At 68.0% G+C, this 50429-nt stretch carries 47 protein-coding genes and 1 tRNA gene; 27 read left to right on the forward strand and 21 right to left on the reverse strand.

Annotation, left to right across the window (positions count from 1 at the left end):
* The 5 genes from ACI48D_RS22590 to ACI48D_RS22610 all read right to left on the reverse strand — a co-directional run.
* On the reverse strand, window positions 1–146 hold a 146-nt coding region (locus ACI48D_RS22590; RefSeq protein WP_435573531.1), incomplete at its 3' end, for an FAD-binding protein.
* 21 nt (window positions 147–167) lie between these two features.
* Entirely contained in the window at window positions 168–812 is a 645-nt protein-coding gene (gene maiA / locus ACI48D_RS22595; RefSeq protein ID WP_435573485.1) for a maleylacetoacetate isomerase, read from the reverse strand.
* Between the two features lies 1 nt (window position 813).
* Window positions 814–1524 carry a fumarylacetoacetate hydrolase family protein gene (locus ACI48D_RS22600; RefSeq protein ID WP_435573486.1) on the reverse strand — a complete coding sequence of 237 codons (711 nt, stop codon included), beginning with the start codon at window positions 1522–1524 and terminating at the stop codon, window positions 814–816.
* Window positions 1525–1548: 24 nt separating this feature from the next.
* Entirely contained in the window at window positions 1549–2598 is a 1050-nt protein-coding gene (gtdA, locus tag ACI48D_RS22605) for a gentisate 1,2-dioxygenase (RefSeq protein ID WP_435573487.1), read from the reverse strand.
* A gap of 19 nt (window positions 2599–2617) precedes the next feature.
* The gene (locus ACI48D_RS22610; protein ID WP_435573488.1) at window positions 2618–3826 is read right to left on the reverse strand and encodes a 3-hydroxybenzoate 6-monooxygenase; all 1209 of its coding nucleotides are present in this window, start codon (window positions 3824–3826) and stop codon (window positions 2618–2620) included.
* A 110-nt stretch (window positions 3827–3936) separates the two neighbouring features.
* Here ACI48D_RS22610 and ACI48D_RS22615 point away from each other — a divergent pair, with 110 nt between their 5' ends.
* On the forward strand, window positions 3937–4827 hold the full coding sequence (locus ACI48D_RS22615) for a LysR family transcriptional regulator (protein WP_435573489.1): 891 nt from the start codon (window positions 3937–3939) through the stop codon (window positions 4825–4827).
* Between the two features lie 27 nt (window positions 4828–4854).
* Here ACI48D_RS22615 and ACI48D_RS22620 read toward each other — a convergent pair whose 3' ends face one another.
* Both ACI48D_RS22620 and ACI48D_RS22625 read right to left on the reverse strand, forming a co-directional pair.
* Window positions 4855–5748: a LysR family transcriptional regulator gene (locus ACI48D_RS22620; RefSeq protein ID WP_435573490.1), complete on the reverse strand. Its 894-nt coding sequence runs from the start codon at window positions 5746–5748 to the stop codon at window positions 4855–4857.
* A 103-nt stretch (window positions 5749–5851) separates the two neighbouring features.
* The gene (locus ACI48D_RS22625) at window positions 5852–7066 is read right to left on the reverse strand and encodes a flavin reductase (protein ID WP_435573491.1); all 1215 of its coding nucleotides are present in this window, start codon (window positions 7064–7066) and stop codon (window positions 5852–5854) included.
* 273 nt (window positions 7067–7339) lie between these two features.
* On the opposite strand from ACI48D_RS22625, the gene ACI48D_RS22630 reads away from it, so the two are divergent.
* The 15 genes from ACI48D_RS22630 (at window position 7340) to ACI48D_RS22700 (ending at window position 22515) form a co-directional block, all read left to right on the forward strand.
* Window positions 7340–8266, forward strand: coding sequence for an SDR family NAD(P)-dependent oxidoreductase (locus ACI48D_RS22630; protein WP_435573492.1), 927 nt, complete (start codon window positions 7340–7342; stop codon window positions 8264–8266).
* A 20-nt stretch (window positions 8267–8286) separates the two neighbouring features.
* Window positions 8287–9480: a Rieske 2Fe-2S domain-containing protein gene (locus ACI48D_RS22635; RefSeq protein ID WP_435573493.1), complete on the forward strand. Its 1194-nt coding sequence runs from the start codon at window positions 8287–8289 to the stop codon at window positions 9478–9480.
* Window positions 9481–9517: 37 nt separating this feature from the next.
* Window positions 9518–10690, forward strand: a complete 1173-nt coding sequence (locus ACI48D_RS22640) for an acyl-CoA dehydrogenase family protein (RefSeq protein WP_435573494.1) — start codon at window positions 9518–9520, stop codon at window positions 10688–10690.
* Between the two features lie 16 nt (window positions 10691–10706).
* Window positions 10707–11843, forward strand: a complete 1137-nt coding sequence (locus ACI48D_RS22645) for a CaiB/BaiF CoA transferase family protein (RefSeq protein ID WP_435573495.1) — start codon at window positions 10707–10709, stop codon at window positions 11841–11843.
* Between the two features lie 39 nt (window positions 11844–11882).
* A complete protein-coding gene (gene mhpD / locus ACI48D_RS22650; RefSeq protein WP_435573496.1) occupies window positions 11883–12683 on the forward strand; it encodes a 2-keto-4-pentenoate hydratase in 801 nt (266 codons plus the stop codon).
* 14 nt (window positions 12684–12697) lie between these two features.
* Window positions 12698–13657 carry an acetaldehyde dehydrogenase (acetylating) gene (locus tag ACI48D_RS22655; RefSeq protein ID WP_435573497.1) on the forward strand — a complete coding sequence of 320 codons (960 nt, stop codon included), beginning with the start codon at window positions 12698–12700 and terminating at the stop codon, window positions 13655–13657.
* A gap of 18 nt (window positions 13658–13675) precedes the next feature.
* Window positions 13676–14710 carry a 4-hydroxy-2-oxovalerate aldolase gene (gene dmpG / locus ACI48D_RS22660; protein WP_435573498.1) on the forward strand — a complete coding sequence of 345 codons (1035 nt, stop codon included), beginning with the start codon at window positions 13676–13678 and terminating at the stop codon, window positions 14708–14710.
* Window positions 14711–15153: 443 nt separating this feature from the next.
* A complete protein-coding gene (locus ACI48D_RS22665; protein WP_435573499.1) occupies window positions 15154–16293 on the forward strand; it encodes a porin in 1140 nt (379 codons plus the stop codon).
* 35 nt (window positions 16294–16328) lie between these two features.
* The gene (locus ACI48D_RS22670; protein ID WP_435573500.1) at window positions 16329–16835 is read left to right on the forward strand and encodes a hypothetical protein; all 507 of its coding nucleotides are present in this window, start codon (window positions 16329–16331) and stop codon (window positions 16833–16835) included.
* Window positions 16835–17020 (forward strand): hypothetical protein, encoded by a 186-nt coding sequence (locus ACI48D_RS22675; RefSeq protein WP_435573501.1) that lies wholly within the window; start codon window positions 16835–16837, stop codon window positions 17018–17020. The genes ACI48D_RS22670 and ACI48D_RS22675 overlap by 1 nt, the downstream gene beginning before the upstream one ends.
* A 14-nt stretch (window positions 17021–17034) precedes the next feature.
* Window positions 17035–18546 (forward strand): MmgE/PrpD family protein, encoded by a 1512-nt coding sequence (locus ACI48D_RS22680; RefSeq protein WP_435573502.1) that lies wholly within the window; start codon window positions 17035–17037, stop codon window positions 18544–18546.
* 154 nt (window positions 18547–18700) lie between these two features.
* Window positions 18701–19795, forward strand: coding sequence for a DctP family TRAP transporter solute-binding subunit (locus ACI48D_RS22685; protein ID WP_435573503.1), 1095 nt, complete (start codon window positions 18701–18703; stop codon window positions 19793–19795).
* 122 nt (window positions 19796–19917) lie between these two features.
* Window positions 19918–20406, forward strand: a complete 489-nt coding sequence (locus ACI48D_RS22690) for a hypothetical protein (RefSeq protein ID WP_435573504.1) — start codon at window positions 19918–19920, stop codon at window positions 20404–20406.
* A 70-nt stretch (window positions 20407–20476) separates the two neighbouring features.
* Entirely contained in the window at window positions 20477–21028 is a 552-nt protein-coding gene (locus ACI48D_RS22695) for a DoxX family protein (RefSeq protein ID WP_435573505.1), read from the forward strand.
* Between the two features lie 92 nt (window positions 21029–21120).
* Entirely contained in the window at window positions 21121–22515 is a 1395-nt protein-coding gene (locus tag ACI48D_RS22700) for an MFS transporter (protein ID WP_435573506.1), read from the forward strand.
* A gap of 426 nt (window positions 22516–22941) precedes the next feature.
* Here ACI48D_RS22700 and ACI48D_RS22705 read toward each other — a convergent pair whose 3' ends face one another.
* From ACI48D_RS22705 to ACI48D_RS22720, 4 genes are read right to left on the reverse strand one after another with little or no spacing between them, the layout of a single operon-like run.
* Complete coding sequence (locus tag ACI48D_RS22705; RefSeq protein ID WP_435573507.1) at window positions 22942–23925, reverse strand: PDR/VanB family oxidoreductase; 984 nt, start codon at window positions 23923–23925, stop codon at window positions 22942–22944.
* 1 nt (window position 23926) lies between these two features.
* Window positions 23927–24790, reverse strand: coding sequence for a fumarylacetoacetate hydrolase family protein (locus ACI48D_RS22710; RefSeq protein WP_435573508.1), 864 nt, complete (start codon window positions 24788–24790; stop codon window positions 23927–23929).
* Window positions 24791–24815: 25 nt separating this feature from the next.
* Entirely contained in the window at window positions 24816–25823 is a 1008-nt protein-coding gene (locus ACI48D_RS22715) for a cupin domain-containing protein (protein ID WP_435573509.1), read from the reverse strand.
* Window positions 25824–25832: 9 nt separating this feature from the next.
* Window positions 25833–26819: an ABC transporter substrate-binding protein gene (locus ACI48D_RS22720; protein WP_435573510.1), complete on the reverse strand. Its 987-nt coding sequence runs from the start codon at window positions 26817–26819 to the stop codon at window positions 25833–25835.
* Window positions 26820–27077: 258 nt separating this feature from the next.
* Between ACI48D_RS22720 and ACI48D_RS22725 the strand changes: the two genes are divergently transcribed.
* The 8 genes from ACI48D_RS22725 (at window position 27078) to ACI48D_RS22760 (ending at window position 35909) form a co-directional block, all read left to right on the forward strand.
* Window positions 27078–27785, forward strand: a complete 708-nt coding sequence (locus tag ACI48D_RS22725; protein WP_435573511.1) for a TetR/AcrR family transcriptional regulator — start codon at window positions 27078–27080, stop codon at window positions 27783–27785.
* Between the two features lie 287 nt (window positions 27786–28072).
* Window positions 28073–28927 (forward strand): alpha/beta fold hydrolase, encoded by an 855-nt coding sequence (locus ACI48D_RS22730; protein WP_435573512.1) that lies wholly within the window; start codon window positions 28073–28075, stop codon window positions 28925–28927.
* 40 nt (window positions 28928–28967) lie between these two features.
* Entirely contained in the window at window positions 28968–29870 is a 903-nt protein-coding gene (locus ACI48D_RS22735) for a VOC family protein (RefSeq protein ID WP_435573513.1), read from the forward strand.
* Between the two features lie 93 nt (window positions 29871–29963).
* On the forward strand, window positions 29964–31133 hold the full coding sequence (locus tag ACI48D_RS22740; RefSeq protein ID WP_435573514.1) for a hydroxylase: 1170 nt from the start codon (window positions 29964–29966) through the stop codon (window positions 31131–31133).
* Window positions 31134–31191: 58 nt separating this feature from the next.
* Complete coding sequence (locus tag ACI48D_RS22745) at window positions 31192–32337, forward strand: MFS transporter (protein WP_435573515.1); 1146 nt, start codon at window positions 31192–31194, stop codon at window positions 32335–32337.
* 110 nt (window positions 32338–32447) lie between these two features.
* Window positions 32448–34055 carry an amidase gene (locus ACI48D_RS22750; RefSeq protein WP_435573516.1) on the forward strand — a complete coding sequence of 536 codons (1608 nt, stop codon included), beginning with the start codon at window positions 32448–32450 and terminating at the stop codon, window positions 34053–34055.
* Window positions 34056–34059: 4 nt separating this feature from the next.
* Window positions 34060–35535, forward strand: a complete 1476-nt coding sequence (locus tag ACI48D_RS22755; RefSeq protein WP_435573517.1) for a S41 family peptidase — start codon at window positions 34060–34062, stop codon at window positions 35533–35535.
* Window positions 35532–35909, forward strand: a complete 378-nt coding sequence (locus ACI48D_RS22760) for a nuclear transport factor 2 family protein (RefSeq protein ID WP_435573518.1) — start codon at window positions 35532–35534, stop codon at window positions 35907–35909. Before ACI48D_RS22755 ends, ACI48D_RS22760 begins: the two co-directional genes overlap by 4 nt.
* Here ACI48D_RS22760 and ACI48D_RS22765 read toward each other — a convergent pair.
* Window positions 35906–37213, reverse strand: coding sequence for a GMC family oxidoreductase N-terminal domain-containing protein (locus ACI48D_RS22765; RefSeq protein ID WP_435573519.1), 1308 nt, complete (start codon window positions 37211–37213; stop codon window positions 35906–35908). The two genes, ACI48D_RS22760 and ACI48D_RS22765, sit on opposite strands and share 4 nt — an antisense overlap.
* Window positions 37214–37411: 198 nt before the next feature.
* Here ACI48D_RS22765 and ACI48D_RS22770 point away from each other — a divergent pair, with 198 nt between their 5' ends.
* Entirely contained in the window at window positions 37412–37858 is a 447-nt protein-coding gene (locus tag ACI48D_RS22770) for a GNAT family N-acetyltransferase (protein ID WP_435573520.1), read from the forward strand.
* Window positions 37859–37883: 25 nt separating this feature from the next.
* Here ACI48D_RS22770 and ACI48D_RS22775 read toward each other — a convergent pair whose 3' ends face one another.
* The 9 genes from ACI48D_RS22775 to ACI48D_RS22815 form a co-directional block, all read right to left on the reverse strand.
* Window positions 37884–38414 carry a TssQ family T6SS-associated lipoprotein gene (locus ACI48D_RS22775; RefSeq protein WP_435573521.1) on the reverse strand — a complete coding sequence of 177 codons (531 nt, stop codon included), beginning with the start codon at window positions 38412–38414 and terminating at the stop codon, window positions 37884–37886.
* Between the two features lie 12 nt (window positions 38415–38426).
* Window positions 38427–39548, reverse strand: a complete 1122-nt coding sequence (locus tag ACI48D_RS22780; protein ID WP_435573522.1) for a hypothetical protein — start codon at window positions 39546–39548, stop codon at window positions 38427–38429.
* Between the two features lie 131 nt (window positions 39549–39679).
* A complete protein-coding gene (gene dbpA, locus ACI48D_RS22785) occupies window positions 39680–41092 on the reverse strand; it encodes an ATP-dependent RNA helicase DbpA (protein WP_435573523.1) in 1413 nt (470 codons plus the stop codon).
* Between the two features lie 148 nt (window positions 41093–41240).
* Window positions 41241–41480 carry a hypothetical protein gene (locus ACI48D_RS22790; protein WP_435573524.1) on the reverse strand — a complete coding sequence of 80 codons (240 nt, stop codon included), beginning with the start codon at window positions 41478–41480 and terminating at the stop codon, window positions 41241–41243.
* Between the two features lie 63 nt (window positions 41481–41543).
* Window positions 41544–41620, reverse strand: a tRNA-Met gene (locus ACI48D_RS22795).
* Window positions 41621–41675: 55 nt separating this feature from the next.
* Window positions 41676–42833 carry a methyltransferase gene (locus ACI48D_RS22800; RefSeq protein ID WP_435573525.1) on the reverse strand — a complete coding sequence of 386 codons (1158 nt, stop codon included), beginning with the start codon at window positions 42831–42833 and terminating at the stop codon, window positions 41676–41678.
* A gap of 13 nt (window positions 42834–42846) precedes the next feature.
* Window positions 42847–43059: a hypothetical protein gene (locus tag ACI48D_RS22805; protein WP_435573526.1), complete on the reverse strand. Its 213-nt coding sequence runs from the start codon at window positions 43057–43059 to the stop codon at window positions 42847–42849.
* Between the two features lie 154 nt (window positions 43060–43213).
* Window positions 43214–47020 (reverse strand): AAA family ATPase, encoded by a 3807-nt coding sequence (locus ACI48D_RS22810; RefSeq protein WP_435573527.1) that lies wholly within the window; start codon window positions 47018–47020, stop codon window positions 43214–43216.
* Window positions 47017–48309 carry an exonuclease SbcCD subunit D C-terminal domain-containing protein gene (locus ACI48D_RS22815; protein WP_435573528.1) on the reverse strand — a complete coding sequence of 431 codons (1293 nt, stop codon included), beginning with the start codon at window positions 48307–48309 and terminating at the stop codon, window positions 47017–47019. Before ACI48D_RS22815 ends, ACI48D_RS22810 begins: the two co-directional genes overlap by 4 nt.
* Window positions 48310–48476: 167 nt before the next feature.
* On the opposite strand from ACI48D_RS22815, the gene ACI48D_RS22820 reads away from it, so the two are divergent.
* Window positions 48477–49724: a winged helix-turn-helix domain-containing protein gene (locus ACI48D_RS22820; protein ID WP_435573529.1), complete on the forward strand. Its 1248-nt coding sequence runs from the start codon at window positions 48477–48479 to the stop codon at window positions 49722–49724.
* 208 nt (window positions 49725–49932) lie between these two features.
* Window positions 49933–50429: hemerythrin domain-containing protein (locus tag ACI48D_RS22825; protein ID WP_435573530.1), on the forward strand; the 497-nt coding region annotated here is incomplete at its 3' end.

Here is a 50429-nt window from a genome sequence, read left to right on the forward strand (position 1 = left end):
CGGCCCTGTTCCGAGGCCAGCTGCTTCAGCCGGATTGCGCTTGACAAGCCGGCCGGGCCGCCGCCGACGATGACGACGTCGTATTCCATCGCTTCGCGCGGACCGTATTGTTCGAGAAGCGTCGTGTGCGCAACCGGGAATGTCATCTCTTTCGCCCCCTGTGCCGCTCAGTGCGCGTCGGGCTGCGTGTCCGGCCGCGCCTGCGCAAACGCTTCCAGGGCTTCGCAGCGCGCGCCGATGGCGACGACGGTCGGGTAGGCCGCCAGGTCGCAATCGAAGCGCCGCGCGTTGTAGAGTTGCGGTACCAGGCAGCAATCGGCCATGGTCGGCGTATCGCCATGGCAGAACAGGCCGGTGTCGGGGCTTTGCGCCAGCTGCCTTTCGAGCGCGGCAAAGCCGAGGGCCACCCAGTGCCGGTACCAGGCATTCTTCTGCTCGTCCGTGGCGCCCAGCTCCTGGCTTAGATACTTCAGCACGCGCAGGTTGTTGATCGGGTGGATGTCGCAGGCGATCGCCTGCGACAGCGCGCGCACCCGGGCGCGGCCGCGCGCATCGGCCGGCAGCAGCGGAATGCCCTGGTGCGTGTCGTCGAGGTATTCGATGATGGCCAGCGACTGCGGCAGTACCAGGCCGTCGTCCTCCAGCACGGGCAGCAGGTGCTGGGGATTCAGTGCGTCGAAATCCGGGCCGAACTGTTCGCCGCCGTTCTTCGACAGATGCACATAGGCCTGGTCGGCATCGAGGCCCTTCAGGTTCATGGCGATGCGCACCCGGTAGGACGCGGAACTACGAAAATAGGTATGCAGCTTCATCTCAGAGGACCTCGACCTCGATCGGCGTCAGGCCGTCGACCGTGCCGACCATGCGCTGGCCGGGCCGCACCGCGCCCACGCCTTCCGGGGTTCCGGTCATGATCAGATCGCCCGGGCGCAGTTCGAACAGGGTCGAGAGCTGGGCGATGGTTTCGCTGACGTTCCAGATCAACTTGGCCAGATCGCTGCTCTGCACGGTCTTGCCGTCGACGCTCAGTGCGATCGCGCCGGCCTCGAGGAGGCCGCAGTCGGCGACCCGGGTGATCGGACCGATCGGCGCCGAGTAATCGAAAGCCTTGCCGATCTCCCACGGGCGGCCCTGTTCGCGCATGCGCATCTGCAGGTCGCGCCGGGTCATGTCCAGGCCGACGGCATAGCCGAAGATATGGCCGGCGGCGTCTTCCGGGGCGATATCGCGGCCGGTCTTGCCGATCGCGACCACCAGTTCGATCTCGTAGTGGTAATTCTCGGTGCGCGGCGGGTAGGGCAGCGCGACGCTGGCGCCGGCCGGCACCGGCACGACCGACTCGGCGTCGTTCGGCTTGCAGAAGAAGAAGGGCGGCTCGCGCTCGGGATCGAAGCCCATCTCGCGGGCGTGGGCGGCATAGTTGCGGCCGACGCAGTAGATGCGGCGTACCGGGAAGCTGGCCTCGCTGCCGTTGACGGGGAGGCCGACGATGCGTTGGGCCGGGATGATGAAGTTGTCGTTCATGGTTTTTCGCTCAAGGTGGTTCGGTTATTCGGGCAGGAATTCTTCGCGCAGCTGGCCGATCGCCTGCAGCACCGGGCGGTCGGAAAAACTGAACAGCACGACGTCCTCGCTGGCCTCGAGGACCAGGGTGGACCAGGACGGGACGACGAAGATGTCGCGCGGCGCGAAGTCGAAGCGGCGTCCGCCGATGGTGGCCACGCCGTGGCCTTCGACCACGCTGTAGACGGTGCCGTCGGTGCTGCGGTGGGGCAGGCCGCGGAAGCCGGCCGGCAACAGCTGCATGCAGGCGCCGATGGTCGGCATCGGCGCGCCGCCGGTGAGCGGGTTCACGTAGCGCAGCTTGACCCCGATCCACGCGTCGATTTCCTGCTGGCGGCGCAGTGTCTCGAGCGCCTCGCGCGAGCGCTCGTAGGGGTAGTTGAAGATCGGCGAGCTGCTGCCGGCGTGCAGCTGGCGCACCGGCACCATGTTGTGGCCGTAGGCCGCGAGGCTGCGTCCCTCCGGACGCGCGATCGGCTGGCTGGCGCTGTCGCCGTTTTCGGCAAAGCCGCCGTTGAAGAAGCGCGTCAGCGGGATGTCCAGGCCGTCGAGCCAGACGACCGGCTCGCTGACGCCGTCGATGCCCGGGTTGCCGTGGTCGTGCCAGGTCCAGGACGGCGTCAGGATGAAGTCGCCCGGGTGCATCATGGTGCGCTCGCCGTCCACCGCCGTGTAGGCGCCCTTGCCCTCGACGATGAAGCGCAGCGCCGACTGGGTATGGCGGTGGGCCGGCGCGACCTCGCCGGGCAGGATCAGCTGCAGGCCCGCGTACAGCGAGCTGGTGATCGAGGCACTGCCGGCCAGGCCCGGATTTTCAAGCACCAGCACGCGGCGTACGGCTTCCTCGGCCGAGATCACCTCGCCGGCCCGTTTCAGGTGCGGCAGGATGTCCTGGTAGCGCCACAGCGCAGCCTCGTAATCGGGCGCGGGCTGGCGCGGCACCAGCGTGTGCAGCGATTCCCACAAGGGCGACAGGTGCTGGGCTTGCATGTCCTGGTAGAGCGCGCGGCGCGCTTCGAGCAGATCGTTTTTCATATTCCGTTCTCCTTGGTTCTCAAGCATCGCCGGCCAGGCAGCCTGCGGCGTTCCAGTCATACAGCCAGGCCAGGGCATCGTAGAAGCCGGCGGCGTCGCGGCCTTTCCACAGGTCGTTGCGGACCAGGCGCTCGACGCCGGCGGCGTGATACAGGCGGCCCATTTCGCGCACCGACAGCACCACCCGCGCGGTACGGGCGATCCGGGAGCGCTGGTACAGCGCGAAGGCCGCCTCCATGTCGTAGTCGCAGCGGCGCACCGCCGCGCCCAGGGTGACCGCGTCTTCGAGCGCCATGCAGGCACCTTGCGCGAGGTATTGCATCATCGGATGGGCGGCGTCGCCGAGCAGCGTGATGCGGCCGCGCGTCCAGTTGTCGACCGGATCGCGGTCGGCGGTGCTCCAGCGGCGCCAGCTCGACGGCAGGTGGAGCAGCTTGCGCGGCAGCTCGGCAATGCCGGTGAAGTAGGACAGCACTTCTTCCTTGCTGCCGTCGGTCACGCCCCAGGTTTCCTGTTCCCGGCTGTGGAAAGTGACGACCAGGTTGTACTGCTCGCCGCCGCGCAGCGGGTAATGCACCAGGTGGCAGTTGGGCCCGGCCCAGACCACCGGGGCGTTCATGCGCAGCTCCTCGGGCATGTCGGCAACCGGCACCACGGCGCGGTAGACCACGTGCCCGGAAACGCGCACGTCGTCGCCGAGCACCGCCTCGCGCGCCACCGACTTCACGCCGTCGCAGCCGATCAGGTAGCCGGCCTCGAAGCGGCGGCCGCTGCTGTCGGTCACCGTCACGCCGTGCTCGTCCTGGTCGATCGATGCGATATGGCAGGAGGTCACCAGCTCGATGTGCGGATTGCCGCGCACCTGCTCCAGGATGGCGGCATGGATGTCGGCGCGGTGGATCACGGCGTACGGATTGCCGAAGCGCGCACGGAAGGCCTCGCCGACCTCGAAACTGGCCACCACCCCGCAGTCGACCGCGTCCATCATCACCAGGCGCTCGGTGAACACCGCGCGCTCGCGCACCAGCTCGCCGGCGCCGAGGGCATCGAGCGCGGCAAAGGCATTCGGGCCGAGTTGCAGGCCGGCGCCGATCTCGCCCAGCTCGGCGGCCTGCTCCAGCACGGTCACGCGCAGACCGAGTTGCGAGAGCGACAGCGCGGCTGCGATGCCGCCGATGCCGGCGCCGGCGACGATCACGGACGGCAGTGCGGAGTCAATCGGATTCATGGGTGGTCTCCTTTCGTTTTTTGAATGGAAACAGTGTGCCCATTGATCTCTATTTGAGAAACCGATGAAACCTGATTAAGATAATCAGAAAATTAAATAATGGAGACGAAATGGGTTTCGACCTCGAGCTGCTGTCGATCTTCGACGAGATCTACAAGACCGGCAACGTGACCCGCGCGGCCGGCAATCTCGGCCTGCCCCAGTCGACCGTCAGCCTTGGACTGGGCAAATTGCGCGGCCATTTCAACGACCGCCTGTTCAGCCGGACGGCCAAGGGCATGGTGCCGACACCGCGCGCGCAGAACGCGATCGAGGACGTGCGCCGCGCCATGCAGGCGCTGCAGCATGCCCTGGAGGATCAGCCCGTGTTCGACCCCGCCGGCAGCCTGCGGGAATTCCGTGTCTGCATGACGGATATCAGCGAGATCGTGCTGCTGCCGCGACTGTTGAACCACCTGCGCGAGATCGGCCCCGGCATCCACGTGGAGATCTCGAAGATTTCGCAGGACAGTCCGGCCGAGCTGGCCGACGGCAGCGTCGACCTGGCGGTCGGTTTCATGCCGCACCTGGAGGCCGGGTTCTACCAGCAGGTCTTGTTCGACCAGCAGTTCGTGTGCCTGGTGGCGGCCGCCCATCCGCGCGTGGGCGAGTCACTCAGCCTCGACACGCTGCGGCGGGAATCGCACATCCGCGTCCTGAGCTCGGGCACGGGGCATGCGATCGTCGACAAGAGCCTGGCGCAGGCTGGCGTCGAGCGCAAGATCGCGCTCAAGCTGCCCAGTTTCCTGGGCGTCGCGCGCATCGTGGCGCAGACCGAACTGCTGGCGATCGTGCCTTTCCGCTATGCCAGCGAGGTGGCGGCGAGCGAAGCGGTACGCCTGCTGCCGGTGCCGGTCGCGCTGCCCAGCTTCCAGGTCAAGCAGCATTGGCACGAGCGCTATCATGCCGACGTGTCGAACCGCTGGCTGCGCCAGACCGTGGCCAACCTGTTCCTGGAATGAGCCGGCAGCGGCCGGGGCCCGGAGATGCTAGCCGGCCAGCAGCTCGCTCAAGCCGCTGCGCACCACCTCCGCCGCTGCGGTAACCAGCGGATTGCTGGGCTGCTGCCCCGGCAGCACCATGCACAGCGTGGTTTCCAGGGATGGTTGCTCGATCTTCTGCCATGACAGTGGGGGCAGGCCCGCGCCCCGTCCGACCAGGCGCGGCATGATCGAATAACCCATGCCCTGCGCCACCAGCTCCATGGTCGAGTAAGACGCATCGACCTGCAGCGTGACGTTCACTCCCAGTCCCAGGCGCGCCGCGGCCGACTCGACCGCGACCCGGATCGAGTGATTTCCATGCGGGAGAATCAGCGGCAGCTCGGCGACGGCGGACAGCGTGACCTGGGCGTGATCGGCGCCGACCGGATTGGCGCCGATCAGGTACAGAGGTTCGGTGATGATCGGCGTGATCTTGATGTTCGGCGACGCGGCGGGGTTGTAGAGCAGCGCGAAATCGAGCTGGCCCAGCAGCACCGCGTCGTACAGCGCGCCGGACAGCCCTTCGACCACGCTGATCGTCGCGCGCGGATACAGCGCGACCAGTTTCGGCAACAGCGTCGGTATGCCGGCGCGTCCGATGCTCGGCGCCATGCCGATCGCGAGCTGGCCGGAGAAGGCCGACTCTGAGTCGCGGACCGCGATGGCGGCCGAGTCCATCAGGTGCAGGACGCCGCGGGCATACTCGAGGAACTTCTTGCCGGCCTCGGTCAGCAGGACGCCGCGCCCATGACGGTAGAACAGGCTGGCGCGCAGCTCGACCTCGAGCGCGCGCACCTGGCGGCTCAGGGTCGACTGACCGATGTCGAGCAGGTCGGCCGCCTTGATATAACTGCCGGTCTCGGCGATGCGCACGAAGTGGCGGATCTGGGAAATCTCCATACTGGCTCAGCAATCCTGGTCAGGTGTTACCGTGAAACGCAATAGTGTACCGCCCATGCGCGGCGTCCGTCGAACCAGCGTGGAGGCCGCCGCGCCCGCCCGCTCAGGCGTGTAGCCGCGCCGCCCGGCAGTGTTCGCGGCGCGCCGCGATCGTCTGCTCCAGGCGCGCCGCCGACAGCTGCAGGCGCGCCAGCCACTGCCGGATCCGGTCCAGGTCCGCCGCGGGCGGCAAGGCGCTCAGCCGCAGCACCAGCAGGACCTGCCCGCCGGCGTCGCGCACCGGTACCGACAGGTGGCGCACGTCGTAGCTGACGTGGTCCAGCAATTCGGCCGGCTCGTGCAGGCCGGCGCGTGCCTTGGCCGCTGCCAGCAGGCGCCGCTCCTGGCCGGGGGTGCGGTGCGGATTCGAGTACAGCGCCACCATCTCGTCCAGGTTTTCGTCCTCGCCCGCACCCTGCAGCGCGATCGACCAGCCGCGGCTGCGCACCCGTTCGAGCTGGGCCAGCGCACTGGCTATCGTTTCCTGGTCCGGACGGCCCAGGCGCTTCAGCCACTCGTCGTCGCCCGGCGCCCCCGGGCTGCCCACGAACAGGGGACCCAGCGGCGGCGCGCACGGCACCCGAAAGCCCAGACGGCTGCGCAGGCGGAAGTAGGGTGACTGGTTTTCCACCGCCACGTAGACGACGTCGCCGCCGACCGCCGCGATGATGCTGCATTCCGCGTTCAGCTCCGTGGCCACGGCTTCCATCTCGTCGCGGCCGATCTCGGCCAGCTGCACCGCCTCGATGGTTTCGCGCTCCGCAGCCGCGACCAGGGGCCCCGGCGAGAAGCGTCCGTAGCCGCGCTGGAAGAACAGCAGCGGCGCCGTATCCCGTTCCAGCTGCATGCCGAGCACGCCGCCCAGCACGATGTAATGGTCGCCTACCTCGGTCACGCTCGCGTAGTCGCAGTCGATCCAGGCCACGACGCCGTCGAGGACCGGATTGCCGGCCGGGCTGGCGTGCCATGCCAGCCCGGCGAACTTGTCCTCGGCCGGCGAGGCGAAATGCTGACACACCGCTTCCTGGTCGGCCGCCAAGATGTTCACGCAGAAGGTTGGCGAGCCGCGCATGCGCGCAAACGTGCGTGAAGTCTTCATCGGCAGATAGCCGATCAGCGGCGGATCGAGCGAGACCGAGGTAAAGGTGCCGATCACCATCCCGGCCGGAGCGCCGTGTTCGTCGGTGCAGGTGACGATCGCGACACCGGTCGGATAGCTGCCGAGCACCTCGCGGAAGCGGGCGCCGTCGATTTGCCTTGTTGGGGGAGTGGCTTGCATATGTGTCTCGCTGTCTCTTCGTGAATGATTGTTGTGGCGCCGCAGGAAGTACGGACCGGCTGGCGTTTTTCTGATTATATCGTTCTAGAATGAGAATTCAATAAATTTTGAATGTGGCCGGTCCGTCCCCTGCGCCTGCCGCCACCGACCGATGCAAATTCCGCATAGTAGCCTTGAAGGTATTCGACTTGTATCGCCAGGGCGCAAAGCTAACAATGCCAGACGTTGACCGCCGAGAAACGCTGGTCAGGCAACCTGGAGACAAGTAGAACCATGGACAGATTGAAGAACAAAGTCGCCATCGTGTTTGGCGCAGGACCGAACATCGGCGGCACCATCGCCCACTTCCTGGCGCGTGAAGGCGCCAGCGTCTGCGTCACCGACGTGAAGGAAGAAGCCGCCGCCGCGACGGCCGGCTTCATCCGCGAGCGCGGCTGGGAAGCGATGAGCCTGGCGGGCGATGCGCGCAAGGACGCCGACGTCGGGCGCATCGTCGCCACCACCGTCGAACGTTACGGCCGCCTTGATATCGTGGTGAACATGGCGGGGCGGGTGCACTGGGACGACGTGCTGGGCATGGAGCTCGATGACTGGAACGATTCGGTGGCCAGTTTCGCCACCGCCGGCCTGCTCGCCACCCGGCACGGCGCACGCGCCATGCTCGCCTGCGGGGCGCAGGGCAGCATCATCCATGTGATGTCGACCGCCGCCCATTTCGGCGAGGCCGACGGCGCCGCCTACTGCGCGGCCAAGGCGGCGCTCCTGAACTTCGCCCGTTCCGCCGCGATGGACCTGGCCCATCACGGCATCCGCGTGAACACCGTCACGCCCTGCTCGATGGAACACCAGCTCTGGACCACGATGCGCGACGAGATGTTCGACCCGGACTGGCAGCAGCCGGCGCGGCGCGGCTTCTATTCGCGCCAGGAATACCTCGACCAGCTGCCGCTGCGCCGCTTCCCGCGCGCCTCCGATCTGGCCTGGGCCACGGTGTTCCTGGCTTCGGACGAATCATCCTGCATGACCGGCGCCGATATGGCGGTCGATGCCGGCCTGCGCCACAAGTATCCGACCTGGACCCCGGGCAAGCACGACCCGCGCGACATCAAGGACTATGCGCGCGCGACCCGCGTGACCCGCTACGGCGAAGAACAGGAACTCCTGACCGAGCTGCTCGGCGAGCCGGTCGAACGTTCTTAAACATCCACACGGAGACCAACATGGACAATATCCAGGACCAGCGGCGCGAAGAGCGCGCCCAACAATTCAAGCAACTGACCGAATGCAGCCGCTGCAAGCCGATGGGGCGCCTGCTGCGCAAGTTCTGGCAGCCGGTCGCGCTGGCCGAGGACGTGGCGCCGGGCGCCGCCATCCCGCTGCTGATCATGGGCGAGGAACTGACGCTGTACCGCGGCGACAGCGGCGCCCTGCACCTGGTCGGCGGACGCTGCGCACACCGCCGCACGCTGCTGCATACCGGCTGGGTGGTGGGCGAGGAAATCCGCTGCATCTACCACGGCTGGCAATTCGACGGCAAGGGCGCCTGCGTCAACCGTCCCGCCGAAGCCAACACCGGCATGCCGCGCACCAAAATTCCGGGCTATCCGGTCAGGGAATACATGGGCCTGGTCTTTGCCTGGATGGGCGAGGGCGAGGCGCCGGAATTCGACCTGCCGCGCAAGCTCCTGCTCGAGCGCGAGGGCAGCCTGGTCGCCAACGGCCGCGAACGCTGGGACAACAACTGGTTCCAGCAAGTCGAAAACTCGCTCGACGCCGTCCATGTGAGCTTCGTGCACATGGCGCTGACGGTCGGCCCGTTCGGCGCCGCCGTGACCGGGGCGATTCCCGAGCTGTCGTACCAGGAAACCTCGTCGGGCATCCGCCAGACCGCCAAGCGCTCGGAGAGCAACGTGCGCGTCAGCGACTGGACCTTCCCGAACAACAACCACGTCACCGTGCCCGGCCTGACCCCGGACGACCCATGGATCGACGTGTTCGTGTGGATGATCCCGAACGACGAGCAGAACACGACCCGCTTCATGATCTACGGCCAGCAGCCCGGCGCCAGCGAGGAGGCGCGCGCGCGCTTCAGGGACTACTTCGCCAAGTACGGCAAGTACGACCCGGCCGAGCACCACGACGAGCTGTTCGCCTCACGCGAATGGAAGAATCCGGAAGACAGCTTCGTCGGCCTGACCGCTGCCCAGGACTACCTGTCGATCCGGGGCCAGGCGCGCATTACCGCACGCGAGGACGAGATCCTCGGCCGTTCCGACATGGGCATCGTCACCCTGCGCAAGCTGTTCTTCCGGGAGCTGGAGCTGCAGGAGGCGGGGCAGCTGACCAAGGCCTGGCGCTCGCTGCACGACGCGGCGCCGCTGCCGAAACAGCCGGGCCAGGAAGCCGCGGCCTGATCCGACCCCCGTTCCTTCATTTCGCCCAAAGCCACTTATGCTCGACTTGACCCCCCATGACTCGCTCCCCGAGGAGCTGCTGCAATTTCGCGATTCGATCCGCCGTTTCGTCGACCGCGAACTGATCCCGCTCGAACACGCCGTCGGGGCCAACGGCATGCTGCCGCCGGACCAGGCGGCGGCCCTGCGCGAACGCGCGAAACAGGCCGGCTTCTGGCTGATGGACGTGCCCGAGGAATTCGGCGGCCAGGGCCTGCCGCTGCTGGCGCTGGCCGTGTTCTGGGAAGAGGTCGGGCGCAGCACCGTCGCTTCCTGGGTGCGCGACCACGGCATCTTCGGCCCGATGATCGGCCCGATCCTGCTCGGCCTGAACCCGGAGCAGCGCGTACGCTACCTGCAGCCGGTGCTCGACGGCACCAAGCGCTCCTGCTTCGCCCAGACCGAACCCGACGCCGGCTCCGACCCGTCGATGATGCGCATGCGCGCCGTGCGCACCGAGACCGGCTACCGCCTGAACGGCGTCAAGCGCTACATCACGCGCGCCGCGGCCGCCGATTTCGCCGTCGTGATGGCGGTGACCGATCCGGAAAAGGGCGCGCGTGGCGGCGTCTCCTGCTTCCTGGTCGACATGGACGCCCCCGGCGTGACGCTGGCGAGCTCCGAAAAGACCCTGATGGGCGACATGCCGAGCGAAATCAGCTTCGAGGATGTCGACGTCCCGCTGGCCAACCTGGTCGGCGAGGAGGGGCGCGGCTTCGCGCTGGCCCAGGGCTATATCAATTACGGCCGGGTGCGCCAGGGGGCGCACGCCTGCGGCGCGGCCGGGCGCTGCCTGGCGCTGACGGCCGAGTACGCGCACCAGCGCAAGACCTTTGGCGAAGTGCTGGCCGAGCGCCAGGGCGTGCAGTGGATGATCGCCGACGCCTTCACCGAACTGTATTGCACCCGCCTGCTGGTGTACGACGCGGCGCGCAAGAACGACGCCGGTGTCGACGCGCGCATGGAAACCTTCATGATCAAGACCTTCGGCGTGGAGGCGGGCTGGCGCATCATCGACGCCTGCATGCAGCTGCACGGCGGCATGGGACTGACCGAGGACACGCCGATCGAGCGCTTCTGGCGCGACCTGCGCAGCTATCGCGTCACCGAGGGGCCGACCGAGGTGCTGCGCACCACGCTCGCGCGCCAGATCCTGAAACATTACAGCTGATAAGCAGGAGCCACCCATGAATCACGCCCTCGAAGGCATTCTGGTCATCGAACTCGGCACGGTCCTGACCGCGCCGCTGGCCGGCATGATGCTGGCCGACCTCGGCGCGCGCGTCATCAAGGTCGAGCATCCGAACGGCGGGGACCCGTTCCGCCGCCACGCGGGCAAGTTGTACAGCCCGCATTTCGCCTCCTACAACCGCAACAAGGAAAGCATCCAGCTCGACCTGCAAAGCGAAGCGGGCAAGGCCGAACTCCTGGCCCTGCTGGCGCGCGCCGACGTCCTGCTGGAAAACTACCGCCCAGGCGTGATGGCGCGCCTCGGGCTGACCGAGGCGGCGCTCAATGACATCAATCCGCGCCTGGTCTGGTGCTCGATCACCGGCTTCGGCAGCGAGGGTCCCTACGCCGACCGCCCGTGCTACGACGCGGTGGCGCTGGGCCTGTCCGGACTGGCCAGCCTGATGCTCGATCCGGCGCAGCCGGCAATGAACGGCCCTACCATTTCCGACAACATCACCGGCATGTATGCCAGCTACGGCATCCTCGGCGCGCTGATGCAGCGCCACCGTACCGGCAAGGGCGCGCGGGTCGAAGTCAACATGCTGGAAGCCTCGATCGCCTTTTCACCGGAGGGCTTCGCGCAATACACCCGGCTCGGCGCCGTACCGACACCGCAGACCCGCGTGGCGATCTCGCAATCGCACGCCTTCCCCTGCGCCGACGGGCGCCTGGTGGCGGTGCACCTGTCATCGGTGGAGAAATTCTGGCAGGCCTTCGTCGCGGTCATCGAACGGCCCGACCTGCTGGAGGACAGCCGCTTCCTGACCCCGGAACTGCGCACCCGTCACTACGCGGAGCTGAACCAGGATGTCGCCCGGACTTTCCGTACCCGCACGCGGGACGAATGGTGCGAGCGGCTGGCCCGCAGCGACGTGCCTTTTTCCCCCGTCAACACGATCCCGGAGGTGATGGAGGACCCGCAGGTGCGGCAGTTGCGGACCTTCTACGAGATCGCCCACCCCGAGCATGGAAAGATGATCGGCATTCACCGCCCGGTGAGCATCGATGGCGCACGCGGCCCGACCACGCGCGCGGCGCCGGTGCTGGGCGAGCACAGCGCGGCGATTCGCGCCGAGTTCAAGCTCGGCTGACGCCGGCGCAGATCCACGCCTTATTTTGAAGGACACACGATGAACCAACAACAGATCAGCGACATCGCCGACGTCCTGTGGGCGGCGGAGCAGGGGCGCGCCCCGTGCGCGCCGCTGCGCGAACGCATCCTGGCCGCGGCCGGCGAGCTCGACCCGGTCGTCGCCGCCTACGCGGTGCAGCAACACAACGTGCAGCGCCGCATCGAAGCCGGCGCGCGCGTGGTCGGGCGCAAGATCGGCCTGACCTCGAACGCCGTGCAGAAGCAGCTGGGCGTCGATTCGCCGGACTTCGGCATGCTGTTCGCCGATATGGCCTTCGGCGACGGCGAGGAAATCCCGCTGGCGCGCACCCTGCAGCCGAAGGTCGAGGCCGAGATCGCGCTGGTGCTGGAACGCGACCTCACGCACGAGCGCCACACCTTCGCCGACCTTGTCTCCGCCACCGCCTATGCGCTGCCGGCCATCGAGGTCGTGGGCAGCCGCATCGGGAACTGGGACATCAAGCTGCTCGACACGGTGGCCGACAACGCGTCCTCCGGCGTGTTCGTGCTGGGTTCCCGGCCGGTGAAGCTGGGACGCCTCGACCTGGTGAACTGCGCGATGACGATGGAGCGGCGCGGCGAAACGGTGTCCGCCGGCAGCGGCGCCGCCTGCCTGGCGAATCCGCTCAACGCGGCAGTGTGGCTGGCCGACATGATGGTGCGCGTCGGCACCCCGCTGCGCGCCGGCGACGTGCTGCTGACCGGGGCGCTCGGCCCGATGGCGGCGGTGGCGCCGGGCGACCAGTTCGTCGCGCGCATCGACGGCCTGGGCGAGCTGCGCGCCGTATTCGGACAATGACAAAGGATTTCAGCATGACGCAACAGACAAAGAAACGGGTCGCCATCATCGGTCCGGGCAATATCGGTACCGACCTGATGATCAAGATCCTCCGTCACGGCAAGCATATCGAGATGGGTGCCATGGTCGGCATCGATCCGGCTTCCGACGGACTGGCGCGCGCCGCGCGCATGGGCGTGGCCGTCACCCACGAAGGCGTGGAAGGCCTGGCGCGGCTGCCGGTGTTCGACGAGATCGACATCGTGTTCGACGCCACCTCGGCCGGCGCCCACGTCAGGAACGACGCCTTCCTGCGCGGCCTGCGCCCGTCGCTGCGCATGGTCGACCTGACCCCGGCCGCGATCGGTCCGTACTGCATCCCGGTGGTCAACGGCGACAAGCACGTCGACGCGCCGAACGTCAACATGGTCACCTGCGGCGGCCAGGCGACCATCCCGATGGTGGCCGCGGTGGCACGGGTCGCCCCGGTGCACTACGCCGAGATCGTGGCCTCGATCGCGAGCAAGTCGGCGGGGCCGGGCACGCGCGCGAATATCGACGAGTTCACCGAAACCACCTCGCGTGCGATCGTCGAGGTCGGCGGCGCGCGCGAGGGCAAGGCGATCATCATCATGAACCCGGCCGAGCCGCCGCTGATCATGCGCGACACGGTGTACTGCCTGGCCGCGCTCGACGCCGACCAGGAAGCGATCCGCGCCTCGGTGCGCGCCATGGCCGCCGACGTGGCGTCCTACGTGCCCGGCTACCGTCTCAAGCAGGAGGTGCAGTTCGAGCGCTTCGGCCCGGAGAACGCGCCGAACCTGCCGGGCCTCGGCCGCCAGGCCGGCCTCAAGGTGTCGATCTTCCTCGAGGTCGAAGGCGCCGCCCACTACCTGCCGGCATATGCGGGCAATCTCGACATCATGACCAGCGCTGCGATGGCGACCGCCGAACGCATCGCCGCCAGCATGTCCGCCGCCGCACTGGCGGTATAAGGCTTGACGGAGACAACCATGTTTAAGCACGACAAGAAGATCTATGTTTCGGACGTCACCCTGCGTGACGGCATGCACGCGGTGCGCCATCAATATTCGCTGGAGCAGGCCGTGCGCATCGCCCGCGCGCTGGACGCGGCGAAGGTCGATTCGATCGAGGTGGCGCACGGCGACGGCCTGCGCGGCTCGAGCTTCAACTACGGCTTCGGCGCGCACACCGACCTCGAATGGATCGAGGCGGTGGCCGGCAGTATCACGCACGCCAAAGTGGCGACCCTGCTGTTGCCGGGCATCGGCACCATCCACGACCTGAAGAACGCCTACGACGCCGGCGCACGCATCGTGCGGGTGGCTACCCATTGCACCGAGGCGGACATCTCGCGCCAGCACATCGAGTATGCGCGCGAACTGGGCATGGACACGGTCGGCTTCCTGATGATGAGTCACATGAACACCCCGGCCGGCCTGGCGCAGCAGGCCAGGCTGATGGAAAGCTACGGCGCGCAGTGCGTGTATGTGGTGGACTCGGGCGGGGCCATGAACATGCTCGACATCGCCGAGCGCTTCAAGGCGTTCAAGGACGTGCTGAAGCCGGAAACTCAGACCGGGATGCACGCGCACCACAACCTGAGCCTGGGCGTCGCCAATTCCCTGGTGGCGCTGGAACACGGCTGCGACCGCATCGACGCCAGCCTGACCGGCATGGGAGCGGGCGCCGGCAATGCGCCGCTGGAAGTGTTCATCGCCGCCGCCGACCGCATGGGACTGAAGCACGGCTGCGACGTCAAGATGCTGATCGACGCGGCCGAGGACATCGTGCGCCCGATGCAGGAGCGCCCGGTGCGGGTCGACCGCGAGACCCTGGCGCTGGGCTATGCCGGCGTGTATTCGAGCTTCCTGCGCCATGCCGAAGCGGCGGCGGCGAAATATGGCATCCCGGCCTTCGACATCCTGGTGGAGCTGGGCACGCGCCGCATGGTGGGCGGCCAGGAAGACATGATCGTCGACGTCGCGCTGGACATGCTGAAGCAGCGCGCGCCCGCCGTAGCCTGAGCCTGCCGCCCGCGTCCGGTGTTCGCCCGCGCGGATGCGGGCTGCTCCAATGCAAAAAGCGTATAGCAGCCATGCACAGTTTCCGGTTGCAATATGTCGCGCGGATGTAGAGAATTCTAGAACATAACTTCCAGAGCACAATTCTGGTAAATATAATACGGAGACCATCCCATGCCCCATGCGCCAACTAACCGCACAGGGAAACGCCCGGCCAGCCTTACCCCTCATGTGCTGCGCGCGTTTTCGATTCCAGGCAGTCTTTCCGGCGCGGTCCCTACCGGAGCGCGCTGACCATCTTTATCCGAACTGCGCACCGAGCCCACCTCAGATGGGCCGCGACAGTCGAGCAGCACTCATTCGATCGGGTGACGTTTGCGCCACCTGATCGCAGTCTGGCAGAAGGGGCCTTGTCCGGCCTTACACATGAAAAGAATGGAGACACCATGAAGAAGTTAGTAGCCGGTATGGCCGCCTTGTGCGCGTCGGCCGCGTCGTTCGCCCAGTCCACCGCCAGCGTCCCGGAGGCGCAGCCAAGTACCGTCAAGATCTATGGCGTCGCCGATATCGCGCTCGCCGAGTACCGCACTTCGGGCCAGTCGCGGCTCGCGATGCACCCCGGCGGCGCGGGATCCCGGCTCGGCTTCCTGATCGGGGAAAACCTGGGCCAGGGTTGGGCGCTCAATGCCCGCCTCGAGGCCGGCATCAACCTCGATACGGGTACCTCGAGTTCCACCAACGGCGTCCCGAACCGCGTGTTCGGCCGCCAGGCCTATGTCGAGCTGGCGAACAGGGACTTCGGCGCGCTGCGCCTCGGCCGCCAGGAAGGTCCGATCTATACCTTCTTCCCGACCTACGATCCGATGCTGCTGCCGGCGATGGATGCCTGGGGGGTGGTGACCACCCTCGGCTCCCCGGCTCCCGGCGTGGCATCCGGAAACGGCACATCGACGGGCTTCATGATCAATCCGACGGGGCGCACGGAAAACACGATCGGCTATATCTCGCCGCGCCTGGCCGGCGTGCAGGGCAAGTTGTCGTACAGCCTTGCCGAAGGCGCGGCCACCCAGCCAAGCCTGGTCGAAGCGAACATCGACTATGTGGCCGGCCCCCTGCAGGTCGGCGCGCTGTACGTGAGAGCGGGCAGTACGCCCGGCAGCGCCACCGTCCGCCCCACCGACTCGAATTCCGAGTTCGCGATCGGCGCCAAATACCAGGCCGGCCCGGTTCAGCCGTATCTCACCTATATCCGGCGCAAGTCGACCGATCCGACCCGTGCCGCAGGCGGCGGCGTCCTGAACGGCAATGCCGAAACCGTCAAGCTGATCGGTGTGGTGATCCCGGTCTCCGCGCGCGGTGCGGTGCGCATGACCTATGGCCGCTATGCGAGCGGCACCGCGAACGCCGATGCATCGAACTACGGCGCCGCCTACACCTACGATGTCAACCCCAGGCTGATGCTGATGGCCGCCGTGACCCACCTGTCGCAGGACAGTGCCGCACGCTATCCCGTGTTCCAGAGTCCGCGCCCGAATCCCGGCAAGTCGGTCAACGCCGTGACGACCGGCCTGACCTGGCGCTTCTGATCGCGATCCGTTTTTTCAAACTGAGGGGTAGTGAAATGTCCAAAAAGTCAGCCTGGTATTACATCGTTCACTGGCTGCGCCTGTACTTCGGCGCGCACCTGCTGTTTTCCGGTATCCGTTATGCGGCGACCGCTTATGTGCCCGAGATCCCCGGCGTCGGCGGCGAATGGGTGCAGGCGAACGCCAACATCTATCTGTACCAGGCCATCAAGTATCTCGAGATCGTCACCGGCGCCATGCTCTTCTTCAACCGCTTCACGCTGCTCGGCCTGATCCTCGAATTCCCGACCACGGTGAACATCTTCTGGCTCAACACCTTCATCGTCGCCACCCCGCGCCAGTTGTTCACGGGGCCGCAGGAATTGTTCATGAACGGCGTCCTGCTGCTGGCCTATAGCGGCTGGATCTATGCCGCGGTGAAGCCGAAGCTCGAGCCGCTGTGGCTGTGGGACGGCGAGCGTGCGTACAAGCCGGTCATCGGCGCCCGGATCGCCGATCAGCATGACGTGCGCGATGTTAAATTCAAGAGCGAGGTGAACTGATGGACAAGAGTAAATGGATTGCTGTTGCGGCCTGTCTCGGCTTGACGGTTGCCGCGTATATCGGATCGACCGGGTTGTTCTATGCCGACTTCCGGCCGATTCGCAACTACGACCTGGTCGGCTTCGCCGGCTCCTGGGGCGGTCTGATCTGGATGCTGATCCGGGACCGGAAACGCAAGGCCTGATCAAGGAGACGATCATGGAAACGAGCCGTAGAAAATTCGTACAACTGTCGGCCTTGATGGCATCGAGCTGGGCTGTGCCGGCCTGGGCTTTTGCCGATGCGGCCCCCGTGCAGGCGGGGCCGGGCGCGGCGCCGCTGCCCGACGCCGTGTACACGCTGGTCGATTATTGCCTGAACACCCGTTTCGAGGACTTGCCGGCGGACGTCGTCGCCATCACCAAAACCCAGATCCTGGATACGGTGGCGGTCGCGCTGCCGGCCCTCGGCGCGGACGGCATCAAGCAGGTGTATGCCTGGAGCCGGGAAACCGGCGGCAAGGCCGAAAGCCTGGTGCTCGGCACGAAGCAGCGCATGCCGGCGGAAAAGGCGGCCCGCCTGAACGCCTCGATGGCGGCCGCCCTCGAGTTCGACGATACCTACGAGCCGGCACTGATGCACGCCTCCTGCGTCACGATTCCGGTGGCGCTGGCGGTGGCCGACTTCACCGGCCGCGTCAGCGGCAAGGAGCTGATCACCGCGGTCGCGGTCGGCACCGATGCGGCCTGCCGCCTGTCGCGCGCCGGCTCGCCCGGCATCTCGCCCTTCATCGTCGGCTGGGACCCGACCCCGATGTACGGCTTCCTGTCCGCCACCCTGGTGGCCGGGCGCCTGATGGGCCTGACCCGCGAGCAGCTGGTGGCCGCCGTCGGACTGGCTTACCATCAGGTTGCGGGCAACGCCCAGGCCAGCATCGACGGCACGCATGCCAAGCGCCTCGGTGCCGGCTTCGCTGCCTACGGCGGCATCGTGTCGGCGCGTCTGGCGAAACGTGGCGTGGTCGGCTCCGACCACGTGCTGCAGGGCGTCAAGGGCTTGTTCAAGCAATACCACGGCGGTAAATATTCCGAGGACGCCTTGCTCGGCGGGCTGGGCACCCGCTTCGCCGGCCTCGACATCGCACCGAAGCCCTATCCGTGCTGCAGGGGAGGGCATGTGGCGATCGATGGCGCCCTCGACCTGGTCAAGGCCAATGACATCAAGCCGGGCGACGTTGAAGGCGTCAGGGTCTACAGCCCGCCGGCCGAGATCATGCTGCTCGGTGCGCCCCTGGACAAGAAGCAGAATCCGAAGACCGTCGTCGAAGCCCAGTTCAGCAACCCGTGGATGGTGGCGGCGGCGATTCAGGACAGGGAAGTGGGCCTGCGTCATTTCACCGATGCGGCCTTGCAGCGTGCCGATCTGCGCGCGCTTGCCAGACGCATCGTCACCGTCGAGGACAAGACGCTGGTGCGGCCGGACGGCGGCCCGGGCTTCGTGCGTCTGGAAATCACGACGCGCGACGGCAAGACCCATGACAAGCTGGTCAAGTTTGCCAAGGGCGATCCGAAGAACCGGATGACGCCGGAGGAATACCGGAACAAGCTGTTCGAGTGTACCGACGCGGCGGGCATGAAACGCGCCCAGGCCGAGCGCCTGATGGCGCGGATCATGAAGCTGGAAGCGGAACCCGACGTCTCGGCGCTGAACGCCGCGATGGCGGTCGGCTAGGTACAGGAGCGGGAAGTGGGCGTCCGTATTGATGGCCCGCTCGCTTCCCGTCCAGCTGCCATGCGTTTATCACATAGCAGACATTTCGCGGTCCGCATTGAATGCAGGATGGGTATATATGATAATCGCCAGAAGCAATATAACGGACAGAACAATGCTGAAGACAATCTTCAAGCGCGTGGCCGACCTGGCCCGCCCAGCGTCGCGCGGCGTCCGTAGCGAACCGTCGGCATCCCTGATCGGTCTCGTGATTGCGCTGCTTGGGGCGTGCTTGCTGGCATCCAGCCCCGCGCTCGCGGAGCAGCCGGCAGTACGCGAGCTCGACATCGCCGACTACCGAGGCTATCTGCTCGAGGATCATCCAGTACGCCAGGGCATGCGCAAGTTCGCGCAACTGGTCGAGGCTCAGAGCGGGGGCGGCCTGCGGGTGCGCCCGCGTACCGACGCCTTGCCCGGCTCGCCCGCGAAACAGATCGCGGCGCTGCAGGCCGGCGCCCCTGGCGCACCCGCCTTGATGCTGGTGGCAAGCACCGGCCTTGCGGCGGTCGCCAAGGAGTTCGAACTGCTCGACCTGCCATTCCTGGTAGCCGATGGGCGGCAGGCCGACGCCTTGCTCGACGGCCCCTTCGGCGATGTCCTGCTGGCGCGTGTCGCACCGGCGGGCCTGGTCGGCCTGGCATGGTGGGAAAACGGTTTTCGCCAGATCACGAGCTCCGGCGCGCCGATCCGCAGCGCCGACGATCTGCGGGGCCTGAAATTCCGCGTGATCGGCGAACCGGTGTTTGTCGATACCGTGCGTGCCATGGGCGCCAATCCGGTCCCCTTGCCGTTCGGGGAACTGTACGAGGCCCTGAAGTCGCGGCGCGTCGATGCAGAGGATAATTTCACGTCCCAGATCCTGGCCGGCCGCCTGCATGAAGTGCAGTCCTCGCTGACCATCACCAATCATTCCTACAGTGCGCTGGTCCTGGTGGCGAATGCCGCGGCCTGGAAAAGCCTGAGCCCGCGCCAGCGGCGCATCCTCCAGGCGGCCGCGATCGAGGCCGGACGATTCCAGCGGCGCATCGTGCGCGAGGAAGCGCTCCAGGCGCGCGGGCGACTCGCGCAACAGGGCATGGCCGTCAATGAACTCGCCCCGGCCGAACGGGACAAACTGCGCGCGCTGACGGCGCCCCTGCGCGCCCGCTACTTCGGCCAGCACGGCCGCGACCTGTGGCAGCTCTACCAGGGGACTGGCGCCGAGCAATGACACCGGGCGAACACTTCGTCCCTTATCCCGCAACACCATAAAAAGCTTTTATACAGGAGACATCCCGTGACCAAGGACCAGACACCAGACCAGCCAGTGCCAGCCAACAGGAGGCACCCCGAATGATCAGCGATAAGAAACTGAATTCGATATCGGTCGCCCTGGGCTTGCTGCTGACCGCCTACGTGGCGCAGGACCTGCATTTCAATCCCCGCTGGTATGGCGACAACGGACCGGGCGTCGGCAAGTTGCCGCGCGAGATCGTCGCCGGCTACATGGACACCGCCTACGGAAAAGGGCAGGTCGCCGCGGCGGCAAAGCAGTACTACACCAGGAAGACGATCGACGTGACCCCCGACGCTCCCTATCGCAGCGACTCGGCGCCGCTGAAATCCACCGTGCGCCTGGTGGTCGCCGAAGGCCTGAACGTCGTGGTCCAGCATTGCGTCGAGGGCGTCGGCAGCCCGCAGGAGGTGGTCGACATGTTCCGCACCTCGAACGGGCGCATCGTCTGGCGCAAGACCATCGCCCAAGCCGTGAACGGTCCTTCCTGCGCCGCCAGCAGCCTGGCCAGGCCCGTCGATCTCGGCCTGAAACCCGTACCGAGCTGAGCGGGCACGGAGCGGCGCCGGCCCGCGGGCAGGGCGCTCGACTACAACATTCGTAATGGAGACAAGCATCATGGCAGTAACAACCCGTGCCGTCGCCGGCACCAACAAACTCGATATCTGGTTTCTCGGCAAGCTCGTACTGATCTTTTTCCGCATCATGCTCGGTGCCTGGATGATCGTCAGCGGCACCAGCCACCTGCTGACCGTGTTCGGCTTTGCGCCGATCTTCCCCCAGCCCCTGGGCAATATGCATCCCTCGAACGTGATGCTGGTATCGCTGCTCCAGGTCGGCCTGTTCGATATCGTCAAGACGGTCGAACTGCTCTGCGGCCTGTGCCTCGTGTTCAACGTCTTCGTGCCGCTGGCGCTGGCCGCCGCACTGCCGGTGTCGTACATGGTGTTCCACAACTCGATCGCGCTGAACATGCGCTATGACCGCATCTTCAGCACCTACATGGCGGTCTGGTGCCTGTACATGAATGTGGTGCTGGTGCTGGCGTACATCCGCTATTACCTGCCCATGCTCAGGATGCGCGCGCCGATGGGCAAGCTGGAGGATTTCAAGATGCTCCCTTCCATTTTCAGCGACCCGGAACAGGAACCGGGCAAGGGCACGCGCTGAGCGTGTGGTTCGGGCGGCCAGCCCGGCGGCGCTACGCCGGCGGCGGCCAGGCCCACCCCAAGATATTCGATTAACTCATTTGCGGAACTAACATGGCTGACTATTCCAACCCGGCTGAGATGGCCAAGAGCAGACGGCGTGCCGTCATTGCCAGCTACCTGGGCACGACGCTCGAGTATTACGATTTCCTGCTGTACGGCGTTGCTGCGGCGCTGGTATTCCCGCACATCTTCTTCGTCAGCCTCGACCCGATGCTGGGCGCGATGTCGGCCTTTGCGACGCTGGCTGCCGGCTATTTTGCGCGCCCGCTGGGTGCGGTCGTGTTCGGGCACTACGGCGACCGGCTGGGACGCAAGAAGATCCTGATGATCACCCTGATGATGATGGGCGGCTCGAGCGTACTGATCGGACTGCTGCCAAGCTTCCAGCAGATCGGCATCATGGCGCCGATCCTGCTCGTGGTACTGCGCCTGATCCAGGGCTTCGCCATCGGCGGCGAATGGGGCGGTGCCACCCTGATGTCGATGGAGCACGCCAAACCGAAGGGCAGGGGACTGGCGGTGTCGATCGTGGCATCGGGCGGCCCCAGCGGCGCCTTGCTGGGCACGATGGTGATGATGCTGTTCTCCAAGCTGCCGAACCAGGACTTCCTGGCCTGGGGCTGGCGCGTGCCCTTCCTGCTCAGCGCGCTGTTGCTGGTGCTCGGCATCGTGATCCGGATGGGGCTCGACGAGACACCCGAGTTTGAAGAGGCGCGCAAGAAGCGCCTGGCTTCTGGCAAGAAAGTCAAGGTGCTGCCGGTCGTGACCGTGTTCCGCCACAATCGCCTGCAGGTGCTGTCCGGCGTGATCGGCGGCCTGGCGCCGCTGGCGTTCGCCACCTTCGGCGCCGCGTTCCTGCTCAACTACTCGGTCACTGTGGGGCATAGCCGCACGGATTCCCTGCTTGCCATGACCGTGGCGAATTTTCTGCACATCTTCACGATGCCCTGTTTTGGCGCGCTGTCCGACCGTCTCGGCCGGCGTCCGCTCCTGATCGCGGGTGCGATCTTCGGCGCGGTACTGATCTGGCCGATTTTCCTGCTGGTGAACCAGGGCAGCCTCGGGGCACTGATCCTGGCCCTGGTGCTCGCACTGCCCCTGATCCAGGCAATGCTGGGCGGTCCCGTGAATACCTGGATGGGCGAGAAATTCGCGGCCGACGTGCGTTACAGCGGCATCGCGGTGACCTTCCAGATCGCCTCGACGCTGGGTTCCGGCTTGTCGCCGATGATCGCATCGGCCCTGCTGGCCTTGCGCGGCGGTACCGACCCGGTGCTGGTCGCTGTTTTCTTCGGCGGCCTGTGCGTGGTCAGCGCCATTGCGTATTACTTCAGTGCGGAGCATTTCGACCAGGAGCTGCCGGTGTACACCGCCGGCACCGAAGAAGCGGAAGAGGCTGCGCGCGAGCAGCCGCCGGTCGGCGCCGGCAAGGTCGGGGTGCGCTAGGCACTCCGTCGGCGCCCGCGGGCGCCAACCCGCCATGTTCATGTGGCGATCATCAAAGGGCCCGCTGCGATCGCGCAGCGGGTCCTTCGCGCATCCAGCCCTGGTGGACCGGGCGTTCGCGCGCGAGGCGGGTCCGGACCCGCATGCGGCGAGCCGGGTTGAATCTGCCCAGCGCCGCTCTCGGGAAAGCATGCGGGCTTGCGATGCCTTATCCGTCGAGCGCCCGGCGCCAGCCGAAGTAGCTGGACAAGCAGCGCTTGCCGATTCGGCGAAACGGGAAACGGTTCAGGTCGACGTTGGACCTGGCGTGTGCCGGAGATGATTCAACACTTGACGCGAACAGCGCCAAAAAAAACGCCGGGCGCAGGCCCGGCGTGGAGGAAAAGGGGAGAAGATCGCCGGCCACGAAGCGGGCCGGTTCAGTGCCTACAGGTCGAGCACCAGGCGCGCACTCTTCGCGCGCGAGCAGCACACCATCATCGACCTGTTGCCGGCGCGCTGGGCCGGCGTGAGGACCTCGTCGCGGTGGTCCACTTCGCCTTCCAGCACGCCCACCTCGCAGCAGCCGCAGATGCCGGCTTCGCAGGAGGACTCGATGGCGATGCCGTTGCTGGTGAGGACTTGCAGCAGCGTCGATTCGGTCGGCACGCGCAGTTCGATCCCGCTGCGCGCCAGGGCGACGACGAAACCGTCGCCGCTCGTCGCGACCGGCTGCGAGGCGCCGAAGCGCTCGAGGTGGACCGTTTCCGGTGCGCGGCCTGCCGCGGCGGCTTCATAGGAGGCCAGCATCGGCCCCGGGCCGCAGCAATAGAAATGTGCGTCTGCGGGGGCGGCCGCGACGATGGCGGCCATGTCCAGCACGGCATTCGCCTCGTCGTCCACGTGCACGCGTACGCGCTCGCCAAAGCGCGCCAGTTCGGGCAGGAAGGCCAGGTCGGCGCGCGAGCGGCTGGCGTACCACAGCTCGAACGAGGCCCCGATCCGCTCCAGGCGCTCGGCCATGCACAGGATCGGCGTGATGCCGATGCCGCCGGCGATCAGCACCGTGTGCGCTGCCTGTTCCGCCAGCGGAAAATGGTTGCGCGGCTGGGATAGCTCGAGGAGCGTGCCGACCCGTAGTTCGTCGTGCATGTAGCGCGAACCGCCGCGGCTGTTCGGATCGCGCTTGACGCCGACCACATAGCGGTGCGGCGTGTCGCCGGCGTGCAGCAGCGAGTAGGAGCGGGTGATGCCGTTGGCCAGGTGGACGTCGACGTGGGCGCCGGCGCCCACGGCGGGAAGCGGCCCGCCCTCCGGGCGCACGAACTCGTAGACCAGGATGTCGCGGGTCGCATAGCTGACCGACTGCAGGCGCACCTGGAGCCGGGCGTGGGCGCCGGCGACGGCGACGGGAGTGGGCGCGGCCGACATGTCAGCCTCCGGCCGCGCGCACGGCCACGGTCATGGCGCCGATGGCTTCGATCTCGCACTGCATCACGTCGCCCGGCAGGACCTGGCCGACACCGGCACAGGTGCCGCTCATGATGATGTCGCCGGGGTGCAGGGTGTAGTAGCTCGAGGCCCAGGCAATCTGCTCGGCGATCCCGATGATCATCTCGGCGGTGCTGGCCTGCTGGCGCACGTTACCATTGACGCCGAGCCGGATCTCGAGCGCCTGCGCATCGGCGATCTCGTCCGCCGTGACCAGCCAGGGCCCGAGCACCGCGTAGCTGTCGAGCGACTTGCGCAGCGAACGGTCTTCCGGACCGCGCACCGTCATGTCGAGCGCGATCGCGTAGCCCGCCACGTACGACAGGGCCTCGGCCTGCGTGACATTCGCCGCCGTCTTGCCGATCACGACCCCGAGTTCCATCTCGTGGTGCGAGAGGCGCTCCGGGAAGCGCAGGGCCACGCCATCGGCCGGTCCGACCAGGCTGCTGGCGGCCTTCAGGAACAATCCCTGTTCACGGATGTCGCCCTTGTAGCGGTCGGTAAAGGTCGCCTGGTCTGCCTTGGCCTCGGCCACATGGTCGGCGTAGTTGACCGGGACGCCGATGATCTTGCCCGGGTTCGCCACCGGGCTCAGGAAGCGCGCTTGCGCCACCGGGATCGACGCCGCCGACGGCAGCAGCCGGTCGATCGCGGCGCGTACCGTGTCGAGGTGGGCGATCAAGAGGTCGCCGGGCGCGGCGGGATAGCGCGGGCGGGGCAGGGCGTCCAGGGCGGCGCTGACCTCATAAACCCGGCCGTCGACGACGGCGCCCAGCTGTTGTTGGTTGTACCAGCAGATTTTCATGGTGATGGTCTTTCAGGTGAAACGTTTAGACGGCGGCCTGGACTTCTTCCGACAGCACGCCGAGGCGGCGCAGCAAATCGGCGTCGGACACGATGAACAGGCGCGCCTCTGCTTCCCCGCGGTGCGAGACCCAGTGATGCTGAGGCAGCGTGAAGGTGTCACGCGGACCCCAGGCGATGAGCTGGTCGCCGACCCGGGTCTCGCCATGGCCTTCGACCACGGTGCACACCAGGTTGGCGTTGGTGCGCGTCGGTAGCGTGGGCACGCCGGCGTCGAGCTGCAACATCGAGGTATCGAGCAGGGCCATCGCGCCTTGGCCGTTCAGGGGATTGATATAGCGCACGCGGCGCGCGCCGTCGGGCGAGCGCGGCGCATGCTGCAGGGCGCGCACCGCATCCGCATACGGATAGCGGAACACCGGCGAGTGGTCGCGGCGGCCGTCGAGGGCGACAGGCACGATGCCGGATGAGGCAAAGGCCGCATCCGGCATGGTCACGGGCGGCTCGACGATGGGGCCGGGCTGGAACACGACCGTGCCCATATGCTGGTGCAGCGGCACGTCCAGCACGTCGAGCCAGACCACCGGCTCCTTGCCGTCATGCCGGTGCTCGTGCCAGCACATGCCTGGCGTGAGCACCAGATCGCCGAACTCCATCGGGCACTCCTTGCCGTCGACCAGGGTAACCGCGCCCGAGCCTTCGAGCAGGAAGCGCAGCGCATTCATGGTGTGACGGTGCGGGCGCGCCGTCTCGCCGGGCAGCAGGCACTGCAGGGCGGCGAGCACGCTGCCGCAAGTGTATTCGTCGGCCGGCGATGCCGCGTGCGGGCTGAGCATCTGCAGCACGCGCCGCTGGACCGCGGCCGGCGAGGTCTCCCGGAAGGCCAGTTCGACCAGCGCGCGGGTTTCCTTCCAGCGCCAGACATGGGCGGCGACGGGCGGCGGCGGCGGCTTGTGGGCGTTCGGGCTGTTCCACAGGGGCGCCAGGTGGGCGGCCTCCCAGAGAGCGTACGGGTCGGGATGGGACTGGCTCATGGCGGGGCCTTACAGTTTGAAGGATTCGAAGGTGCCCGGATGGAACAGGTCCTCGGGCGTCACACGGCGCGAGGACAGTCCCTGCCGGTGGTGGTGGTCGAAGAATTTCTCCAGCACGTGACGGTTGCCGTCGATGCCGTAGGACCAGAAGTCCTCGCCCATCAAATCGCGCGCCTCCTTCAGGCGCTCTTCGGCGAAGGGCAGGGTGATCTTGGTGGCCGAGGTGTCGCTCAGGTGCTCCAGCGCCAGGTGCTTCGACTGGTTGAAGGCCTTGAACACCGCGCCCGGCAGCCAGGGGTGCTTGTCCGCCAGTTCGCGCCGGACGCCGAGGATGTGCATGATCGGGAAGATGCGCGTACGGCGGTAATAGTCCTTGGCGGCGGCGACCGGGTCCGGGTACAGCCAGCCGATGTTGGGCGTGCCCGGCGCGACGTCCGGCGGACGCGGCGCGACATACGCGTCGATCTCTCCCTTGGCCAGCAGGCTAGAGATGGTCTCGCCTTCGGGCGCGTCCTCCAGCCTGACGTCTTCCGGCAGCGCCAGCTTGATCTTTTCCGGCCGGCCCGCATGCGAAATGCCGCCGCGCACCCAGGTCACGTCCGAGGGTGCGATGCCGTGGTCGTCCTGCAGGAAAGAGCGGACCCAGACATTGGCCGTCAACTGGTATTCGGGCAGGCCGATGCGGCAGCCGCGCAGGTCTTCCGGGCGCTTGATGCGGTCGGTGCGCACGTAGATGGCCGTGTGGCGGAAGGCGCGCGACAGGAATACCGGCACGCCGACATAGGGCAGCGTGCCAGCGGCGGCCTTGACGGTCGAACTGGAGAGCGACAATTCGCAGATGTCGAATTCCTCGGCGCGGAAGGCACGGAAGAAAATCTCTTCCGGCGACAGCGTCATGAAGACGGGAGCGACGCCATCGATCTGGACGGCATGATCGATCAGGGGGCGGCAACGGTCGTAGTTACCGATGGCCACGGATAGCTGCAGTTTGTTCATGTGTTCCTTGACGGGTTTTCCGATGGCGCGCAGCGCCGGTGGATGACGCTATTTTTTGTGATCGTGGTAACGGGAGCAACGCGAAAACCTTCATTTCAGCTATGCTGCGGCGGCATGAATGCCGGGATCCCGCATGAACAGTGGCGCGCGCCGGTCCGGCGCCGGGCGGGACGCCGGCATGCCTTGCCCTCCAGTGGATTTTCTTGCAATATTCCGTGTTACCATTTTTGTTCCTGTCAGACGAGCGCCCACCCAACCATGTCCACGATTACCAACCGCCCCCGCCGATCCGGCGAACATCGCACCAGCGCCGCCTCGCGCGAACGCATCCTCGACGCCGCCTTCGAGGTCATCTGCGACGAGGGATACAGCGGCGCCACCATGGCCAAGGTCGCGAAGAAGGCCGAACTGCCGGTGGGAAGCGTCTACTGGCATTTCGAAAACAAGGATCTGCTGCTGGCCGCACTGATCGAGACCAGCTTCGAGCGCTGGCACAGCCAGGTCGCATCGACCCACCGGCCCCTGCCCGATGAGACTTTCGAGCAGCATATCGTGCGCATCTTCGGACCTTCCGAAGCGGGCCGGCAGTACGATGCGGCGGACTTCTGGCGCCTCGGCGTCATCCTGAGCGTCGAAAAATCGGTGCGCGAGCAGGTCGCGCGCGAGCGCTTCCTCCGGATCCGGCAGTTGCAGCGCGCCGAGTTCGCCTCGTGGTGGCGCACGATCCTGCCCCAGCCGCTGCTGGTACACGATCCCGACCTGCCGGAACGCCTCAGCGGCTTCACCCTGGCCCTGCAGGACGGGAATGCGATCGCCGGCGCCTCGGGCGAATCGATTAAGGCCTTCCGCCCCATGCTTGCCTCGAGCCTGGTGCACCTGGTGGCGGAGGCGACGGCGCAGCTGGCCGCCACGGCCGCGCCCGAGCCGGTGCGCAAGAGCCGCAAGCCGGCGCTGGCCAAGGCCTGATCTTCCAGGCTGTGCGCTTCGGCGCCACGGCCTTCCCCACCATTCGCCCCCGCGGCGCTGCATCCGCCGCGGTCGGCCCTTCCTTCCCTGGTGTTTTCTGCTGGCCGAGACCGCCATGCCGGCGTGTCCTCACGCAAAAATAAAATATTGATTCTAGAACGAGTATTCAGCTAATATGTGTCGACCACTCCGGCACAGGCTCTGCCACGCAGAGCACAGGACGCCTGCGAAAAGGGACCCGCTGCACGGAGTAGGCAACCCGATATTGATGTTGAACGGAGGAAGACGTGGCGATCGTGACCGAAGAAAACACAAGTAAGCGAATCAAGACCAGGAACTGGGACATCCACTATAACGAGGCGGGCCAGGGCCATCCGCTGGTGCTGGTGCACGGCGGCGGACCGGGCGCCTCTGCCTGGAGCAATTACAACCCCAACATTGCTACGCTGGCCAAGAAGTACCGCGTGCTGGCCGTCGACCTGCCCGGCTGGGGCAAGTCGCAGGCGGTCACCTACGACAAGCGCGACAACAGTGGCGCCTTGGCGGAGTTTCTCGAAGCCTTGGGAATCCCGCAGGCTGCCTTCGTCGGCAACTCGATGGGTGGCTCCTCCTGCATCCGCCTGGCGTATGAACGACCGGAGCTGGTCTCGCACCTGATCACGATGGGTTCGTCGGCAGGCGTGCCGGGCATCTTCGATCCGGCCGGCCTGAGCGAAGGCGTGAAGGCGCTCGAAGCGGCGTATTTCAATCCGTCGATCGAGACCATGCGCAAGTTCGTCGAAGGCATGGCTTTCGACACCCGCCATGTCACCGATGAATTGCTGGCCGAGCGTGTCCGGACCACCCTGGCGCGCCCCGACCACATCGAAGGCTGGAAGAGCGGCCACGGCAAACCGATGGTCAGGCTCGACCCGCAGCGCGTGGCCACGATCACGGCGCCGACCCTGCTGATGCACGGACGCGACGATCGTACGGTCCACTTCAATTCGGCCCTGACGCTGGCCCGTGCCATCCCCAACTCGCGCGCCTACATCGTCAACCGTTGCGGTCACTGGGTCCAGCTCGAACACGCCGACGAGTTCAATCGTGTGATCGATTCCTTTATCGAGGGCAACCCCGTCGCCACGAAACTGGCGGCCTGACAGGCAGCGCTTACGTTCAACAAAAACCTGGAGACTGCGGATGATCAAGTCGCTTGCTTATCTTGGAGTACATTCCCCGGACTACAAAGAATGGGAACGCTTCGGCCCGGAAGTATTGGGCTTGCAACATGCCGGACACGGTGAGGATGGGGCGGTCCGCCTGCGGCTCGATGAAGCGGCGCACCGCATCACGATCCACCCGGGCGAACGCAATGCGATCGCGTATATCGGCTGGAGCGTGAAGGACGAGGCCGATGCGAAAGCCATCGGCAGCCGCGTGGTGGCCCATGGCCTCGAAGTACAGCGCTCGGCGCCCGACGAAAACGCGCAGCGCAAGGTCGAGGGTTTCTACTGGTTCAAGGACCCGTCGGGGTTTCGCCATGAACTGAGCTGGGGGCAATACCATGCGGTTGCGCCCTTCCACGCGGGCCGTCCGGTCTCGGGGTTTCGCACCGCCGAGCAGGGCCTGGGTCACGTGGTGCTGGCGGTCGCCGACCTGGAAGAGGGCGACCGCTTCTACCGCGAGGTGCTGGGCTTCCACCCGTCGGACATCGTCAGGGATGGCCCGCTGGAAGCGCATTTCTATCACATCAACGGGCGCCACCATTCGCTGGCGATCAGCAGGCTGCCGACCCGGGAGGTGGCTTTCCTGCACCTGATGATCGAGCTGAACTCGCTCGACGACGTCGGCACCGCGCATGACATCTGCGAGCAGCGCGGGATCCCGATCACGACGACCCTGGGCCGGCACAGCAACGATCACATGATTTCGTTCTACATGTACACGCCGTCCGGTTTCCGCCTCGAGTACGGCTGGGGCGGCCTGGATGTCGACCACGATCTCTGGATCCCGCGCACCTACGACAAGCCCAGCAGCTGGGGGCATCACCGCCAGCACAAGGAGTTGACCGCGCTGATGATGCACGACCGGGCGCCGGCCTGAGCGGGCCGCCGGGACAAGCCTTGATTCCGGCTGCGCGTGCTGCCGGGATATTTCACAACAAATTTGAGACACATCGTCAAACAGGAGTGCAGCATGCATCCGGTACGAGAAATTATTACTAGCAACATCGATCGCTTCGTCAATCAAGAAGTGCCCAGTAACGAACTGGGCCGCGTGACGGACGAAGGCGCGAAACTGATCCGCGAAAGCGGCCTGGTGCGCATGCTGCAGCCGAAGGAATACGGCGGCTTCGAGGCCGATCCACGCGAGTTCTACCTGACCGTGATGGAACTGGCGTCGCGCGCCTCGTCGCTGGGCTGGGTCGGCTCGGTGGTGGGCGTCCACCCGTTCCAGTTCGGCCAGGGCGACCCGCGCATGCAGGAAGAAGTATGGGGCCAGGACCACGACACCTGGACCGCCTCGCCCTATGCCCCGATCGGCAAGGCGCGCCGCGTCGACGGCGGCTTCATCCTGAGTGGGCAATGGCCGTTTTCGTCGGGTACCGACCACTGCAAGTGGGCGGTGCTTGGCGGCTTCGCGGAAAGCAAGAACGGTCCGGCCGGCGAGTTCACGGTCCTGACCCACTTTGTGCTGCCGCGCGCCGACTACGAGATCCTGCAGGATTCCTGGAACGTGATGGGCCTGGCCGGCACCGGCAGCAAGGACGTGCTCGTCAAGGAAGTCTTCGTGCCGGAGTACCGCACCTACAACGTGCAGGACCTGAACGACTGCGTGTACGCCACGCGCAACCGCCCGGACAGCCCGCTGTACCAGCTTCCCTTCGACCTGTTCTTCCCGGGCGCGATCTCGGCCGCCACGATGGGCATCGCGGCCGGCGTGGTCAAGCACTTCGCCGAATACACCGGCGGGCGCGTCCGCATGGGCGTCAAGCAGACCCAGAACCCGTACCACATGGCCTCGCTCGGCGCCGCGCTGGCCGACATCGACGCCTCCCGCCAGCACGTGCTGGGCGAAATCGGCGAGATCTACAAGTTCGTCCTGGCCGGCGGAAAAGTGACCAAGGAAATGAAATACCAGGCGCGCGTGAATCAGGTGCGGGCCGTGCGCCGCTCCGCCGAGGCGGCCGCCGAGGTATTCAAGCACGCCGGCGGCAATGCCAGCCGCCTCACCAACCCGATCCAGCGTAGCTGGCGCGATCTGTCGGTGGCCATGGGCCACGCCTGCAACATCGATGACCCGGTCTACGCCGCCTATGCCGGCTCGCTGTACGGCTTGCCGATTCCACGCGGCGTGGTCATCTGATCCACGGCCGGATTCGAGGGACACCGCCGGTGCCCCTCCCGGCTGAGCGGAAGCCGGTGTGAAGCTGCCCGCCCTGGTGGCCCTGACGGTGCTGGCGCACACCGCGTTTGGCGGTGGCCGCGTGGCGCTGACCCTGTCCGCCATCCGCCTCGGCGGCACGCCCTTCGAGGTGGGCCTCGTGCTCAGCCTGCTGGCGGTGGTGCCGATGTTCCTGTCCGTGCATGCCGGCCGCTGGACCGACCGCAGCGGCGTCGCCAGGCCGACCCTGCTCGCCTTGCTGATGCTCGAGGCGGGACTGTTGCTGGCGCTGCTGCCGGCGCTGGCGGCGCTTGGCGCGGCCGCCGTCCTGCTGGGCTGCGGCTACATGCTGATCCATCTGGCGATCAACAATGCGGTCGGCAAGGCCGGCACGGCGGCGCAGCGCACCCACGGCTTCTCGATGCTGGCGCTCGGCATCTCGACGTCGACGGCCGCCGGGCCGGTCATCGCCGGCTTCCTGGTCGACCTGGCGGGGCATGCCTGGACCTTTCTCACCCTTGCCGTGTTGCCCGTCGTGGCGCTGCTGATCTTCGCCAGGGCAGGGCGGGCAATGCCTGCCGTGCAGGTTGGCGCCCGGCCGGCCGCCAGGCTGCGCATGGCGGACCTGTTCCGGCATGCGCCGCTGCGCGCCGTGTTCATCGCCAGCGCGCTGCTGTCGATGGGCTGGGATCTGTTCACCTTCATGATGCCGGTGCATGGCGACCGGATCGGGCTGTCCGCCTCGGAGGTCGGCCTGGTCATGGGCGCATTTGGCAGCGGAACCTTTGTCGTGCGCCTGTTTACTCCAGGACTCGCGCGCAGGTTTTCGGAGTGGCCGATACTGGGCGGTGCGCTGGCGCTCAGCGCAGCGGTCTACCTGCTGTTCCCCTTGCTCCACGCCTGGCCGGCCCTGCTCGCATTGGGCTTCCTCCTCGGCCTGGGCCTCGGCTGCGCCCTGCCGATGATCATGAGCGCGATCGGACACAGCGCGCCACCAGGGCGCGCCGGCGAGGCGATCGGGGTGCGATCGATGCTGGCCAATGTGAGCCAGACCCTGTTGCCGGTAAGCTTCGGCGCGCTTGGTTCGGCCGTGGGGACGCAGCTGGTATTCTGGGCGCTGGCCGCGATGCTGGCGGCAGGCGCGGTGTTTGCGATGGGGCGGCACGTCGGCCCGGCCGATGCCTGATCGCCGGCGCTCCCAGGCGACCCCACGGAGCCCACTCCGCCAGCATAAAACACGTGTCACATGGGCAACTTTACTGCTATGCTCATGCATTATCTGACACGGAGGGTTGTATGAAGCGCAGGGATTTCGTTCGGCTTGGCGTGAGCGCGGGTGTGGCCGCGGGGGCAGTGGCAGGCGTGGCGCAGGTGGCGGCGGCGACATCCCATGGCGCGGCCGGTTCCAGTATCCTGGACGCTGGCGTCCAGGAGCAACAGGCCCAGATGGCGGCCGGCAAGCTGAGTTCGAAGTCGCTGGTCCAGCAATACCTGGCCCGCATCGCCGCCATCGACAAGGCCGGCCCGCGCATCAACGCCGTGATCGAGCTGAACCCGGACGCGCTCGCCATCGCCGGGGAACGCGACCGCGAACGCAAGGCCGGCAAGCTGCGCGGCCCGCTGCACGGCATCCCGGTCCTCATCAAGGACAACATCGCCACCTTCGATGCGATGAGCACCACGGCCGGTTCGCTGGCCCTGGCCGGCGTGCGCGCCAGCAAGGATGCCTTCGTCGCCCGGAAGCTGAGGGAGGCGGGCGCGATCATCATCGGCAAGACCAACCTGTCCGAGTGGGCGAACATGCGCTCGACGCACTCGGTCAGCGGCTGGAGCGGCCGTGGCGGCCAGACCCGCAACCCCTACGCGCTGGACCGCAACACCAGCGGCTCGAGCGCGGGCTCCGGCGCGGCCATGGCGGCCGGCCTGGCGACCCTGGCGATCGGTACCGAGACCGACGGCTCGATCGTCTCGCCTTCATCGACCTGCGGCATCGTCGGCATCAAGCCGACCCTGGGCCTGGTCAGCCGCAGCGGCATCATTCCGATCGCCCACTCGCAGGACACGGCCGGTCCGATGACCCGCAGCGTGGCCGACGCCGCGCTGCTGCTGGGCGCGATCGCCGGCGTCGACGACGACGACGCCGCCACCAATGATGGCCAGGGCAAGGCGGCCGACTACGCGGCGGCGCTGCGCACGGATGGCCTGCGCGGCAAGCGCATCGGCGTGGCCCGCAACTTCTTCGGCAGCAGCCCGGCCATCGATGCCCTCATCGAGAAGGAGCTGGCGGTCTTGACGTCGCAGGGCGCGACCCTGGTCGACGTGCAGGTGCCGAACGTCGACAAGTACGGCGACAGCGAACTCGAAGTCCTGCTGGCCGAGTTCCGCCCGGATCTCGAAGCCTGGCTGGCGAACTATGCGCCGCACGCGCCGGTCAAGACCATGCTGGACGTGATCGCCTTCAACGAGAAGAACGCCGGCCGCGAGCTGCAGCACTTCGGCCAGGAGCACCTGGTCGCCGCCCAGAAAAAGCCCGGCCTCGACGACAAAGCCTACCGCGACGCGCTGGCCAACAACCACCGCTACTCGCGCGAAGAGGGCATCGACAAGATCCTGAAGGACGAGAAGCTGGATGCGCTGGTCGCGCCGACCGGCGGCACCGCCTGGCTGACCGACTACATCAACGGCGACCACTACGGCGGCAGCTTCTCGTCGCCGGCGGCGGTGGCCGGCTATCCCCACGTGACGGTGCCGGCCGGCTATGTGCAGGGCCTTCCGGTCGGGATTTCCTTCGTCGGCACCGCCTGGACCGAAGCGGCCCTGATCGGCATGGCCTACGCCTACGAGCAGGCCAGCCGGCGCCGCCGTGCGCCAGGCTTCCCGGCCACGGTCAACGTCAAGGCCTGAGCCCATGCGCGCCCGGCCGCTGCTGCGCGCGTTCGCGCTGTCGCTGTCGCTGGCGGGTGCGGCGCACGCCGTCGCCGCGCCCGGCACCACCGGCACCACCGACTGGGCCGCCATCGCGCGCCAGGACCTGGGGTTTGCCGCGGACACCATCCGCAGCCGCCACGCGGGCCATGTGGCCGGCCAGCCGAGCGTGACGCAGCCGCTCGCGGCCGGCATGCGCGGCGGCGTGACCGAGGCCGACGGCGTGCGCAGCGAGCAGGACTACCTGCGCCTGATGATGCGCTTCATCGCCGGTTTCGGCGACCCGCATACCGGCATCGACCTGCACCTGAAAGTGCGCGGCTGGACCGGCCTGGTGATCGACCAGGACCGCGCGGCGAAGGGCGGGCGCTATCGCGTGCTGTGGTCGGAGCCGGGCTGGCCCACGCCCTTGCCCCCAAGCGGCAGCGTGGTGCGAAGCTGCGACGGCACCTGGATCGGCACCTGGCTGCAGCTGCAGGTGGCGCCCTTCATGAACCGCAGCGTCGAGTATGGCGCCACCTTCAGCACCCTGGCGCAGCAGGTGATGTTCGACCTGGGCCTGGGCTGGACGCCGTCGCAGTGCCTGTTCGAGCTGCCCGACGGCAGCCGCAGGAGCTTCGCGCTGCCGCTGCGCGGCGTGCCGGGCGAAGTCGCACAGGCGCGCCTGGATGCGCTGCAGCCGCGCTGGCGCGCCATCGCCAGGCCGGTCGGCCTGAGCACGCTGGCGCCGGACAAGCGCTGGGTCGGCATGCCGGACTTTAACGGAGCACGTTCCGCGGCAGCCTACGAGGCGCTGTATCCGAAGCTGGCCGCGCTGCCGAAGTCGGGCTGGGTCGTGTTTGACCTGCGCGGCAACGGCGGCGGCGACTCGACCTGGGGCAGCCGCGCGCTGGCGGCGCTGTATGGCGAGGCCTATGCGCGGCAATTGAGTTCGATGGGCGACGCCAGCAAATACCTGATCGCCGACGCCGCCACGGCCAGCCTGCTCAAGCGCTATATTGCCGCGCCGGAGTATGCGGCTTCGAAGGCGGAAAGCGAAGACGAGCTGGCGAAGGTCGAGGCGGCCATGCGCGCCGGCGAGCGGATGGCGCTGGTGGCGGGCGAGGCCGGTGCCGCGCCCGCGCCGGCGGTGCTGCGCCGTCCGCACGGCCCGCGCGTCGCCGCCGTCATCGACCGCGGCTGCTTCAGCTCCTGCATGGCCTTCCTGCAGCAATTGCAGGCAATGGGCGACACCGTGGTGCTGGGCGAGTCCACCCTCGGCTATTCTCCCTTCGGCGAGATCAAGCTTTTCGAACTGCCGAGCGGGCACGGCGTCCTGCGTATCCCTTTGGCCATCTACCGGACCGCGCGGGAAACCCGCGAACCTTTCGTGCCGGACTATCCGTTCGGCGGCAATATGGCCGACGACGACGCACTGCAGAAGTGGGTCGAGGCCACACTCAATGGAGTCAAGCAATGACAGAAACGAGCCTCAAGGAAGCCGCGCTGGCCTTCCTGCAAATGACCGCCGCCGGCCAGGTCGAGCAAGCCTTCGAACGCTTCGCCGCCCCGCAATTCCGCCACCACAATCCCCATTTCGCCGGCGACGCCGCCGCGATCAAGGCCGGCATGCTGGACAATGCGGCGCGCTTCCCGGACATGGCCTTCGAGGTGCAGCGTGCGATCGCCGACGGCGCGCTGGTGGCGGTCCACTCGCGCGCGCGCATGCAGCCGGGCGCGCCCGACATCGCGATCGTCCACATCCTTCGCTTCGAAGGCGGCAGGATCGCCGAGATGTGGGACATCGGCCAGGTCCAGCCCGATCCGATGCCCAACCAGTACGGGATGTTTTAAGAGGCGTCCCCGGAAAGCTGCTTGCCGAGCCGCTTGCCCAGCGCCAGCAGGGTAAGCGTCGGCGGCAGGCCCCAGGGCTGCGGGATCACCGAGGCGTCGCACACATACAGGCCGGGCGTGGCGGTTTGCAGGCCGCCGTCGACCTGGTCGCCGATGCGCAGGCTGCCGCCGGGATGGGCGGCGAAGTGGTGGCTGGCGAACACGTGGCGCGCGCCGGCCCGCTCCAGGATGCCGCGCGCGATGCCGATGCCGCGGTCGAACTTTTCGCGGTCGGCCGGCTGCAGGGTCTTGTCGACCCAGCGCTGGCCCACGCGTCCGCCGATCTCGTCGCGGATCTTGACCATGATGCTGAGCGTGCGGCGGTGCGCCAGCAGGCGGTCGACGCGGCCGGCCTGCAGCGCGAAGGCCTGGTACATCGCCTGCGGCAGGGTCAGGTCGGCCAGCGCGATGCCATCCTCGCTCCAGCTGGCGCCGGCGGCCATCGGCACCTCGGCGCCACCGGGTTCATCGTCAGGCAGATCATCCACGCTGCCCATCACCGCGACCACCGGATCGCTGAAGAAGGCGGCCGGGCGCGCCAGCAGCTGCGATGCGCGCAGCAGGCGCGGGCTGCCGATGCCGCCGGCCGCCAGCACCACGCGCCCGGCGCGCCACTGCCGGGTCGCGCCGCCGACCTGCGCCTCCACGCCCACCGCGCGGCCATCTTCGACCAGCATGCGCGTCACCCGCGCGTCCGCCTGCAGGACGGCGCCGTGGCGGCAGGCTTCGTCGACGAAATCGCGCGCGGTCCATTTAGCGCCGAAGGGGCAGCCGGTCACGCAGCGCCAGCAGCCGCGGCGGCAGGCCTCGGGCCGGATCAGTTTGTCGAGCTTGCGCCAGTCGAGGGAGAGGGCGCGCGCCGCCTCCATGATGCGGGCCGCCATCGGGCCGACCAGCGCGTCCGGCAGCGGCGCCATCGGCAGCTCGGCGCGCAGTTCGGCGAGCGCCGGTTCGAGGTCGATGCCGTGGGCGGCGAACATCGCGGCCGGCGGCGCGGCCGCGGTGGCGAAATTGATGGTCGAGGTGCCGCCCAGCGTAATGGCGCGCACCAGCAGCGAGGCGTCGCGGTGGATGAAGGCGCCTTTGCCGGGCACGGCCGCCATCGCCGCCATCTGGCCGAGCGTGCCGTTGAGCGGCGCGGCGCTGCCCTGTTCCAGCATCGCCACCTTCGCACCATTCCTGGCCAGCTCGCGCGCCACGCTGGCGCCGCCGGGGCCGGTGCCGACGACGATCGTATCGAATGAAGAGCGGGAAGGAGTGGACATGCGGTCGGGCGGGGCTGAGTCGGCGGTCTCGCATGCTACCACCGCAGCCGCGCATATGCCCTCGTAACTGTTGGTTGTAAATACATCGACCACCAACTGAAACATTTTCTTACAAATTCGTTGCTAGCTTTACATACATTGGCTCGCATGTACTTATGTGGCGCGTTAAGCTTGGGAGGAATTCACAATAATTCTCCTATGCAACTCTCTCTCGTCTTCCGCCCCCTCAGCGCTCCGCTGCCCGACAAGGTATTGCTGGCCTTCCGTAAGGATGCCGGCTGGAGCAACCGCGACACTTCCGCCGCAGTGACTGCGGGCCAGCCGGGCGGCCTGGTCCAGTGGGTGACGGTCGAATCGGGCAAGAAAAGGGTGGGCATCGCCCGCCTGGAACTGGCGCCGCCGCAGTTCTGCTTCGTGTCGGACCTGATCGTCCTGTCCGCCCACCGCGGCCGCGGCGTCGGCGAATGGTTCATGAAGCAGATCGAACAGCATTGCGCCGGCCTTGGCATCCCGCGCGTGCTGCTGCAGCCGATGGACGACAACCGCGGCTTCTACGAGAAGCTCGCCTTCGTCGCCGATCCCCTCGTCGCCGGTTTCCTGAAGAAGGAACTGCGTCCGCTGCAGCGCAGGATGCTGCCGTTCTGATGCGCTGACAGCGTCGAGGCGGAGGTCAGCGCGATGCCGCCGCCTGCTTGGCCTTGGTGAATACCGGCCCCCACAGCGGGTGGCCATGCTCGCCGGGCGCCAGGTCGAACGAGGGATCGAGGCGCAGCGCCCGGTCGAAGGCCTGGCGGCAGGGCGCCGGGCGCGAAGTCACGCAATAGCTGAACGCCAGGTATTTCAAGGCCTCCAGGCGCGTGGCCATCGGTCCGTTGTTGACGTCGCGCTGGGACAGGCGCCGGATCGCGCCATTGAAGTCACCTTCGTTGTACAGGCGGATGCCTTCGCGCAGGCCGCTGGTTTCCTTCGCTGTGTCGGGTACGCCCGGTCCGTCGCTGCGGTCGCGGTCGCGCGGCTTGGCGGCTTCGCGCGGCGGACTGGTGTCGCGTTCCACCGGCGTGGTGCGTGGAGCGGAAACCTTCGGATGCGAGGGCGTGCGCGCCGGCTTCTGGTCGAAGATCGGGAACTCGGCGCAGCCGCCGAGCAGCAGGGCGCCGGCGGTGGCGAGGGTGAGGAGGTGGAGTCGCTGCTTGGTCATCATGGGTGCGTGTGCTTACCGGGGTTCGTCGCTGAAGTCCACGGCGATCTGGCCGCCGCCGCCGCTGGTGTCGACTTCGAGCACGCGGTCGTGGAAATTCGGGTTGGCGATGCGGATCGTGTGCCTGCCGGGCGCCAGGGTCAGGCGCTTGACCGGCGGGCTGGCGCCGCGGTCGACGCCGTCCACGTAGACGATGCCCCAGGGCTGGATCTTCAGCCTGTAGGTGGCGGAACCGGGTGCGGCCGCAGGGGCCGCAACGGCCGGGGCGGCGTGCTGCGGGAGCGCTGCGGGCGCGCCGTTCGCGTCGGCCTGCACTGCCTGCGCGTCGGGCCGTGCGGGCAGCGCCGGCTGTTCCGCTACCTGCGGTGGCGGCGGCGGGAGCGGCGCCGCGGCGCGCGGCCTGTCCTGCGCCGGCTCGCCGGACTGCGGCAGGGTCAGCACGATATGGTCGTAGGAGCCGGAGTCGCGCAGTTCGGCGAACACGGCCAGCGCGATGGCGATCAGGACCGCGGCGCCGCCGGCCGCGATGGCCCAGCGCTGCCAGCGCGACAGCCCCTTGCCGAGCCGCGACGCGGCCGGAGCGTCCATGAAGGAAGGCAGGGTGCCGGCTTCGAGCGGCGTGGAGGCCGGCGTCATTGCGGGTGCCGCCGGTTCGAAGGCCGGCGCGGCCGGGCCGAGCGACACGATGCCGAGGATGTGGCGCAGTTCGTCGACGGTGCGCGGGCGCGCGGCCGGATCGGCGGACATGCAGCGGTCGACCGCGGTGATCAGGGACTCGCTGTAGCCTTCCAGGACGCGGCCGCGCAGCGGACCGGTCGGAACCAGCTCCCGGGTGATCGCGAAATGCACGACCCGCGCCAGGGCGGTCAGGTCGGCCGCCTCGTCCGGTTCGGCGTCGTCGACTGCGGAAGGCAGCAGCAGGGGCTCGCCGTTGTCGTGGAAAACCACGGTGTCCGGCGTGATCGCCCGATGCGGCATGCGCATCGCGTACTGCAGTTCGAGCGACTGCAGGAGCTGGCGGAAAATCTTGCGGCACCAGACTTCGTTGACCTGCGCGGGATCGTGTTCGACGATGTCCCTGACGGTGTGGCCTTCGAGGTGCTGTTGCTCGGGTCCGGAGGTAAGTGTGCTGGTCATTTTGCTAACCTGTATTTGGTGCAAATCATGCCAGATTTACCGCTGCGGCGCCCCGCAGTGTGCTCAACCGTGCGCGCCTACACTTGTTGTCACTGCGGCGCTGCTACAACTCGGCAGTATCGGCGCTGCGCTCAGACGTCGATGAAGCGCATCTTGAAGTTGCGGCCCTTGACGGCGCCGAACTCCGGGCCGAGCGGGTTGCCGGCGTTGAGGCGTTCGAAAGCCTGCTCGGCGACCCTGCGGTCCAGTGCCACGTAGCTGAAGAATTCGCCGATCTGGATCTTGCCGACCTGGTCCTTGTGCAGGCCGGCGTCGCCGGTGAGGGCGCCCAGCAGGTCGCCGGGACGCAGCTTGTCCTTCTTGCCGCCGGCGATGGACAGGGTCATCATCGGCGCCGGTCCGTCGGGGTAGGTGTCGTCGCCGAGTTCGGCCAGCGGATGCCACTCGGCCGGGGCCTGCTGGTAATCCTCGATCAGCTTGACCCATTTCTTTTCGTTGGGTGCGGCCAGGGTCAGGGCTTCGCCGCTTTCGCCGGCGCGGCCGGTGCGGCCGATGCGGTGCACGTGCACTTCCGGATCCTTCGAGACGTCGACGTTGATCACGGCCTCCAGGCCGGCGACGTCGATGCCGCGCGCGGCGACGTCGGTGGCCACCAGCACCGAGCAGCTGCGGTTGGCGAACAGCGCCAGGGTCTCGTCGCGGTCGCGCTGTTCCATCTCGCCGTACAGCGCGCGCGCGCCCCAGCCCTGTGCGCGCAGGTAGTCGGCCAGCTCGCGGCAGCGCGCCTTGGTATTGCAGAACAGGATCGCCGAAGCGGGGCGGAAGTGCGCCAGCAGGCGCGCTGCCGCTTCCAGGCGGCCGTCGAAGCCGATCTCGTAGAAGCGCTGGGCGATGCGGTCGGCTTCGACCCGGGTCTCGACCGCGACTTCTTCCGGATCGTTCAGGAAGCGCGCGGTGGCGGCGCGGATGTCGTCCGGATAGGTGGCCGAAAACAGCAGGGTCTGGCGGTGCGCCGGGCAGGCGTGCACGATGGCCGCGATCTCGTCGTAGAAGCCCATGTCGGTCATGCGGTCGGCTTCGTCCAGCACCAGGGTGCGCAGGCGCGCCAGGTCGAGGGTGCCCTTGCCCAGGTGGTCGCGGATGCGGCCCGGGGTGCCAACCACGATGTGGGCGCCGAATTCCAGGGTCGTCATCTGCGGCCGCATCGGCGCGCCGCCGGTGAGCACCACGACCTTCACGTTGCCGATCCCGCGCGCCAGGCGCCGCAGCTCGTTCGCGACCTGGTCGGCCAGTTCGCGCGTCGGGCACAGCACCATGCCCTGCACCGCGAACAGCGCCGGATTCAGGCGCAGCAGCATGCCGATGCCGAAGGCGGCGGTCTTGCCGCTGCCGGTCTTCGCCTGCGCGATCAGGTCGCGGCCGCCCAGCGCCAGCGGCAGGGTCGCGGCCTGGACCGGCGTCATCTCATGGTAGCCGAGCTGGGTCAGGTTGGCGAGGAAGGGGGCGGCGAGCTGGAGGGAGGCGAAGGAGGTGGTGGTGGACATGGGAATGGAATGTGGGGAACGAACCGCTTCGTCGTCCCCGCGCAGGCGGGGATCCATACTGAATGTGACGAAGCTGCAAAGCTGATAGACCGACTCCGGTTGCTCAGCATGGACCCCCGCCTGCGCGGGGGCGACGATTGGATAAAGCTTACGCCGCCGGCTTCCAGACCGGCAATCCGGTCAAATCGAGATCGGGATCGGACTTCCAGACCGGCAGGCCGGTGGCGTCGGCCTCGTCCAGATTCAGTAGCGGGATCTGTTCCTGCTTGAGCGTGCTGCGGCGGCTGCGCGGGACGGGGCGCTTCGGCTCGGGGACAAGGGCATCGACCGGGTCGGCCGGGGCGAAGCCTGGCAGGTCGAAGGTGGCGTTGTCTTTCTTGTCTTTCATGCGCTGCGCTGGCCCAGAAAACAAAAGCCCGGCTCAAGAGTCGGGCTTGTGTCGTACAGTATTTGGTTGCGGGGACAGGATTTGAACCTGTGACCTTCGGGTTATGAGCCCGACGAGCTGCCAGACTGCTCCACCCCGCGTCTGAGAACGCTATTGTATCGCGTCCGGGCCTGAAGTGCAAATCGGTCTACGCCATCAAGCCGGGACGAGCCGCCACAGCGAGGTGAGCTCGGCCATGCGCGCGGCCGCCAGCGGGTCGTCCGGGTCGCTGGCCTTCGGGTGCGCGGGGCGGATGTCGTGGCGGCCCGCCACCGCCAGTCCGGCGGCGCCGATCCAGCCCAGCAGCTGCTCGCGCGAGCGCAGGCCAAGGTGCTCGGCCAGGTCGGACAGGATCAGCCAGCCTTCGCCGCCCTCCAGCAGGTGCTCCTTCAGGCCGGCCAGGAAGCCGCGCAGCATGCGGCTGTCCGGGTCGTAGACCGCGTATTCGATCGAGGAACTCGGCTTGCCCGGCAACCAGGGCGGATTGCAGACCACCAGGTTCGCGCGGCCCTGCGGGAACAGGTCGGCGCGCACCACCTCGACCGTGCCAACCAGGCCCAGGCGTTCGATGTTGGCGCGTGCGCAGCCGAGCGCACGCTCGTCCATGTCGGTCGCGATCACGCCCTGCAGGCCGCGATGCGCCAGCACCGCCGACAGCACGCCGGTGCCGGCGCCGATGTCGAAGGCGAGGGTTGCGCCCGCCGGCAGGGGCGCCTGCGCGACCAGTTCCACGTACTCGCCGCGCACCGGAGAGAACACGCCGTACCAGGGGTGGATGCGTTCGTCCAGCACCGGGATGAAGACTCCCTTGCGGCGCCATTCGTGGGCGCCGATCACGCCCAGCAGTTCGCGCAGCGAGGCCACGAAGGGTTCGCCGGCCGCGCCATAGGCCTCCAGGCAGGCCTCCCGCACGTCGGGCGCGCGCCGCAGCGGCACCGTGTAATCACCGTCGAAGGGGATCAGCAGCATCGCCAGGGTGCGGGCGCGCTGCAGCTGGGCCAGGCGGTGACGGTGGAACTGCTCGGTGAGGGTCGCCGGCTTGGCGCCGGCCTTGGCGCGCGCTTTTGCGTGCTTATTGCGGCCGCCCTTGTGCTCGATCCTCCGCACCAGCGCCTGCAGCAGCTGGCGCGCATTCTGGAAGTCGCCGCGCCACAGCAGGGCGGTGCCTTCGAGCGCCAGGCGGTAGGCGGTGTCGGCGTTCATGGTATCGTCGGCCGGCACGACCTTCTTCGGCGCCGGCCAGCCGCTCTCGGAGCGCCAGCGCGCCGAGCGCTCCTCGCCGTTTTCGATCCAATGGATGCGTTCGGTGTTCAAGCGGGCCGCCCGATCAATGGTGGTGGTGCCAGTGGAGTTCGTTCGACTCCACGTAGGACTTCACGGCCTCCGGGTTGCCGGTGGCGTGGCGCTTGATCTCGCCGCACTCGCAGATGCCCTGGTAGGGCTGGATGTGCGAGCAGGCCGAGACTTTCTGCAAGGTGAGCTTGACCGGCTTGGCGCACTTGGCGCACTTGAAGGTCAGGAAGCGGGCGGGTTTGTTCATGATGGATAAGCATTCGATTGTTAGCCCGGAGGCCGTCATCCCCGCGCAGGCGGGGATCCAGGTTCAGCTGGCGTGCCGCGAACAAACTTGGGTTCCCGCCTGCGCGGGAACGACGGATTGAAGGGGCGCATTTTAGCACCGCTCATTGCAGGGCTCATTGCACTGTAATTGCGCTGCTGCCCCCACCGGCCGGCCGCACCAGCACCTTGGTCGAGATCCGCTCCGTCATCTCCTGCACGTGCGAGATCACGCCGACCTTGCGGCCCAGCGACTGCAAGGCGTCCAGCGCGTCCATCGCGACCCCGAGCGTGTCGCTGTCCAGGCTGCCGAAACCTTCGTCGATGAACAGCGACTCGACCTTCACCCGGTTCGACGACAGCGAGGCCAGGCCGAGCGCCAGCGCCAGCGAGACCAGGAAGGACTCGCCGCCCGACAGGGAGTTGACGGAACGGATCTCGCCGCCCATGTCCTGGTCGCGCACCATCAGCGCCAGCGAGGGGCCGGCCTGGCTGGCCACGCGCTCCAGGCGGTAGCGGCGCGCTAGTTGCGACAGGTGGATGTTGGCGTAGCCGAGCAGCACGTCGAGCGTGAACTGCTGGGCGTAGTTGCGGAACTTCTTGCCGTCGGCCGAGCCGATCAGTTCCGCCATCTTGGCCCAACGCTCCTCGATGGCGCGCTGGCGTTCGATCTCGGCCATCATCGAGCGCGCCCGTTCGCGCCGGCCCTCGTCCTCGCGGATGCGCACGGCCAGGCTGGCGGCTGTCTCGTGCACCGTGTGGCGCTCGGCCTGCACGCTGTCGAGCAGGCGGGCGAGCGCGTCGGCGTCGGCTGGCAGGTCGGCCGCCGCCTCGCTGCAGGCATCGGCGCGCAACTCCACGCCCGGCAGCGCGGCCTGCCGGGCTAAGTGCTGTTCGCGCTGGCCGCGCCGTTCGGCCAGTACCGCGGCCGCCTGGCGCGTGCGGTTGTCGAGTTCGAGCAGGGCGGCGCGCTCCTGGGCGATGCGGGCGGCGCCGACCGCGAGCAGGCCGGCGAGCTGCTGCTCGTTCTCCACCGGTTCCAGGTCGGGGGCGCTGCCGGCGAAGTCTTCGATCCACTGCGCCAGGCGCGCGGCGGCGTCCGCGGACGCAGCCTGCAGGTCGGCGATGCGGCCGACGGCCTGGGCCTGGGCGGCGCGTACCCGCGCTTCCAGCTGGGCCGCCTGCAGGCTGGCGGCCTGGCAGGCCGCTACGCCCTGGCGTGCGGCGGCGACGGCGGCGGCGAGCAGACGCTCGACCTCGGTCGCCCTGCGGCCTTCGAACAGGGAGGCGCGTTCCTGGCGGCGTTCGCGCAGCTCGGCGTCGATGCGTTCGAAGTCCTGGCGGGCACCGTCGCGCTGGCGCGCAGCCTGGGCGGCGCGCTCTTCCAGCGCGGCCTGGCCGGCCGCCAGGGTCTCGATGGCGGCGGCCAGGCGGGACTGGAGCGCCGACCGCTCCAGCCATTGGCGCGCCTGGGCCGCACGGGCTGCGCGCCAGGCGGCCGGGTCCTGTTGCCACTGGCGCTGCCAGCCGTCGCCGCAGGCCTCGCCCAGCACCGGGTCGAGCTCGGCCAGCAGGGCGGCCAGGCTGCTTGCCGCGGCATCGCGGCGCGCCGCCAGGCCGGCGATGTCGGCGTCCAGCTTCGCCAGCTCGGTCTGGGCCTGCTGGGCCGCATGCAGAAGGCGCGCATGCTCGGCGTTGGTTTGGTCCCAGGCCTGCTGGGCGGCGTCGCGCGCCAGGCGGGCGCGGCCCAGGGCCTGGTCGCGCACTTCCAGCGCCTGGAAGCCGGCGCGCAGCTGGGCCGACTGGGCCGCGAACCAGGCGGGGCGCGCGGCTTCCGGCGGCGCTTCCCCGGCCAGCGGGCTGTCTTGCCATTCGTTTTCCAGCTGCGCGGCGCTGGCGGCGAGGCCTTCGCGTTCGCGCCCGAGCTGGGCCAGCTTGTCGGCGGCGGCCTCGATGGCTGCGCGCTGTTCGGCCTGCAGGTTCACGTTCTCGCGCTGTTCGCGGCGGCGCGCGCTAACTTCTTCGGACAGGCTGGACAGCACCGCGTGCAGGCGCTCGTCCTGGTGCCGGTAGGGGTGGTCCTCGGCGCCGCAGACCGGGCAGGGGTCGCCGTCGGCCAGCGTCGCGCGCAGGCTTTCGACGCCGTCGGCGCAGGCCAGCTGGGCGCCCTTGAGCAGGCGTTCGGCCTGGGCCGCCTGGGCGTCGAGGGCGATGCCGGCGGTGCGCGCCGTTTCCAGCGCCTCGTTGGCGGCGGCGCGGGCCTGGCTTGCCTGCTGCGTTCCCGCATCGAGGTCGGCCAGGCGCTGGCGGGCACTGGCCAGCGCGTTCCAGGTTTGTTCCAGCGAGGCCAGGCCTTCGCGGCGCGCGTCCAGCCGGCGGCGTTCGTCGCGCAGAAGCTCGGCATCGATGGCGGCCAGGGCCCCGCCGGCTGCGCGGCGCGCTTCGTCGCGGGTGGCCAGCAGCGCCGTTGCCGATTCCAGGGCCAAGGCGGTGCGCTGGGCGGCTTGGGCCGCCTGCCCGGCGCCGGCGCGGGCGTCCAGCAGCGCGCTCGCGGATTGCGCGTCCAGGCGCGCGGCGTCCTCGGCCTGCGCCAGGCGCTGTTCCCAGCGCGTCCACTGGCCGGCCAGGCCTTCCAGCGCGTGCTGCGCTTCCAGCCAGGCGCTGGTGTCCTGCAGCGACTGGCGGGCGGCGGCCAGTTCGGCGGCCTTGGTCCGCAGCGCGGCCTCGGCTTTCACGGCCTCGTCGTCCGCAGCAGTGCGCGCGGCATGCGCCTTGTCGTGCGCCGGCAGCAGGGTTTCCAGGGTCGCGTCCAGCAGCTTCGCGCGGTCCAGTTGCGGGCCGGCGGCGCGCTGCGCTTCCTCGGCTGAATGGAGGGTCCGTTCGGCCTCGATCTGGCCGCGCAGCGCTTCCTGCTGGGCCGCGATTGCGCGCGCCAGCTCCTGCTCGCCGGCCGCCAGCTGGGACTGGGCTTGCCGCTGCTCGTCGGCCAGGCGCGCCAGGTCCGCCATCAGCGGACGCGCCGGCTGCACGGCATCGAGCGTAGCCAGGCGCCGGCGGCGTTCGACAGCCGGCTCCAGCTCGGCATTCGCGGCCGCCAGCAGTCCCTCCGCCGCGCTCTCCGCCGCCTTCAGGCGTGCCAGCTCCTGGTGCCAGCGCAGCCGTTCCTCGAGCGCGCTGCGGCGCGCATCGACGGCCGCCAGGCGCCGGTTGGCGTCGAGCTGCTGTTCTTCGAGGGCCTCGCGCTCGTCCGGGGCCAGCGGGGCCTGGTCCTGCAGGCGCGACGTCAGGCGCCGCATCGCTTCCTGTTCCTGGCGCCAGCGCTCGAAGGCGCGGCGCGAGATCTCGCTGTAGACGGCGCTGCCGGTGAGGGTTTCGAGCAGTTCGCCGCGTTCGTTCTCGTCGGTGCGCAGGAAGGCCGAGAACTCGTTCTGGGCCAGCAGCACCGAGCGCGTGAACTGTTCGAAGGAGAGGCCGATGCGGCGCTCGATCTCGCCCAGCACTTCGGTCTTGGTGGCGCCGATCGGCTGCAGCTCGGGCAGGCGCTGCAGGCTCATGGTGACGGGCTGCAGCGCCCCGGCCGCGCGGTTGCGCGAGCGGCGCACGCTCCAGCGCGCGCGGTAGCGGCCCGCGTCGTTGCCGACGAAATCGACTTCGGCAAAGGCCTCGGCGGTGCCGCGCCTGAGGAGTGTCCGGCGGTCCTGCACCGACAGCACGTCGTCGCCGACGTCGGGCAGGAAGTTACCGGCGCGCGGACCCTTGATCAGGCGTGGCGTGGCATCGTAGAGGGCCAGGCACAAGGCGTCGAGCAGGGTGCTTTTGCCGGCGCCGGTCGGGCCGCTGATCGCGAACAGGCCGGAAGAAAGCAAGGGTTCGCTCTCGAAGTCGACCTCGAATTCGCCGGCCAGCGAGGCCAGGTTCTTGCCGCCGATGCGCAGGATCTTCATGCGGCCTCCCGGTCGCGCGCGCCGTCGCCCGGCAGCATCAGCTCGGCAAAAGCGGCCAGCTGGTCGGCAGGCGCATCGTCGCCGAAACGCTGCTGCCACAGGCGGCGGAAGATGTCGTCCGGCTGCAGCTGGGCCAGCTGGTCCAGGCTGAGCGCGGCGTCGACGCCGGCCGCGGTGACGACTCTCCGGCTCGGCTCGATCTTCGCGAGGCGTACCGGCTTGCCCTCCAGCGCGGCCTCGACCTGGGCGCGCAGGCTGGGTTCGGGGCCGTCGAGCAGCACCCGGACTTCCAGGTAGGGCTGCTCGTGCAGCGGAGCGTCGGGCAGGTCGAGCCCGACCAGTTCGGCGATCACCTGGGTCAAAGGCGCCGGCTGGGCCGGTACGCGCAGCAGCTCGACCGCGCGCGGCACGTGCAGCGGCACGATCTCCTTTGCTTTATCGCCGTCGAGGTCGATGCGCAGCACCTGGTGCTGGTAGCCGATCTCGGCGAAGGAGAGCGGCAGCGGGCTGCCGCAGTAGCGCAGGTGTTCCTGCTTGCCGACCTTCTGCGCCAGGTGCAGGTGGCCCAGCGCAGCGTAGGCGATGCCCGGATCGAACATCGACGAGGGCAGGGCTTCGGTGCCGCCGATCAGGATGCGGCGCTCGGAGTCCGGCGACGAATCGCCGCCCACCATGTGGCAGTGGCCCATCGCCACGATGGCCTGGTTCCCGGCGCCGTTCGCGCAGCGCGTGCGCGCCAGTGCGTAGGCCTGCCGGTAGAGCAGGGCGATGCCGGACAGGTAGGCGTCGACCGGTGCGCCGGCCGCCGGGCCGCCGTCTTCCGCCGCCAGGTCCACCCGCGGCACGTCGCCCGGCCGCAGGAAGGGAATCGCCACGCACCAGGCTTTCACGGCGCCGTGGCGGTCCGTCAGCGGCACCACCAGGCGTTCGAGGTCGATCCCGCCGTCGGCGCCGCGCACCACGTGGCCGACCACCTTCGTGCCGTGGGCTTCGAGCAGCGGGCCGGGCGCTTCCAAGCGGCCCGGCGAATCGTGGTTGCCGGCGACGATCACGATGTCGAGCTGCGGCGCGCGGGCGCGCGCCTGCTGCAGGAAGCGGTACAGCTGGCGCTGCGAGGCGGCCGACGGGTTCGAGTTGTCGAAGATGTCGCCCGCGATCAGCAAGGCGTCGACCTGCTCGGCCACGATGGTCTCGAGCAGCCAGTCGAGGAAGCACTGGTGTTCATGGGTCCGGTCGAAGTTGTGCAGGGTCTGGCCGAGGTGCCAGTCGGAGGTGTGCAGCAGCCGCATGGTGGAGTTTCTTACGGGAAGGTGGGTGAGCCGGGGCCTTGGGACCTATCCCAGCAAGAACGCGTCGCTGCTGGGATAGGTCCCTACTATAACGCAGACATAAAGGCTATGACAAAAGTTCTCGGGCTGACATGCAAGACTGATAAAACCTCTACTAGAATGCGCCAATGAGCGAACTCACCCCTGAATTTACCCTCTCCATCGGCGCCGCGCGCGCCCTGCACCTGGCGGCCCAGGGCATGCTGCTTGCGCGCCGCACCCGCGCCACGAAAGACGATGTGCTGGCGGCGATCCGCCGCATGGGCGTGCTGCAGATCGACACCATCAGCGTGGTCGCGCGCAGTCCCTACCTAGTGCTGTGGAGCCGCCTGGGCGACTACGAGCCGGCCTGGCTCGACGCCTTGCTGGCCGAGGGCAGGCTGTTCGAATACTGGGCGCACGAGGCCTGCGTCATCCCGATCGACGATTACGGCCTGTACCGCCACCGCATGCTCGACACCGCGCCGTTGGGCTGGAAGTCCGGTGCGTCGTGGATGCGCGGAAACGCCGAGCAGGTCGCGCGGGTGCTCGAACACATCCGCGTCAAGGGCCCGGCGCGCGCGGCCGATTTCGAACGCAAGGAGGGCAAGGGCGGCGGCTGGTGGGAATGGAAGCCCGAGAAGCGCTCGCTGGAGGCGCTGTTCACGGCCGGCAAGCTGATGGTGGCGCGGCGCCAGAATTTCCATCGTGTCTACGACCTGGCCGAGCGCGTGCTGCCCGGCTGGGACGACAGCCGCGCGCCCTCCTTGATGGAAGTCAGGCGCGAATTCGTGCTGCGCGCGGTGAAGGCGCTGGGGCTGGCGAAGGCGGCCTGGATCCCGGACTACCACCGCACCAAGCCGCCGCACCTGGCGCCGCAGGCCCTGGTCGACGAGGGCCTGCTGCTGCGCGCCCGCGTCGAGGGCTGGAAGGAGCCGGTGTTCGTGCACCCGGACCATGCCGGGATCCTGGCCTCGGCGGCGGCAGGGAAGCTGAACCCGACCGTGACGAGCTTGCTGTCGCCCTTCGATCCGATCGTCTGGGACCGCCGCCGCGCGCTGGAACTGTTCGGCTTCGACTACCGCCTGGAGTGCTACACCCCGGCCGAGAAGCGCCAGTACGGCTATTTCACGCTGCCTGTCCTGCGCCGCGGCCAGCTGGTCGGGCGGATCGATGCCAAGGCACACCGCGCGGCCGGGGTGTTCGAGCTGAAATCCGTGGCGCTGGAAACGGGTGTGCGGCCGAGCGAGCGCCTGCTGCGCGACCTGGCGACGGCGGTGGGGCGCTGCGCGCGCTGGCACGGCTGTCCGCGGGTCGAGCTGGCAGGTGCGCAGCCCGCAGCCGTGGCGGCGCCGCTACGTGCGCTGTTGTCCGATCCCGAAGGCCTCGCGGCCTGAACGCGCCGGCCGGGCAGTTTGCGATAGATCAAGCCTGCATCCCGGCCCCTCCGTACACTAGGTGTTCTTTCAGGCCGACGAAAACGATACCTCAGGGTTCAGCCCTTCCTGCAGGCCTGTTCAAAATAAACGCCTCCCATCCAGGTTTCCGTCCCGACCTTCCGGTCAGGTGGAGCTTTGTGTTGGCAAATAACTGAGCGGAGACAGAATGCTGACGTCAACTTACACCCTCGTTGCCTTGTCCGTGGAGCAGACCACCGTCCGTTCGGCGCTGCAGTCGCTGGCGTGCACGCTGCATGCCCTGCCGGACGATGGCGGCACCCTCGCGCCCGGCCAGGCGGCCCAGCTGTGTGCCGAATTGCGCCAGGTGGTCGGCGATTGCCACTGGCGCAAGCTGGACAAGTTCCTGGTGCCGGCCCTGCGCCGTAGTACCGAAGCCGCCGACGGCCTGCTGCGTGCCCTCGAACAACTCAGCCGCAGCGCCGCCGAGTTCCTGGCGGCCGCCGAGGCCTGCGTCGACGCAGGCGGCCGCGGCATCGACCGCAACAGTTTCCACGAGGCGGTCGAGGGCTGCATCGCGGCCCTGCGCTGCCGCCTCGAGCGCGAGGAACACGAATTGTTCCCGTTGGCGCGCAGTCTGGTGCGCGGCGAGGCCTGGTTCGCAATCGCCAACCAGATGCTGGCCCACGATGCGGTCGCCCGCGA

Origin of the sequence: Massilia sp. LXY-6, assembly GCF_051233485.1 — a bacterium.
Classification (GTDB): domain Bacteria; phylum Pseudomonadota; class Gammaproteobacteria; order Burkholderiales; family Burkholderiaceae_D; genus Telluria.

Coding starts and splice junctions, on each gene's coding strand:
- maiA (WP_435573485.1), bottom strand. CDS start 812: ATGAAGCTGCATACCTATTTTCGTAGTTCCGCGTCCTACCGGGTGCGC.
- ACI48D_RS22600 (WP_435573486.1), bottom strand. CDS start 1,524: ATGAACGACAACTTCATCATCCCGGCCCAACGCATCGTCGGCCTCCCC.
- gtdA (WP_435573487.1), bottom strand. CDS start 2,598: ATGAAAAACGATCTGCTCGAAGCGCGCCGCGCGCTCTACCAGGACATG.
- ACI48D_RS22610 (WP_435573488.1), bottom strand. CDS start 3,826: ATGAATCCGATTGACTCCGCACTGCCGTCCGTGATCGTCGCCGGCGCC.
- ACI48D_RS22615 (WP_435573489.1), top strand. CDS start 3,937: ATGGGTTTCGACCTCGAGCTGCTGTCGATCTTCGACGAGATCTACAAG.
- ACI48D_RS22620 (WP_435573490.1), bottom strand. CDS start 5,748: ATGGAGATTTCCCAGATCCGCCACTTCGTGCGCATCGCCGAGACCGGC.
- ACI48D_RS22625 (WP_435573491.1), bottom strand. CDS start 7,066: ATGCAAGCCACTCCCCCAACAAGGCAAATCGACGGCGCCCGCTTCCGC.
- ACI48D_RS22630 (WP_435573492.1), top strand. CDS start 7,340: ATGGACAGATTGAAGAACAAAGTCGCCATCGTGTTTGGCGCAGGACCG.
- ACI48D_RS22635 (WP_435573493.1), top strand. CDS start 8,287: ATGGACAATATCCAGGACCAGCGGCGCGAAGAGCGCGCCCAACAATTC.
- ACI48D_RS22640 (WP_435573494.1), top strand. CDS start 9,518: ATGCTCGACTTGACCCCCCATGACTCGCTCCCCGAGGAGCTGCTGCAA.
- ACI48D_RS22645 (WP_435573495.1), top strand. CDS start 10,707: ATGAATCACGCCCTCGAAGGCATTCTGGTCATCGAACTCGGCACGGTC.
- mhpD (WP_435573496.1), top strand. CDS start 11,883: ATGAACCAACAACAGATCAGCGACATCGCCGACGTCCTGTGGGCGGCG.
- ACI48D_RS22655 (WP_435573497.1), top strand. CDS start 12,698: ATGACGCAACAGACAAAGAAACGGGTCGCCATCATCGGTCCGGGCAAT.
- dmpG (WP_435573498.1), top strand. CDS start 13,676: ATGTTTAAGCACGACAAGAAGATCTATGTTTCGGACGTCACCCTGCGT.
- ACI48D_RS22665 (WP_435573499.1), top strand. CDS start 15,154: ATGAAGAAGTTAGTAGCCGGTATGGCCGCCTTGTGCGCGTCGGCCGCG.
- ACI48D_RS22670 (WP_435573500.1), top strand. CDS start 16,329: ATGTCCAAAAAGTCAGCCTGGTATTACATCGTTCACTGGCTGCGCCTG.
- ACI48D_RS22675 (WP_435573501.1), top strand. CDS start 16,835: ATGGACAAGAGTAAATGGATTGCTGTTGCGGCCTGTCTCGGCTTGACG.
- ACI48D_RS22680 (WP_435573502.1), top strand. CDS start 17,035: ATGGAAACGAGCCGTAGAAAATTCGTACAACTGTCGGCCTTGATGGCA.
- ACI48D_RS22685 (WP_435573503.1), top strand. CDS start 18,701: ATGCTGAAGACAATCTTCAAGCGCGTGGCCGACCTGGCCCGCCCAGCG.
- ACI48D_RS22690 (WP_435573504.1), top strand. CDS start 19,918: ATGATCAGCGATAAGAAACTGAATTCGATATCGGTCGCCCTGGGCTTG.
- ACI48D_RS22695 (WP_435573505.1), top strand. CDS start 20,477: ATGGCAGTAACAACCCGTGCCGTCGCCGGCACCAACAAACTCGATATC.
- ACI48D_RS22700 (WP_435573506.1), top strand. CDS start 21,121: ATGGCTGACTATTCCAACCCGGCTGAGATGGCCAAGAGCAGACGGCGT.
- ACI48D_RS22705 (WP_435573507.1), bottom strand. CDS start 23,925: ATGTCGGCCGCGCCCACTCCCGTCGCCGTCGCCGGCGCCCACGCCCGG.
- ACI48D_RS22710 (WP_435573508.1), bottom strand. CDS start 24,790: ATGAAAATCTGCTGGTACAACCAACAACAGCTGGGCGCCGTCGTCGAC.
- ACI48D_RS22715 (WP_435573509.1), bottom strand. CDS start 25,823: ATGAGCCAGTCCCATCCCGACCCGTACGCTCTCTGGGAGGCCGCCCAC.
- ACI48D_RS22720 (WP_435573510.1), bottom strand. CDS start 26,819: ATGAACAAACTGCAGCTATCCGTGGCCATCGGTAACTACGACCGTTGC.
- ACI48D_RS22725 (WP_435573511.1), top strand. CDS start 27,078: ATGTCCACGATTACCAACCGCCCCCGCCGATCCGGCGAACATCGCACC.
- ACI48D_RS22735 (WP_435573513.1), top strand. CDS start 28,968: ATGATCAAGTCGCTTGCTTATCTTGGAGTACATTCCCCGGACTACAAA.
- ACI48D_RS22740 (WP_435573514.1), top strand. CDS start 29,964: ATGCATCCGGTACGAGAAATTATTACTAGCAACATCGATCGCTTCGTC.
- ACI48D_RS22750 (WP_435573516.1), top strand. CDS start 32,448: ATGAAGCGCAGGGATTTCGTTCGGCTTGGCGTGAGCGCGGGTGTGGCC.
- ACI48D_RS22755 (WP_435573517.1), top strand. CDS start 34,060: ATGCGCGCCCGGCCGCTGCTGCGCGCGTTCGCGCTGTCGCTGTCGCTG.
- ACI48D_RS22760 (WP_435573518.1), top strand. CDS start 35,532: ATGACAGAAACGAGCCTCAAGGAAGCCGCGCTGGCCTTCCTGCAAATG.
- ACI48D_RS22765 (WP_435573519.1), bottom strand. CDS start 37,213: ATGTCCACTCCTTCCCGCTCTTCATTCGATACGATCGTCGTCGGCACC.
- ACI48D_RS22770 (WP_435573520.1), top strand. CDS start 37,412: ATGCAACTCTCTCTCGTCTTCCGCCCCCTCAGCGCTCCGCTGCCCGAC.
- ACI48D_RS22775 (WP_435573521.1), bottom strand. CDS start 38,414: ATGATGACCAAGCAGCGACTCCACCTCCTCACCCTCGCCACCGCCGGC.
- ACI48D_RS22780 (WP_435573522.1), bottom strand. CDS start 39,548: ATGACCAGCACACTTACCTCCGGACCCGAGCAACAGCACCTCGAAGGC.
- dbpA (WP_435573523.1), bottom strand. CDS start 41,092: ATGTCCACCACCACCTCCTTCGCCTCCCTCCAGCTCGCCGCCCCCTTC.
- ACI48D_RS22790 (WP_435573524.1), bottom strand. CDS start 41,480: ATGAAAGACAAGAAAGACAACGCCACCTTCGACCTGCCAGGCTTCGCC.
- ACI48D_RS22805 (WP_435573526.1), bottom strand. CDS start 43,059: ATGAACAAACCCGCCCGCTTCCTGACCTTCAAGTGCGCCAAGTGCGCC.
- ACI48D_RS22810 (WP_435573527.1), bottom strand. CDS start 47,020: ATGAAGATCCTGCGCATCGGCGGCAAGAACCTGGCCTCGCTGGCCGGC.
- ACI48D_RS22815 (WP_435573528.1), bottom strand. CDS start 48,309: ATGCGGCTGCTGCACACCTCCGACTGGCACCTCGGCCAGACCCTGCAC.
- ACI48D_RS22820 (WP_435573529.1), top strand. CDS start 48,477: ATGAGCGAACTCACCCCTGAATTTACCCTCTCCATCGGCGCCGCGCGC.